Genomic DNA, 52936 nt, shown 5'->3' on the forward strand with positions numbered 1-52936 from the left:
GGGCTAGTGGTGCGGCGCGGCGTGGAGGCGGCGGATGCCTTCGGTGATGGTTTCTTCCTTCTTGCAGAAGGTGAAGCGCACCAGGTGATTCCAGGAATCGGTGTCGTCGGCGAAGACGGACAGGGGGACGGCGGCTACGCCGAGGCGTTCGGGTAGTTCGCGGCAGAAGGTCATCGCGTCGGCGGTGCTGAGTGGGGTGATGTCGGCACAGACGAAATAGGTTCCGTCACTGCGCTTCACGCCGAATCCGGCCTCGCCGAGCGCCTTCGACAGGCGGGTCCGCTTGTCCGACAGGGTATCCCGCAACGTCGACACCCAGGGCATCTCGTGTTCCAGGGCGTGCGCGACCGCGGGCTGGAACGGCCCGCCGCCGACGAAGGTGAGGAACTGTTTGGCCGCCAGGACGCCGTCCAGCAGCGGCGCGGGGGCGCAAGCCCAGCCGATCTTCCAGCCGGTGACACTGAAAGTCTTTGCCGCACTGGATATCACGATGGTCCGCTCGAACATGCCGGGCAGTGTGGAGATGCTGATGTGCTCGTGTCCGTCGAAGGTGAGGTGTTCGTACACCTCGTCGGTCACCACGATGAGATCGTGTTCGCGGGCCAGCTCGGCGATGGCCAGCAGATCCGCGCGGCCCAGCACCGTCCCGGTCGGGTTGTGCGGCGAATTCAGCAGCAGCAGCCGGGTTTTCGCGGTGATCGCGGTGCGGAGGCTGTCCAGGTCGAGGGCGAAACCGTCGTCGTCGGGCACCAGCCGGGCGGTGCGCCGGGTGGCTCCGGCCAACGCGACCGCCGCGGCGTAGGAGTCGTAGTACGGCTCGATCAGCACCACCTCCTCGCCGGGCTCGACCAGGCCGAGTACCGCGGCGCTGATCGCCTCGGTGGCGCCGACCGTCACCAGGATCTCGCTGTCCGGGTCGTATCGGGTGCCGTACCGCTCGGCGCGATCCCGCGCGATCGCCTGCCGCAGGATCGGCACCCCGCGACCGGGCGGATACTGGTTGAACCCCTCGGCGATGGCGCGTTCGGCCACCTCGAGCATGGCTGCCGGGCCGTCCGAATCCGGGAACCCCTGCCCGAGATTGACCGCGCCGTGCCGCACGGCCAGTTCGGTCATCTCGGCGAAGATCGTCGAGGCGAACGGGCGCAGGCGGGCGACGGTCGGCGGGTTCTGCATGGTCCAAACGTAGCGCGTGCCGGGTGGGGCGTCGGCGGGAGCGCGCTGCACGAGCTGCGGGGTGAGCGACGCCACAGTGGCCGATCGCCCGGGGGACGCGGGAAGATTGCCCGACGGGTCGGTGTTCAACGAGGCAGATGGGCACCCGGCCGAGGCGTGGTCGGCAATGTCGCGCGAACGCGGCGTGTCGACCGTCCGACCGGGTACATTGCGTGCTCACCCCCGGTGGCGGCGGTCGTGTCGGTCCCATCGGCAAGAATGGACTCCGGCCCGCGAACCCGCAGGAGGTGCCGTGACAGACGGACCACTCATTGTTCAGAGCGACAAGACTCTCTTGCTCGAAGTCGAGCACGGGCAGGCCGATGCCGCGCGTCAGGCGATCGCGCCCTTCGCCGAACTCGAGCGCGCGCCCGAACATGTGCACACCTATCGGGTCACCCCGCTGGCGCTGTGGAACGCGCGCGCGGCCGGGCACGATGCCGAGCAGGTCGTCGACGCGCTGGTCAAGTACTCCCGCTACGCGGTGCCGCAGCCGCTGCTGGTCGATGTCGTGGACACCATGGCGCGGTACGGGCGGCTGCAGCTGATGAAACATCCCGCGCACGGGCTGGTGCTGGTCAGCCTCGATCGCGCGGTGCTGGAAGAGGTGTTGCGGCACAAGAAGATCCAGCCCATGCTGGGCGCGCGCATCGATGACGACACGGTGCAGGTGCACCCGTCCGAGCGCGGCCGGATCAAGCAGATGCTGCTCAAGGTGGGCTGGCCCGCCGAGGATCTGGCCGGCTACGTCGACGGCGAGGCGCACGCGATCGACCTGGACTTCGGCACCAACGAATGGCACCTGCGCGATTATCAGGAGCTGGCCGCGGATTCGTTCTGGGCCGGTGGCTCGGGTGTGGTGGTGCTGCCGTGCGGCGCCGGTAAGACCATGGTCGGCGCGGCCGCGATGGCCAAGGCCCAGGCCACCACGCTGATCCTGGTGACCAATACGGTCGCGGGGCGGCAGTGGCGGCGCGAGCTGCTGGCGCGCACTTCGCTCACCGAGGACGAGATCGGCGAATACTCCGGCGAGCGCAAGGAGATCCGCCCCGTCACCATCGCGACGTACCAGGTCGTCACCCGCAAGACCAAGGGCGAGTACCGGCATCTGGAACTGTTCGACAGCCGGGACTGGGGTCTGGTCATCTACGACGAGGTGCATCTGCTGCCCGCGCCGGTCTTCCGGATGACGGCCGATCTGCAGTCGCGCCGTCGTCTGGGCCTGACCGCGACCCTGGTCCGCGAGGACGGCCGTGAGGGCGATGTCTTCTCGCTGATCGGCCCGAAGCGGTACGACGCGCCGTGGAAGGATATCGAGGCGCAGGGCTGGATCGCCCCGGCGGACTGCGTCGAGGTGCGGGTGACGCTCACCGATGCCGAACGCATGGCGTATGCGACCGCCGAACCGGAGGAGCGCTACAAACTGTGCTCCACCGCGCGCACCAAACTTCCCGTGGTGGAGTCGATTCTCGCGCGGCACAAGGAATCTCCGAGCCTGGTCATCGGCGCCTATCTGGATCAGCTGGACGAACTGGGCGAACATCTGAACGCCCCGGTGATCCAGGGCTCGACCCGCACCAAGGAACGCGAGGCGCTGTTCGACGCGTTCCGCAACGGTGAGATTCCGGTGCTGGTGGTGAGCAAGGTGGCCAACTTCTCCATCGATCTGCCCGAAGCGTCTGTGGCAGTACAGGTTTCGGGAACCTTCGGATCGCGTCAGGAGGAGGCCCAGCGGTTGGGCCGATTGCTGCGCCCGAAACACGACGGCGGACAGGCGCACTTCTATTCGGTGGTGTCCCGCGACACGCTGGACGCAGAATATGCTGCGCACAGACAGCGCTTCCTGGCCGAACAGGGCTACGCCTATCGGATCACCGACGCCGACGACCTGCTGGGCCCCACGATCGGCTAGGCACTGCTGACAACCGGACGGAGGACCTGGCTATGGCTGAACGCCCGCTCGATCCGGACCGCCCGGACACCAACCAGCGGCCACCCGGTTCACCCACTGCGGACAACGCCACCCCCGAGGACAACCCGGGCCCGTCCACTCCGGACAACGCCAACCCCGAGGGCAACCCAGGGCCGTCCACCCCGGATAACGCCGACTCCGAGGCCGCGGCCCGGGTTGATTCTGGACTGACGGAGCGGGGGAGCGAAGCGGAGGAGCGGAGGAGGGAAGAATCGAGCCTTGGGGGGCCGTGGCCCCGCCGGAGCGAAGCGGAGGCCAAAATTACCGCCTTCGAGTTCGTGGTGGATCGTGAACATGCGCGGGCGGTCAACGAGGTCGTCGCGGACACCCGGCGACTTCGGATCCTGGCGTTCACCGCCACCGTCGTGCTCGGCCTCGGCACCGCCGGGCTGATCTGGCTGAACCACCCGTATTCGTTCCTGCTGGCCGTCGCCTTCGCGCTGGGCACCGTGACCTCGTTGTTCGTGGCGCTGTGGTCGCCGCATCGCGCCCGGATCGAGAAGCTGTACGCCGAGGGGGAACTCGTTCCGGCGATCGTCTCGGATCGGCATCCGCGTGGTGCACTGCTGCTGGCCCTGGTCAACGTGGCCAAATCCGATGCGCCGCCGCGTTATGCGCTGATCACCCGCACTGTGCGGTCGCTGCCCGGACATCGTTCCTGGCCCGGTGAGCAGATCCCCTCGGTGACCGTGCGGGCCGATCGGGCGCCGCTGTCGGTGGGCGGACTGCGGCAGTCGGTCGGCGCGATGCCGATCGCCTGGGGCACCCGCGATCCGGAGGTGATCGCCCGTGCCCGCGCCGCTATTCCCGAAGCCGAGTGGAAACTGCTGGCCGACAACCGATCCCTGGCCGAGAGGGTGCGCACCGCCGATTTCGGACGTCTCGTGCTCGATCCGCACCAGCTGCCCGAGGAGCTGCGCGGATAGCCCAAAAGTCCTTGCGCGCCTTCGTATGATCGAAGGATGGTGCCCGCCGCAAATCTGCTCGCATTCATCGTGGCCGGAACGATCATCATCGTGATTCCGGGCCCGGGAGTTCTGTTCACCATCGGTCGCGCGCTGACCGACGGCAAACGGGCCGCTCTGGTTTCGGTGCTGGGGCATGCCCTCGGCGTGCAGGCCATGCTGGCATTGGTCGCGGCCGGGCTCGGCACGCTGGTCGCGGCCTCGGCGGTGGCGTTGACGATCGTCAAGATCGGCGGCGGGCTGTATCTGATCTATATCGGCGCACAGGCGATTCGGCATCGGCGATCGCTCCGTACGGCGCTGGCCGCCTCGACCTCCGCACAACCGGCGGCGCATCGGCGGGTGTTGTGGCAGGGGTTCGTCGTCGGTGTGACCAATCCGAAGGCGATCATCTTCTTCTCCGCGATGCTGCCGCAGTTCGTGGATCGCGCGCACGGTTCGGTGCCGTTGCAGATGCTGGTTCTGGGCTGGATATTCATCTTCATCGCCTTGATCTCCGACAGCGCCTGGGCGCTGCTGGCCGGTACCGCCCGCGACTGGTTCGCACGCTCGCCGCGGCGTCTGGAGGCTGTCGGCGGTGCCGGTGGCGTGATGATCATGGGCCTGGGGGCGAGTGTGGCGGTCTCGGGCACGGGCGGTTAGTCGCCGTCGATGGTCTGGTGCGCCGCCCCGGCCTGGGCTTTCGGGTGGGTTAGCATCGACCGTCGCCGGAACCGCGTGCCGAGAAGGGGTGGAGAAGTCCGCATGACATCGCACAAACGGATGTGCGCAGTCCTGGTCGGTGTGTTGCTGGCGGCCGGGTTGTCGATGCCCGCGCAGGCACGAACGCCTGCCGATCCGCTGTTCGGCACGCCGTGGCGCGGTGATGCCTACTATCCCGACGACGGCAACGGCGGCTATCACGTCGACCACTACGCCGTCGCCATCGATTACGATCCGCCGACGCATCACCTGACCGGCACCGCGCAGCTCGACGCCATGGCCACCCAGCCACTGCGCACGTTCGCTCTGGACTTCAACGGTCCTGACGTGCAACAGGTTTCGGTGAACAATCTGCCCGCCGGATTCACCCGCACCGGCGGTCATAAACTGAACATCACACCCGCTCTGCCGATTCTGCCCGGACTGCCGTTCACGGTGACCGTCCGATACTCCGGCATCGAAGCGAACAGTCCCGAGCACGGCTGGACCATCTCACCCAGCGGCGGAGCATTCGCCGCGGGGGAACCGCATTCGGCGGCGACCTGGTATCCGCTCAACGACACCCCGCTGGACAAGGCCACCTTCGATCTGACCGTGACGGTGCCGCAGGAGTGGCAGGTCATCTCGAATGGGCTGCGCGTGCGAGACGAAGTGCACGGATCGCAGCGGACCGCGGAGTGGGCGACACAACATCCGGTGCTGGGGTATCTGACCACCGTCGCGATCGATCATCTCGATTTCCTGCATCAGCGCAGCGCCGCCGGTACCCCGCTGATCAGTGCTTTCGCTCCGCGGTCGGCGCCGCGCAAGGATATCGAGCGGCGGCTGCCGGAGGTGCTGGAATTCCTCGAATCCCTGTACGGCCCATACCCGTTCGAGAGCGGCGGCGGCATCTACGTCGACACCGATCTGCATATCTCGCTGGAGACCCAGACCCGGCCGGTCTACGCCCCGTGGGCCGAGCTGAACACGGTCGTCCACGAGAACACCCACCAGTGGTGGGGCGACTCGATGTCGGTGAAGAACTGGTCCGACGTCTGCCTGAACGAGTGTTTCGCCAGCTACACCGCCGACTATCTGTGGCCGGAACGCAAGCAGGGCAAGGACGTCGACGCGCAGTACCGCAGCACCCTCACCAAATACCGCAACCGGGCCGACTTCTGGCAGATCCCGCTGCAGAATCCCGGCGCCGGAAAGGAATTCACCTCCGTCTACTACCGCGGACCGCTGTTCCTGCACGCGCTGCGCCGCCTGATCGGCGACGGAGTCTTCTTCCCGTCGGTCGCCGGATTCGTGCGCTCACATGCCTACGGCAACGCCTCGATGCCCGAATTCCGCACGTATATGCAGTCCCGAACGCCGGTCGACCTGTCCGGTTTCTTCTCGGCCTGGCTCGATGGCGCCACCCGTCCTGCCGACCAGTACCTCTACCCGGGGTCGCTGCACACCTGAGCCGACCATGACCGTCGAGTTCGGTTGCCGGGCAGTCGCGTTCGACGCCCGGTGTCTCGAGTAACGCACACGCCGCGCCGGACGACAATGATGGCAAGTGTGTATCGACCGAACAGTCTGCTGTGAGGGGTAACGGTGCGACACCGTTAACAATTGTGCATACAATCTCTGCGCAGAACGTTTCGAGGGAAGGCCGAACAAATTGAATATCATGGGACTCATGCTGCTCAGCAACACTCTGGGCCGCTCCCTCGGATACCTGATGCTCGGCATCTATGGCCTGTCCCATCAGTACCCGACCGATTACTGAGTCCGCCGGCCGTCCCGGCGTCTACTGATCCACCAGTGCCACGGATGCGATGCGGTGCAGTGTGAAATTTCGTACCGCGCCGGTCACCGGGTCCAGGGCGTTCAGTTGGCCGCCCGAAACCTGGAGCGGTTCGACGATGCGTTGAGTGGCCACACCCTGGGCATCGACATATCCGATGTGCACCGGTCGTCGCACGCGCACGGCCAACTGGAGTAGCGCCATGGTGGCCGCGGTACTGGTGCGGGAGCCGTCCGAACGCACAGCCTGACCCGATTTCGCCTGTGCCGCACGCTCTCCGGCGCGCAGTTCGGCCACCAGTTGCCCGAGCTGTTCGCTGCTGGGCAGGCTGGGGCGCCAGGCGTTGCGGGTGTTGGGGCGAGCGGGGATCCGCATACCGTGCGGACGCAGATCGACGATCGCGCCCGAGGAATCCTCACCCGCCGGGCTGAACCCCGCCGCACGCAGTTCATCGAGCACCTCGGCGAGCGTGGCCTGCGAGATCGCCACCGTCGGCGCGACCGCCCGCAGCGCCAACTGCTCGGCGACCGGTGCGGCGAGCACCTCGGCCAGTAGCGCGGGATCCTCACTGCGGACGAATGATTGCGCGATACCGGCCCGCAGCCGCCCGTGCCGGCGGGCCACGTCATCGATCAGGTAGGTCAGCGACTGCGGAACCGGGGTGCGCGAATGCGTGGTGAACAGCTGATGCAGTTCGGCCGCGGTCATCCCGGCGTCCAGGGCGCGCCGCACCGACGTCTCGCCGATCCGGTAAACGGTTGCCGCACCGGCCGATTCGATATCGGCGACCAGTGCGATCCGGCCCTGCAGATCCGGGACCAGCGGTCCGGGCGCGATCACCGTCAGATCCGCCTGCACCAGCACGTGATCGACCGGATCCGGTAGCGCGGAATCCATTTCGGACTCGGCGTTGTGCAGCGCCTCCTCGGGGACCGCCGGGTCGCCGGGTGTGAGGGGGCCGTGCAGCAGCGCGCGTCCCGCGGAGGTCAGCGCACCACGTCCGACCAGACCCAGCGTCGCGGCCTCGGTGAGTGTGCGGTCCACCGCCTCGGTGTGAAAGTGCCTGCGCAGACGCGGTTGCCGCCAGGCCAGCACCCGAGCCAGATCGGCGGCGGATACCGCGGAGCCGGTCGGGAATTCGGCCAGCAGGCTCAGAATCGCCCGGCGATCCCGGATCGCGTGCATATTGCGCAATTCCATCGACAATGCCGCCAGCGGTTTGTCATTGGCGTCGCGCAGCCCGATCATCCAGGGGAAGCGGTCCAATTCCAGCCAGGCGTGTGCGAGCGTCACCCAGCGCCGGGCCGAGGAATGTTCGCGCCAGCCGTCGGTGGTGGTCGTCGGCGCCCAAGAATCGTCGAGTGAATCGTCCGGCGGGGGTGGTTCGGGAATTCCCTTGTCCAGTAGGCGCGCTGCCGCGAGGACCTCGGCGAGCAGGCCGACGCGGGTTTCGTCCACCCCGGTCTGTTTGGCGATGCGGCGCAATTCCCGTACGCCCAGTCCGCCGGAGCGCAGCGCGGGCGCGGGTGCGGCGCCCAGCACCTCGAGGATGTCCCCACAGTGCCGCAGCAGTTCACCCACCTCGCCCGCCGCTGCGGCATTGACATCGGCCGCGGTGTGTTTGACCGGTGTGGGATGCGGCGGCACGAGCGCGTGCGGATCGGTCACCGGTTCGCGGCGCAGCACCTGCCCGACCGCGGGTGGCAGTTCGACGGTCTCCGCGTCGACCCAGTTCAGCAGGCGATGTGCGAGCAGACGCTGAATCGGGCGGTCCGGCGCCGTTCCGGGGGCCGCATCGCGGGTGCGTCCGCGCGGACCGGTGGCGGCGAGTTTGTCCAACAGGGCGCGTTCGGCGGGACCGATCTCGGTCAACGCCTCGGTGATCTCCGATTCGGTGAGCGCGTCCGGGAGTTCGGTGGTGCTGCCCAGTTGCCAGGGCAGCGCATCCTTCGCGGCAGCGACCAGATGCAGTTCCTTTGTGCCCCAGACCAGAGCGCGAGCGGTGAGCCGGGCCGTGGACATGTCGACGGTCTTGGCGGGCACCCGATCGCTGAGAAGTTTGTGCAGCTGTTTGCGCGGTAACGGGGCGGCTGTGCGGCCGGGAAAGGCCGCGCCGTGTACGGCGAGGGTCTCGATGATGGCGAAATCGAGGGTGTCGAGGTCCTCACAGGCCCGCAGAACCGACGCGCGCTGTTCGGCACGGGCCGCCAGGACCGCCATCGATGCGGGCAGCGGTACGGCCAGATCCGGGCGCAGCTCCAGCAGGGTCACCAGATCCTCGTCACCGCGGGCGGACAACCAGTCGGCCAACATCCCGGCACCGGCCGAGCCTCGGGCGGCGGGAGAGGCTCCCGTGGGACGGTCGTCCCCGGTCCGGGGCGTGCGGTCGGTCGTGGTCATCCTGTCCAGCGTACGGCGACACGCGGGTGGGCGCTGGGGGACCTGTCATCGTCGCCGAGTACCCATGCGAGCGTGTACTGATCGGGGCGGGCGTGCCAGAATGATGCCGTGGTGAACAAATCGAAGAAACCCTACGTCGACAACGGCTGGCCCCAGCTCGCCAATGGCGACCATGCGGTCACCGAACTCTCGTCGACCCGCTCCGGTGGCCTCTCGCCGTTCGGCGAAGACACCGACTTCCCGGTGCCGGCGGAAGAGATTCCCTATGTGCACCCGCACACAGTGATCAACCGCTGACCGCGCAGCAGAGAAGGCCCCACATCCTTTCGGATGTGGGGCCCTCTCTTGTGTCCCGATAAAAGCTGAAACGTGCCTCAGGCAGACCGAATCAGTTGAGCCCGAATCAGTTGGGCAGGAAGCTCTTGTTCGCCTCGAAGAAGTTGACCACGCTCGGGTCGAGCTTGACACCACTGGCTTTGGCGACGTTGTAGGCGTCCATGGCCTGCTGCGGCAGCTGAATGCCGTGCTGCTGAGCCATGGTGATGCCCTTGTCGACGGTCTGGAAGACCTGCTGGTTGCCATCCGGCGTGGCCTGCGGCTGCTGCTGCTGCTGCGCGGGGGCCTGCGAATGAGTCGCGAGTTCCGGCTGGGCCTGGACGCGCGGGGCGGACTGCGAATGCATGGCGGCCTGCTCGGTGGTGGCGCTGGAGGCCGGAGCGGAGCGCTGCGTCGGCGAGCTGTGCAGGCCGAGGTGCGAGGAGCAGGAGGGCCAGGCGCCCCAGCCCTGCGTCGCGAGAACCTTCTCGGCGACCGCGATCTGCTGGTCCTTGCTGGCGTGCTCAGGGCTCGAGGCGTACTGTGTGCCGCCGTAGGAAGCCCAGGTGCTCGGGGTGAACTGCAGACCGCCGTGGAATCCGTTGCCGGTGTTGATGCCCCAGTTGCCTCCGGACTCACACTGCGCGAGCTTGTCCCAGTCGGAGTCGGGAGCCGCAGCGGCGTGACCGGCGAGGGCAACTCCCGCACCGCCCATCATCGCGCTCGTCACGGCGACCTTGGCGACGGTACGGCCGGTGTTGGTCGGTTTGCGATGGCGTCCACTCATATCGGGTGTCTTCCTCTCGTACGCGCCTGCGAGGTGAGCTGTCGGGTTCGGACTGAGAGGCCGTCCGGCCCTGGCACACCGGGTTGGTGCGCCGGGGCTTCACCCCAAGGAATCGGTCGTTTCCGGCCGGTTCCGCTTCCCTGCCTGTAGGGAACGTGGGTTCCCCGCCCTCGCCCCTGTCTCCTTGGGGTCCGGTACCCGCGGGGCGAGGTTCGGTGCGGCGGGCCGGTGGTGTCGGGACTGCTCCCGACACGGATAGACGGTACGACGATCGCCGCGAAAAATCACTATTTGGTAACCGGCGTGTGCGGGCGGGTCGCGCTCGCGCCCAACAACTTCCGTTCGGCTTCTGTGCAGGTGAGTGCGTTGTCACGTATGCAAGTACGGTCCGTGACCGCTCCGTGACCTCTCCGTGATGTGATGAAGATCACATGTGTAGACGGATAACGAACAGGGCATACCTGAGGTCGGCCGAACGGATTCGTCGAACGGATCTCAGCGCGCCCGGCGGCCGGACCACAACGCGAACACGATCGCCAGCAGTAGTCCGCCCGGAGTCGCCGCCATCGCGACGAGATACAGCCACAATCCCGGATGGGCGTCGGAGAACACCGGGATGAGGAATATGGCGAGGATCGCCACCAATCCGATCGCGAACAGGCCCACGGCGAGGGGCAGCAGCCGATCCGCCGCGCGGCGCGGCGAACGGTCAGAAGAGGAATCCGGCATTGCTGCACCGTAAAACTGATGTGCTTCGGGAATCGTCACCGGGGTAGACTCGACGACAATCGCGTCCTGCATAGCTGTGTGGGGCGCGTTCTTTTCGCGAATGCAAGGGTGCCGGATACACCTCCGGCGCCGGTGACCGTGTCCGGGCCGTCCGGACATTCGAAGATGAACGGGTGAGCGCAGTGCCGACCGGCAAGGTGAAGTGGTACGACGTCGAAAAGGGCTTTGGCTTCCTTTCCCAGGATGAGGGGGAGGACGTCTATGTTCGGTCGTCTGCGTTGCCCAAGGGTGTCGAGGGGTTGAAACCCGGGCAACGGGTTGAGTTCGGAATGGCTGCCGGTCGACGCGGCCCGCAGGCGCTGAGCCTCAAACTGCTCGAGCCGCCGCCCTCGGTGCGCGGCGGACAAGGCCAGGGGCACAAGGAATCCGCGCCGCAGCAGCCGCGCAAGGGACCGGACGACCTGCACGGGATGATCGAGGACATGATCACTCTGCTGGAGGCGAAGGTGCAGCCGGATCTGCGCAAGGGCAAGTATCCGGATCGCAAGACCGCCCAGCGCATCGCCGAGGTGGTACGCGGCGTCGCGCGCGAACTGGATCACTGAGCAGATCGTTTCCCGCAGCCCCGGCGCACTGTGTGTGCCGGGGCTGCGGCGTATTTCGGGCACGGCCTCGCACGCCGATGGCCTGATCGGGACATCGCCTTGCCGGTGCATGGTTCCCCTCCCCGTCGTGGCACGAGATTCGCGCTGTGCCAAGGACTCTAACGACGGGTACCGACAGGTCCGTTCGACTCGATGATTGTCGGTGGGTGCGGCTATAACTCATCTGTCGATGCCGGAACTCACCTGCCGACACCGGTATTCGAGCCAGAAGGGGCGAGCAGCTATGACGACCATCCACGACCATCTGGAGGAGTTCTACGGCCTGCCCGTGCACGACTTCCCGGAAGTTCCGGATGCGAGCGAGGCGCTACCCGAGCTTCCCGCCGCCGATTCGGTCGCCTGGCGGGTGCGCGTGGATTACGACGAGGATGAGGAAACCTGGGTGGATCGCTTCACCCGGCTCCTGGACACCGTTGCCGCCGAGCGGGTGCGTGCGCTGATCGTGGGCAGTTGGGGAGCCCAATGGGAGAACAGTTCCGCAGTGGCCGTCGAGGCCCTGGTCGCCGCGCGGGATCGGCTGCCGGAGTTGCGCGCGATCTTCCTGGGCGACATCACCATGGAGGAGGCCGAGATCTCCTGGATCATCCAGAGTGAGGTGAGCCCGATCCTGGTGGCGTTTCCCGAATTGGAGGAGTTCGGGGTGCGCGGTGGCCAGCAGTTGGCGTTCGCGTCCGTACGGCACGAGCGGCTGGCGCAGTTGACCGTGCAGTCCGGTGGTCTGTCCGGCGAGGCGGTGCGCGGCATCGCGGGATGTGATCTGCCGGCGCTCACTCATCTGGATCTCTGGCTGGGCACCGAGGATTACGGCGGCGACTGCGAGGTGTCCGATCTGGCTCCGATCCTGACCGGCGCCAAGCTGCCCGGCCTGCGCGATCTGGCCCTGCGCAACAGTGAGATTCAGGATCGGATCTGCGTGGCACTGGCCACCGCGCCGGTGGTCGCGCAGCTCGAGGGCCTGGACGTCTCGATGGGCGTACTCACCGACGAGGGGGCCGGGGCCCTGCTCACCGGCCAGTCGCTGACCCATCTGACCTCGCTGGACATGCACTACAACTTCCTGTCCGAGTCGATGCGGAGTGCTGTGCGCTCGCTGCTCGAACCCGCAGGCGTCGAGGTGGATGTGGACGTCGACGATGCCGGCTACGACGAGGACTACCGATACGTCGCCGTCGGTGAGTGAACGGCCATGGCGGAGAACGATTCACCGGTGAGCCGCGACGATCCGCCCCGCTGGGTGGTCGTCGGTAACGGTGCGAATCGGCGGGTGCGGATGTTCGCCGACGCCGCGCGGGCGGCCGGGCTGCCGCGACCGCGAGTGGTCGAGTGGTGCGCGGTTCTGAGCGGCGCGGGGCAGGATTTCGCGCCGGACGAGCTGGTGCGCCTGGATTCGCCGGGCGAGGATCCGGTGGTGGACGAGATGCTGTGCGGTGTGAAAGAGCCTGCCCAGGTGGAGGGTTCGGCGCGCTGGTATTCGGCCTGGTTACGGGCGGTGCGGTCGTTGCGGGGCGGGATCCGGCTCGACGATCCGGACGATCTGGCCGCGTTGTTCGACAAGCGGTTGTGCCATGCGCGGCTGGCGGCTCGCGGTGTGCCGGTTCCGGATTCGCCCACCTCGGGTGCGGGGATCGCGGTGCGGGACTGGTCCGAGGTTCGCGCGCGGCTGCGTGCGGCCGGTCTGCCGCGCGCATTCGTCAAACTCGCACACGGTTCTTCGGCGTCCGGGGTGCTCGCGGTCGAGACGACCGCGTCGGGACGCGTGCAGGCGACCACCTCGGTCGAACTCACCTCCGACGGTCGGCTCTACAACTCCCTGCGCGTGCGCAAATACACCGACGAACGCGAGATCGCCGCGATCGTCGACCGGCTCGCACCCGACGGCCTGCACATCGAACGCTGGCTCCCGAAGGCGGCGCTGCGGGGCCGCTCGGCAGATCTGCGGGTCGTGGTGGTCGCGGGGCGCGCGACCCATGCCGTCGTGCGCACCGCACGCACACCGCTGACGAATCTGCATCTCGGTGGCGCCCGTGGTGATCTGGACGAGGTGCGCACCCGGGCCGGGAACCGCTGGGCGCGGGCCCTGTCGATCTGTGAGCAGGCCGCCGCCTGCTTTCCCGAGACGCTCTGCGTCGGAGTCGATCTGCTGCCCGCGATCGGCTGGCGACGTTTCGTGGTCGGCGAGGTCAACGCGTTCGGGGATCTGCTGCCGGGCCTGACCGGCCTGCCGGAAGGTCCGGCCGCCGGGCTGGACACCTACACCGCGCAGATCCTCGCGGCACACCGGCGGTACGGCCTGGACGTGCCGCCGGCCCGCGAACTCGTCTCGGCCGGAAGGCATCTCCGATGACAACCGTCCCCGAATCTCCCACCGGCCTCACCGCCGATCGTGCTGGTCTCGACTCGGATCCGGTCGGCCCCGCGCCGGATCGTGCTGGCGTCGACTCGGATCCGGTCGGCCTTGCCCCCGATCGCGCGGGCCCTGACTCGATCCCCGCCGACCTCGATCCGGATATGAACGAGGTCGTCGGCCGTGACGACCTGCTGCTGCTCACGCTGGACACGCTGCGGTACGACGTGGCCGCCGAGTTGGCGGACGCGGGTGAGCTGCCGACATTGTCCGCCCATCTGCCGGGTGGTCGATGGCAGCGCCGCCATGCGCCGGGCAATTTCACCTACGCCTCCCACCAGGCCATATTCGCCGGATTCCTGCCCACGCCCGCCGCGCCCGGTCCGCACCCGCGCCTGTTCGCGGCACAGTTCGCGGGCAGCGAGACCACCGCGGAACGCACCTTCGTCTTCGACGCCCCCGATCTGGTGACCGCCCTGGCCGGGCAGGGATACCACACGGTGTGCATCGGCGGGGTGGGCTTCTTCAACAAGCAGGGCGCGCTGGGCAGTGCGCTGCCCGGTCTGTTCGCGGAGAGTCACTGGGAGCCGGAATTCTCGGTGGCCTCGCCGACCTCGTTCGAGGCGCAGGTGGCGTGTGCGGAGAAGGTCGTCGCGGGACTGCCGCCGCAGCAGCGAGTCCTGTTGTTCCTCAACGCTTCGGCGCTACATCAGCCGAACTGGTTCCATCTGCCCGGAGCCACCCGCGATGCGGGCGACACCCGGATCACCCATGCCGCGGCCCTACGCTACATCGACCAGCACGTGGGCCGGCTGTTCGACGTGATGCGTTCGCGGCGACGCTGTTTCGCCATCGTCTGCTCCGATCACGGCACCGCCTACGGAGACGGCGGATACACCGGGCACCGCCTGGGCCACGAATCGGTCTGGACCGTCCCTTACGGTCATTTCTTCCTGGAGCCGTCGCCGTGACCGTCGCCGCAGTACCCCGGCCCTATCAGAACTACGTCTACGCGTATCCGCACAAGACGTCGTACCGGCCGCTGACGCCGCGTCCGGCGCTGGCCGATCTGTGGAGAAACCAAGCGCGGCATGCGTTGTCGCTGTACCTGCACATTCCGTTCTGCGAGGTGCGCTGCGGATTCTGCAATCTGTTCACCCGCGTCGGCGCACCCGACAGGCTGACCGGTCGTTATCTCGACGCCCTCGATCGGCAGGCGCATGCGGTGCGCGAGGCGCTGGGGGAGCGGCCCGCATCGCGGTTCGCCACGGCCGCGTTCGGCGGCGGCACTCCCACCTATCTCGCGGCGCACGAGTTGGAACGGCTGTGCGATATCGCCGAACGGGTGATGGGTGCGGATCTGCGGGCGATCCCGCTGTCGGTCGAGGCCTCGCCCGCCACCGCCACGGCCGATCGCCTGGCCGTACTGGCCGCGCGCGGGACGACGCGGCTGAGCCTGGGTGTGCAGAGCTTCGTCGATGCCGAGGCCCGCGCAGCCGTGCGCCCGCAGCATCGCACCGACGTCGAGGCCGCACTGGGCCGGATTCGCGATGCGGGAATTCCGGTGCTCAACATCGATCTGATCTACGGCATCGACGGGCAGACCGAGTCCAGCTGGCGGCAGTCCCTGGACGCTGCGTTGCATTGGCGGCTCGAGGAGATCTATCTGTATCCGCTCTACGTGCGCCCGCTCACCGGTCTGGGGCGGAATATAGATCCGGCTGTCTCCGAACAGGATTGGGATATCCAGCGGCTGAGCAGATATCGCGAGGGCCGCGACCGCCTGCTCGCCGAGGGCTACGAGCAGATCTCCATGCGCATGTTCCGGCGTATCGACGCGCCGCCGCAAGGTCCGGACGATTACGCCTGCCAGACCGACGGCATGATCGGCCTGGGCTGCGGTGCCCGCTCCTACACCAGCACGATGCACTACTCGTTCGACTACGCGGTCTCCATGCGCGAGGTGCGGTCGATCATCGATACCTACACCACTACAACGGATTTCACCCATGCCGTAGTGGGCCGCGCGGTCGATGCCGAGGAGGCTCGGCGCCGGCACCTGCTGCAATCCCTGCTCCAGGCACAGGGATTGGCGCTCGCCGGGTACCGGCTGCGGTTCGGCAGCGATCCCGGTCGGGATTTCGCCGATCAGCTGGGGTTGCTCGCCGATCGCGGCTGGCTGGAAGCGGACGTCGACCGCCTGCGCCTCACACCGCTCGGGCTGGCCTACTCCGACGCCATCGGTCCCGAATTCTTCTCACCCGCGGTCCGATCCGCCATGGCCGCCTACGAATTGCGTTGACCGGCGATGGATCTGACGCTGCTGTATCGCGGGCCGCTGGCATCGTGCGATTACGACTGTCCGTACTGCCCGTTCGCCAAACGCCGCGATACGCCCGCGCAGCTGCGCGGCGATCGCGCCGCCCTGCAGCGGTTCACCGCCTGGGCGCGTGAGCGGAGCGACGATCGGCTCTCGATCCTGTTCACTCCCTGGGGCGAGGGGTTGGTGCGGTCCTGGTATCGCCGTGCGCTCGTGGAACTTTCCCATCTGCCGCAGGTCGAACGCGTCGCGATCCAGACCAATCTGAGCTGCCGGACCGACTGGCTCGCCGAAGCCGACCTGGACGCGCTGGCTCTGTGGTGCACCTTCCATCCGGGCCAGACGCCGTATCCGCGTTTCCTGGACAAGGCCGAGCGCCTGGTGCGAGCCGGTGTGCGCTTCAGTGTCGGAATCGTCGGCCTCCCGGAGCATCTCGCGTCCGCGCGGCAGTTGCGTGCGGATCTACCGGACCACGTCTACCTCTGGGTCAACGCCGCCGAGGGGCACAGCTACACCGAGGCGCAGGCCGACCTCTGGACCGCACTGGATCCGCTGTTCCCCTACAGCCGCCACCCACACCGCTCGGCCGGACAACCATGCCGTACCGGTTCCCGCGTCCTGTCCGTCGACGGCGAGGGGACGGTCCGCCGCTGCCATTTCGTCCCCGAAGTCCTCGGCAACCTCTACGACGGCTCCTATCGCACCGCACTCGCACCCCGCCCGTGCCCACGTACCGAGTGCGACTGCCACATCGGCTATGTGCACCTCGAAACCCTGCCGCTCTACGACGTTTTCGCCGGTGGGGTCCTCGAACGCATCCCGGCCGCACCCATTCGTCCCGACCTCGCGGTACCGGTGGGGCTACCCGGATCGCGCCCTCCCACAACTCTTTCCGTCACGAAATAGGCCGGATCGATCGACGAGACACCGCGCCGGGTGGTCGAAGCCGATGCGCTTCGCTCAGGCGGTCTTGATCGACCAGGCCTGGTACGGGACGAAGAACTCTTGGCCCATCTCGTCGCGAGCGGGCAGGACCAATTGCATCTCCAGGCCGACCAGACGCAGGTTGGGGGTCGGGCGGGACGGGACGGTGAGGGCGAGGGTGCCGGGATCGAAGTCGAGATAGGTCTTCACATCGCGGACCACGGTGCGATTGTCGGGAAGGAGGTACTCGCGCACCATGACCCACGGTGCGTCGGCGATCTTCTTCGGCAGCGAGATCTGCACCGGATTCCCGGCGGGCTGCACCGGCACGGTGATGTCGCTCTGCTGGCACGGGTTCATGTGCACCTGCCCGGACTCGGCGATCCCGGCCACCGTGCAGTACTTGTACGGGGGCACGGTGACGGATTTCCCGTGCGCGTACACCGTGAGCGCCGGAGGCGGTGTGGTCGTATTCCGCACGGCCACGGTGACGACAGCGGCGACTGCGACGATCACAACGAGCACGCCTGCCGCGGCCAGCGCGACGATCGTGCGGGTGCTGGGCTTGGTCACGGATTTCCTGTCGCTGGTCGGGATGCGGCGCCGGGCGGGGAGTCCGCGGGGACCTCCTGCTTGGCGTGTTGCGGTCGGTTGCCGCCCAGGCCGGGCAGCAGCGAATGCCCACGGTAGCTCACGAAGGTTTGCACCAATCCCAGTGCCAGCACCGCGGCGACCACGGCGAAGCCCTCCCACCACGTCGTGGGCAGCAGGACGCCGCCCGCGCCGCCGACCACCCAGGACAGCTGCAGCACCGTCTCCGATCGGCCGAATCCCGACGCGATCGACTCCGGCGGCAGATCGTCCTGGATCGAGGCGTCCAGCGAGACCTTCGCCAAGGCGCTGGCGCATGCGGCGACCAGGGTCGCCAACGCCGCGCCCAGCAGATTGTCGGTCAGCGCCGCGACCACGGCGACGACCGTGCACGCGGCCGTGCACACCAGCACGATCAGCGCCGGACGTCCGAGTTTCATCCGCGCACCGGTCGCATTGCCCGCGAAGTTGCCGATCGCCGCGGCCGCGCCGACCGCCCCGAGCATCGCGGCCTGTTGCACCGGACGATGTTCGGTCGATTTCGCGACGAAGGCGACGTAGAAGGTCAGGAATCCGGTGAGCACCCGGATGGCGCTGTTTCCCCACAGACCGGTCACCACCGACCGGCCCAGTGGCTGACGGCGTTTGTTCGGCTTGATCGGCGACGTCGCGTCCTTGTCGAGGACCTCACTGTCGCGGTGATAGCCCAGCGTCGTGGGGACCTCCCCCTCGGTGACCTCGACCCAGGACGGGATGCGCAGGCTCAGGTACGTCCCGGCGGCGGCGATGAGCGCGGCGAAGACCAGCGCACCCGGCGATCCGGCGACCGCGGCGACCGCTGCGGCCACGCCGCCCGCGCCCAGCGTGCCGCCGACCAGCCCGAAGACCGTGAGCCTGGAATTGGTGCGCACCAGATCGATATCCGGTGGCAGGACGCGCGGGGTCACCGCACTCTTGAGCACCGCGAACGATTTGCTCAGGATCATCATCACCAGGGCCAGCGGATACAGCGCCCACCCGTCGAAGTTGAAGATCAGCACGATCGCGACCACCGCGCGCACGGCAAACGAGCCGGACAGCGCCAGTCTGCGGCCGCGTTGCAGCCGGTCCAGCAGCGGGCCGATCAGCGGTGCGATCACCGCGAAGGGCGCGATCGTGATCAGCAGATACAACGCCACCTTGCCCTTGGACTCCGCGGTCTGCGCGGCGAAGAACAGGGTGTTGGCCAGGGCTACGGCGATGGCCGCGTCCAGGGCGAAGTTGGCCATCGTCGCGTAAACCAGTGCGGTGAGCCCGGATTCGCCCGCGCCGTCGGCCTCGGCCGCGCGCTGGAAGGTGCGCAGGCCGCGTCCGGTGAGTTCGACGCTGCGCATCGCCACGACTCGGGTGACGGTCAGCTTGCGTGGAGTCTTGCCCGGTGCGCCGGGATCCCCGGCGGGCGGATCGGTGTCGGGCGGGGTGTCCCGGGACGAGGCATCGCGCAGTGGCCGGGTCGGCGGCGGGTCCCGAGGCGGTGCGCCCCCCGGTGGAGTCTCCTGCGACATGCTGTCCCCCGGCGGGGTCGACGGCGAATGGCCCGAGGGCAGGCGACGGGTCATGAATTCGGGCACATCGGGCTCGTCGCCGCGTCGCGGCAGTGGTGGCAGCCGATCGCGGGACGAAGTGTGCGGCGGGGGGTACCGGTCGTAACCGGGATGTCGCTGGGTGAGCGGGGATTCCTCGCCGTCCCGCCGCCCCGGATCGGTGCCGGAGGGGTCACGGGAGGCAGTCACAACGTCGATTCTCCCGCACTCGCCACGAATGTGCGGCCGGGGCCGGTGTGTTCGGGCCGCCGGATGTTCATGGGGTGACGAATCCCACTCCGAATCCGGTCGGCCGGGGTGTTGCTGGCGTTCGGAGCGTCGGGTGGTTCGGGTGTTCAGCGGGGTGCGAATCGCGCCGCGATCGTGGTCGGGCCGACTTGTTGACGGTGATCGGGTGGCTTGTTCAAGGGTTCAGCGGGGCACGAATCGCACTTCGAACGCGGTCGGCCAGTTCTTGCCGGTGATCAGGAAATGGTCGGTGCCGGGAATGTCGGCGATGCCGTTCAGGACGTCGGCTCCGGCCTGCTGGGTGGGGGTGAGCAGGCCGGATGCGTCGATATCGCCGAGTACCCGGCCGGATCCGGGGTCGATGTGCAGGATGTGGTTGGTCGGCCAGTCGTTGGCGTAGACGGTGCCGTCGGGGGCACAGTCGAGTTCGTTGAGGCGGGCACCGGTGTGACTGGTCAGCCGGATCGAGCCGGTCGGGGCGAAACTCATCGGGTCGCGGAAGGTCAGAGTGCTGGTGCCGTTGCTCATGACCAGGCTTTTTCCGCGTGTGCACAGCCCCCAGCCCTCGCCGTCGAAGTGCACCTGCCGGCGTTCGGCGAGGGTGCTCGGGTCGCGGGCGAAGGCGATGCCGTTCTTCCAGGTCAGCTGCCAGAGTGTGTCGCCCGCGCGAGTGACGCCCTCGCCGAAGTACTGCGGGTCCAGGTCGATGCGGGCCAGTTGCGCGCCGGTGCCGAGGGTGCTCGCGCGCAGACCGGACTTGCCCTCGAGTCCGGTGCTCTCGTAGAGCACATCGCCGTCGATCTCGAGGCCCTCGGTGAACGCGGTGTTGTCGTGCGGACGGGTTGCCAGCACCTGTACGCCCAGGTGCGGGGTGTTGTCGAGCGCGGCACATCCGGTCGTTCCGGACAGCGTCACTGCCAGCGCGAGCAGTCCTGTCGCGGCCAACGCACGGGGTTTGCGTTCCATGCGGCAAAATGTAGGGCGTGAGCGCAGTTTCTGTTTCGGAGCCCGGTGTGCGACCGATCCTGGCGGAGGCGGTCGACGTGGCTCGCCGTGCGCTCCTGGAGCTGCAGCCCGAAGGCGTGGGCGAGCATCTGGGTGTGACCGCCGAGGACGAGTACGCGGCCACCCATCATTTCGCGACGACCCTGCCCGGTTATCGCGGCTGGCAGTGGGCGGTCGTGGTGGCCGCGCCGCCGGAGGCCGACCGGGCCACGGTCAGCGAGTCGGCCCTGCTCCCCGGGCCCGACGCCTTGGTCGCACCCGATTTCATTCCGTGGGATCAGCGGGTGCGGCCCGGCGATCTCGCGCCCGGCGATCTGCTGGCACCGCTGCCGGACGATCCGCGTCTGGTCCCCGGCTACCTGGTGACCGGTGACCCGGTCGTCGACGACGTCTGTGAGGAACTCGGCCAGGGCCGCGCGCAGGTGTTGAGCCGCGAGGGTCGCGAAGAGGCCGCCGAACGCTGGTTCACCGAATACGGTCCCGACACCGATATGGCCCGCGCCGCCCCGTCGACCTGTCGCCTCTGCGGTTTCTACGTCCCGCTGGCCGGCGCCATGCGCGCCTCCTATGGCGTCTGCGCCAACGCCCTCGGCGCCGACGGCCACGTCGTCCACGCCGAATACGGCTGCGGAGCCCACTCCGATACCGAACTTCCCACCGGCGGCGGCTCTCCCCTCTACGAGGCCTACGACGATGCCGCCGTCGAACTCGTCTCCCCTGAGGAACTGCGCAAGCCGTCGGCTGTCGCGACAGGAGATGCGGTCGAGCAGGACGCGTCCGCGTCGGTGGAGGCTGCTGCCCCGGAGGGCGAGCTCGCACCGACGAGCGAGGTCGTGCAGGAGAATGCCGCTGCGTCGGCGGATGTCGTCGAGCAGGCGAGCACAGTGACAACGTCCGACCCGGTCGCTCCGGCGGGCGTGGCTGGTTCTGCGGATGTGGTTGCTCCGCCGGGCGCGGCGAGTTCTGCGGATGAGGTTGCTGCGGCGAGTGCGGTCGGTTCTGCCGATGTGGTTGCTCCGGAGAATGCGGCCGGATCGGCGGATGTCGTTGCGGGACAGGATGCTCCCGGGGCGGCGGATGCCGTCGCATCGGAAAGTTCGGGCACGTCGTCGGCTGCTGATGCGCCGGAGACGGTAGCCGCGTCGGCCGTCGTCGCGCGGGAGGATGCCTCCGCGGCGGATATCGCCGGACCGGAGGCTGTGTCCGTGCAGGAGGATGCTCCTGCGGAATCCGTTGGTGCCGTAGCGGAATCGGTGGAGCCCGGCTCTGCTGAAGCGTCCGCTCGAGTTGCCGAGTCCGAAGACGCGTCGAGCGCCGAAGCGGCTGAGGCCGATCCGGCCGAGGATGTTGCCGTGGCTGCCGAGGCCACGGTCGCTGAAACCGCAGAATCTGCCGCGACCGGCGAGTCTGCATATGCCGCAGTGAATTTCGACGCCGACGAGACTGTGGTGGCGACCGACGGTGCTGCTGACACGACCGAGGGCGCTGGCGCGGCCGCGACCTCAGCTGTCGTCGAGACCACAGGTGAGTCCCGGACCGCTCCGGCCGACCGGCCCTGGGCCACAACCGATACCCCGGCCTCGACGAACCCTGTTGTGGCAGAAGAAGAGTCGGCACCGGCAAGCGTGCCGACCGTGAGTGTCGATCGCCCGGCGGGCCCAGCTAACCCGGGGTTCCCCAGGGTTGAAGATTCAGCAACCGCTGCCCCTGAGCACTCCACAGCTTCGACGGGTGCGGCGGACGAGCTGCCCACAGGTTCAGCCGATACCGCCGTCTCCGGTCCGGGTGCGACCGCTGAAGTATTCGCCTCAGCTGCGGTGCCGTCCGAGTCTGCGGCGACTGTCGCTGCCGAATCGTCCACCACGTCGACGAGTGGAGCCGAGCCGTCCACGGGGTCCGCTTCCGGTTCGGTTGAGTCGGCATCCGCTGTCGAGGCATTCGCGCAGGCCGCAGAGCCCGTTCAGGAGTCGGCGGCCGCATCCGCCGAGGTGACGGGTGGAATCGCGGAGTCGTTCGAAGAACCCGTCGCCGAGGCATTCGGTGGTTCGACGTCGACCCCCGCCGAAACGTCTGCTGCGGCCGGGGATCGGTTCGGCCAGTCAGCGCCCAGTGCCGAGTCGTCGGGTACCACCGGCGAGTCCGCGGGTTCCGCTGATGTGGCCGTCCCGAGCTTCGGTGCTTCGGCATCGGCGGTGCAGGAGTCGGTGGATTCGACAACCGTCACGGGCCCGGTGGATGCCGACGCCTCGGTGGATGCCGATGTGGCCGAGGGTGTTTCCGGTGGCCCGGCCGATGCCGGAGGCTCGGGTGGGACGGAGTATCACGATGCCTGGGCGGTGTCGGCGGTGCGTGTGCGGCACGATGCCGAGGGTGCTTCCGGGGCGGCGGAGTCGAGCTGAGCGACGTCGTGGGGGATCGGTTCGGGTCGGCGGGCCTTCGGGCGGGGGTGCTCGATGCGTGGCGCGGTTCGCCGACGCGGCTGCGTGAGGACGCGGCCACCGAGGCGGACCTGGTGCGCGCCGGATATCGTGATCGGCTGCTGACGGAGCTGGCGCAGAACGCCGCCGACGCCGCGGCTCGGGCGGGCGTGCCGGGGAAGCTGGCGGCGTGGTTCGAGGGCCGGACCTTGCATGTGGCCAATACCGGTGTGCCGCTGGATATTTCGGGTGTTCATGCGCTGACCGCATTGCGGGCTTCGGCGAAGCCGGGTGCGGACGCCTCGGTCGGCCGGTTCGGCGTGGGCTTCACCGCTGTGCTCACCGTCGGCGACGAGATCGAATTCCGTTCCCGCACGGGCACTTTGCTGTTCTCCCGCGAGCGCACCCGGGATGAGCTGCGCCGCAACGAGATCACCATTCCGCAGGACCCGGAGTTCGTGCCGCCCGCGCTGCGTCTCACTTGGCCGCTCGATGTGGAGCCGGTCGACGGATTCGACAGCGAGATCGTCGTTCATCTGCGTGCGGACGTCGATATCGCGGCCTTGTCGGCCGCCATGCGCGCCGAGGCCGCCGATCTGCTCCTGGAACTGCCCGCCCTGCGTTCCCTGCGCATCGATGAGGACGAGATACGCAGTGAATCAACCGAACTCGGCGGCGGCCTGCGGCAGCTGACGGTGTCGGGTGCGGAATCCGGCGAACGGGTCTGGTGGCAGTTCGACACCGCCCGCGCCCGCTGGCTGCTGCCGGTGGTCGACGGTCGCCCGGTCCCCGCCGGAGACGACGTTCTGCGCGCACCGACCCGCTCGGACGAGGAACTGTCCCTCCCCGCCCTGCTCATCGCGCAGATCCCCATGCAACCCGACCGCCGCCGCCTCCTGCCCGGCGCCCGGGTGGCCGAATTGGCCTCCGGTTACGCCGATTTCGCCCGCGCACTCCCACCCCGAGACCGATTGATCCTGGTCCCGGCCCCGGGATTCGCCCGCAGTGAGACGGACTCCCTGCTCCGCGAAGCCCTCGTCACCGAACTCCGCACCGAAGCCTGGCTCCCGGTGGTGTCGATCCACCCCGCCGCTACCTCCTCGCAGCACCCGACCGGGCTCGGCCGAGCGAACACGACCGCAACCGCAGATGAATCCGCACATTCGGTTGCCGCCGTGGATGAATCGGCCGTCCTCGCATCTGCCACGGATGACCTCGCCGACCGTACGACGCAACAGGACACAGCCGGTCTGTCGATCGGCAGCTCGGCGGAAGCTGCTGCAGCTGTGGATGAATCGGTACGTTCGGTTGCCGCTGTGGATGAATCGGCCGCTTCCGTATCCACCTCGGACGACTTCACCGATCGCACGACGCAACCGGGCATCGAAGCTCTCTCGATCGGCAGTACGGCGAAATCGACTGTTGCCCTCGATGATTCGCTCGGTGATGCGCCGGATTCGGGTATCGTCGAGACGCAGTACCCGGGGATCGCCCTGGCAACCCCCGCCAGGGCGAGCATATTCACCGGCGTGACAACGGAATTGGCCGATCTGCTCGCCGGTCTGCTGGGCCCGCTGGTGATTCCCGAACTCTCCGGCCGAGCCGCTTCGGATGCGCTGAACGTGCTGGACGTGCACCGGATCGGTCTGGCCCGCATAGCCGATCTGTCCTCGAGTCTGGAACGTCCACCGCAGTGGTGGTATTCGTTCTACGACGCACTCGAGCCGTTCGTAGTCGATCCGCTGGCTGCCGAGGAACTCGGGGCGCTCGCGGTGCCGCTGGCCGACGGTCGTCGCGTGACGGGGCCGCGCACGGTGGTGCTGGGCGACGAGTTGGAGCTCGTGGACGTCTCGTGCGGCGATGATCTCGTCGCGGAGATCGCCCTGCCCGTGCACTGGGCGCGCCTGGTGCATCCGGAGGCGGCGCACGATCTGCTGGGTCGTCTCGGTGCGCGCCAGGCCACGGTCGAGGATCTGCTCGCGGATCCGGCGCTGGAGGCGGCGCTGCAGGACGATCCGGCCGACCCGGACACCGTCGACGCGGTGCTTCGCCTGGCCGGGCAGCTGACCGATCCGTCCGCACTCCCGGACTGGCTGGGCACGCTGGAGCTGCCCGACGAGGACGGCGAATTGCTGCCAGCCGACGAGTTGCTGCTGCCGGGCGCACCACTGGCCGGGGTGCTAGCGCCCGATTCCCCGTTCGGCACGGTCGATTCCGCGACCCTCGACCGGTACGGCGAGCAGGCGTTGCGCGCGATCGGCGTCGGCTGGGGATTCTCGGTGGTCACCGAGCTCGACCCGACCGGCCCGGACCACCATCTGGATGATGAGGAAACCTGGTGGGAGACTCTGGTCGAGGATCCGCCCGAACTGATCGCCGTGCGTGATCTGGATCTGGTCGACCAGGACGCCTGGCCGAATGCGTTGCGGCTGTTGCTGTCCGAGCCGCGCACTCGTCGCTGCCTGGCCGATCGTGACGGCTACACCGCCTGGTGGTTGCGTCACCACGCCCGGATCGGCGGCACTCCGCTGGGCCTGTTCCGCGCACCCGGCGACGAGGTGTTCGCCGGTCTGCTGCCCGCCCCGGCCGACCTCGATCCGGCCGATCTCGCCGCCCTGCACGCGGTCCTGGCCGATCCGGACACCATCACCCCGGAACTGGCTGCCGCCCTGCTCGACGCACTGGCCGATCCAACGAAAACCCCGTCCCCGGAGGCGATTTCGCAGACGCACCGCAGACTCGCGGCCGCACTGGACGTGCTGGATCTGGACGAGCTGGCCGTGCCCGAGCGAGTGCGCGCACTGTCGGGCGCGGTGATCGATCCCGCCGACGCCCTGATCCTCGACGAACCCTGCTACGGCCTGGCGGTGCCGCCGGATCGGCTGGTCGTGGGCGATCGCGCTACCGCGCGGGCCCTGTCCACCCTGCTGGATCTACCGCTGGTGTCCGAGGCGGTCACCGCCGAGGTGCTCGGCGCGGGCCGGGTCGGCACCTGGCAGGACGAGCCGCTGGGTGTGGTGCTGCGACTGGAGTTCGGTGCGGCTCCGGCGGATGCGCCGTTGATCGTGCACGAGAACCTGCGGGTGCGCCTGAGTGGCGCGTACGAGGCGACCGTCGAGGTGCCGTGGTGGCGCGAGGGCGAGGTGACTCACGTTCGCGCGCAACCTATTGCGCGTACGTCGTGATCATCTCCGCGAGCACGTCCAGCTGATTCCGGACCGCTTCGCTGTCGTTGTCCACCAGCCAGCGCAGCACGATGCCGTCGATGACCGCGAGGGTGAATCGGCTCAGCGTGGCAACCGGCACCGACCAGCGGGTGCCGGTGGCGTCGCGGGCATGTTCGAGAACATCACCGACGGTGGAGTCGTTGAATGTGTATTGCTCGCGTGCGATCGCCAGTTTGGCCGGAGTTTGTTCGCTTTCCCGCAGTGCATAGGTTGTGGTTTCGTAGGTCAGCAACTGTCGTTCGGGTGTGGCTTCGATGTTCAGCCACAGAAGTTCCAGGCTCGCTCGTACGAGATTTTGAAGCGATTCTTTTCCACTTCCGACGCCCTGCCAGACCGTTTCGTTGGTCTCGACGGAATCGCGCAATTCCATCGATAGTGCCTTGACCAGTTCGGTCATCAGCGCGTCCTTGTTTTCGAAACAGTAATGCACCACACCGAGCGAAACTCCGGCGGCTTGCGCCACGTCACGGGTGGTTACCCCGGCCACACCCTTTTTTTCGGCCAGGCCGATAGCGGCCTCGATAAGGTGGGCGCGGCGTTCTTCGACGCTCAATCGGGAGGACACCCACGCAGTTAAGCGGGAAGGACGCGAACAGTCAATTCGCGAGCGCGAAAAAGTCGCCCTCAAAGTCCTTTCTGTGCGCCCTTGTCGCCACGCCGCGCACCGCGACGTTGAATCATGAAGATGATGTAACCGAGCAAACCCACGGCCAAGCCCATCAGGCAGATCGGTCGCGCGGGAGCCCACCCGTCATTCACCCAGACCGCGATCGTCGCAATCGCCCACAAGATGGTGCCGATGGCCAGTACCGGACGCGGATCGGTCAGGCGCGGCGGAATTTCGGGCACGTCGGAGGTCACGATGCCAACGATACCGCCGCGATCGAACATCTCCGGTCGGGCGTGTCACGTATCGTTCAGCTCTGTGACAACGGCTTCCGACATACGAGCCCTCGCCGCCGACCTCTCCCTGGCGGTGGTTCGGCTGACCCGACATCTGCGGGGTCGCCGCGCCGAGGCTGAGATTTCGCTGACCCAGCTGTCGGCCCTGGCGACCCTCAATCGCGACGGCTCCCTGACTCCGGGCGCACTGGCATCCAAGGAACGGGTGCAACCACCCTCGATGACGCGCGTGATCGCCTCGTTGACGGACATGGAGCTGGTCAAGCGCGACCCGCACCCGACCGACGGTCGTCAGGTCATCGTCTCGCTCTCCGAGACGGGCCGGGCGCTACTCGCCGACGAGGCCAACGCCCGCGAGGAGTGGATGACCGATCAGCTCTCCGGTCTGACTGCCGCTCAGCTCGACGTGCTGCGCGAAGCGGTCGGGATCATGACGCAAATCGTGGACGAATCGGAATAGCGTCCCAGCGCAGGGTCGCGGACGCTGCGTTCAGCGCCCGAAAACGGCCTCACTCGGCACGATTTCGCGGCCCAACGGCATCAACGACACCGGGATGAGCTTCAGATTCGCCCAGCCGAACGGAATTCCGACGATCGAGATGAACAGCGGAATACTGGTGAGCAGATGCCCCAGGGCCAGCCACCATCCGGCGAAGATGAGCCAGATGACGTTTCCGACCGTCGAGGGAGCGCCCGAACCCGGCCGCACGACGACCTCTCGTCCGAACGGCCACAGCACGTAGTTCGCGATGCGGAACGAGGCGACGCCGAATGGAATGGTGACGATCAGCACGCAGCAGATCACCCCCGCGAGCAGATATCCCAGCGCCATCCAGAACCCGGCCAATACCAGCCAGATCACATTCAGAACGAACCGAATCGTCTCCACAACCCCAGCATGCCAGTGCGCACCCGGACCGGCCACTCCAAAAGCATGTCCCGCGCTCAGGGGGGCGGTAGTGCGGTCGGGGCGGGGTCGAATTCGGTCAGTGGGTGCGCACCCGGGGGGCGGCTCCGGCGAGGTACGCCGCTGCCCTCGAGCTGGGGTAGCGCGCGCTGCGGGCCGGGGCGCCTACTCGAGCGCGGCATCCGACGCCGCATAGGGGGACCGTGGTGCGGTCAGAAAGCCCAGCCGAGGACGGGATCGCGGTCGCTCCGGAAGGCCAGGTCCAGGTCTCGCAGTACGGCCGGATCCTTCGCCCGAATGCGGTGCGCCGCAGCTATTCTCCGAATGCGATGGGCGCCGAGATAGACCGAGCCCAGTACGTCGATGCCGAGTTCGACATCGGCCTCGCGGGTGGTCGGTGCGCATTCGGCGCGGCCCTCCCGCACCCGCAGCGCGAACACGCCACCGGCTGCCCGGAACGGATCATGCACCGCGACAACGATATCCAGGTCCGCGTCGTAGGACCGAGCGGTCAGCGCCGCGGGAACGTCCATGATCCGCGACCACAGTGCATCGCCCAGGCCCGTGGTGTGGACCAGCCGCGGGTCGGTGAACAGATACGGGAGCGGATCGTCCGGCGCGATCACCGCCTCGATGTGATCGAACAGTTCGAGCGCGCTCAGCGCCCGCCAGAGTGCGGCGTGCGCGTCGGGGGTGATCGCGCGTAGCTCCACCACCTCGAGCGCGGAACCCGATTCGCGCCGGTGGTAGCGGTACAGCGCGTAACCGTCGGGGTGGGTGAGCGCGAACAGTTCGGTCCCGCCGCCGCGGAAGCGCGGATGGTCGGCGAACATCGCCTCCCAGGCGGGCTCCGGGCGCAGCTGCGCGCCCGGCTGCACCCGTCGCCAGAGGTCGTAGATCGGGGGCACGATTCGCTGGGCCTCGTCGATCGAGGTCAATTCGACTCCGCCCGGATCCGGTGTGTCGGAATGGAATTGGACGAAGCGACGATCGAAACGGATGTGCTGCTGGCAGATCGACGGGCCGTAGCCGAAGCGGCCGTAGATCCCGCCCTGGCTGGCCGTGAAGACGGTCAGCGGCAGCCCGCGTGCCTCGGTGCGGCGATGCTGCTCGGTGTACATCGCGCGCAGGATGCCGCGTCGCCGATGTGTCGGTGCGACAGCGACATTCGCGATCGACTCCACCTCCACCGGATGACCGCCCGGAACCGTCAGCGTCTGCTGATATGCGGCGGTGTACCCGACGATTCGATCGCCATCCTGCGCCACGATGCCGTTCTCGAGCGCGAACAGGCGGTGAGCCCGTTCGCTTTCGACCGGATCGCTCAGCATACCGAAACTGATGTCGCCGAGCAGTCGTACCGCGTCGGCATCGGCCGCGGTACCGGAGCGCAGAGTTATCCCCGACGTCTCTGTCATAGCTGCACCATTGCACGTATCGGGACGACTCCGCACTCCGTTTTCCCCGCGGAGTGTTGCCGGGCCGGATCCGGTCCGCCCCCCGACGTGACGGGCCGAATCGTTTCCGCAGGCGACCGCGACCGGATCGAACTGCCCTGCCCGGAACAGTCCGATCCGATATCGCGCGCCGCGCCGATATCCGCGCGCCCCGCCATCCCCTCCGAGGCGGGCCGAGTCGGTGATCGGATCGCGAGGTCCGTCGAACCTCACAGAAGAGACGATCCCGCACCGGACTCGACAAGCACTTAACAAGACCTTGCAGCGTCGCCGCCCGCGGCGAACTACTTCTGCGAACGCCGCCACAGCCGTCGATAACGGGAGGTGGTGCGTTCGATCCGCGGATCCTCGGCCACCTCGTACCGCGGGACGTACTCGCTCAGGAAGGCCTGCACCGTCGCGGTGGCCGGAATCGCCAGCAGCGCACCGACCGCGCCCAGCAGGGCGCCGCCCGCCAGGACCGCCAGCAGTGCCACGGCCGCGTTCACATCGACGGTGCGGGCGGTGATGCGCGGTTGCAACAGATAGTCCTGGAACCACTGGTAGATGATCGAGAACACGATGATCCACACCGCGTCGATCGGCCTGATGGTCAGCGCCACCAGCACCGGCAGCGTGCCCGCGAGATAGGTGCCGATGGTCGGGACGAACGAGGCGACCACACCGAACCAGACGCCGAGCGCCAGGGCGTTGGGCAGTCCGAGGATCTCCAGGAACACGCCGTGCGCCAGCGCGGAGATCACCGCGAGCAGGGCGCGCGAGTACAGATATCCGCCGGTTTTGGAGATGGCCAGATCCCAGGCGCGCAACACCTCCTGCTGGCGGGGCGGTGGCAGCAGTGAGCACACCGTGCGCCGCAGCTTGGGGCCGTCGGCGGTGAGGTAGATGCTGAACAGCGCCATCGTCAGCACCTGGGCCAAGCCGCCGAGCACCGTACTGGACAGGCCCCACGCGTTGTTGGCCGCGGTCTGGGCGTAGTTGTTGAGCACATTGGAGTCGTGCAGCAGGCGATCGCGTAACTGGTCCACCGTGAAGTGCTGGTGGAACGTGTGATTGATCCATCCGACGAGTTGGTTGATCAGACCGGGCAATTCGTGCAGCAGGTTGCTGACCGTCTCCACCAGCAGCGTGACCAGTGCCGCGAGAAACCCTGCGACACTGGCGAAAAGCGCCACGAAGACCACCGCGGTGGCCACTCCGCGATGCACTCCGCGCGCGGAGAGCATGTTCACCGCCGGTTCGGTCGCCAGCGAGACGAAGAACGCGACCAGCATGATCGTGAAGATCCCCAGCAGCTTGTGCGCCGCCCAGTCGGTGATCTGATACGCGCCGAGTAGTGCGAACGCCAGCACCATCGCCCGCGGCAACCAGACCGGCATGCGGTGAGTTCCGTTCGAGGAGGGCTCGGGCGGTGTGTCGTCGCCCTGGTCGGCCTGCTCGTCCGGATGTTCGGTCATTTCATCCAGTGTGCCCGCTCGGGCCCGGTTTCTCCGGCTGCGACCCGCCCCGCGGCGTCCCGTCCGGCCGGGATTCTCGCGCCGGACGGTCGATCATTGCCCGACGACTTTGCGGTAGTCGTAACCGGTCTGGGGATCGACCGCCGGTCCGCCCAGTTCCGTGCGGGCCGAGGCCCGCAGGAATTCGGTGGCCGCGATGCTCGCGGTCGGATCGGCGTGCCGGATCGCGGTGGTGAGGCGGCCGCCGCGATAGAGCAGGCCGGGATCGCGGTCGGCGGAACACCATTCGGCCGCGTCGTCCTCGATGCGCTGGCGCCACAACAGGAATGCGCGATTCTCCATGATCCAGCCGCGCAGCCGGTCCCAGTGCAGCAGGGTGTCGTGCACGAGGTCGGCGTGGCGTACCTCCACCACGATCAGGCGCATGCGGATCAGGCGATCGACCAGATCGCGGCCGGATCCGGTCCGGGCGGCGATGCGCAGCAGATCGGTTGTGGGCGTTCGTCGCCGGGAGTAGCTGCCGTCGCGGTGCACGGTGGTCAGGGTCAGCAGCAGCTGGCGGGCGTCGGTCTGTTCGTCCGGAGTCAGCTCGGCCCACCGGCGTTCGGCGATCCTGGCGATCTCCCCGGCAGGTCCGCCGACCTTCCGGTAGGCGGCGATATCGATGCGATCGCCGGTGTGCGCGGCCCACAGCGATTGCATGGTGGTGGAGAGGACCGCCAGCTCACCGGGATTGGCTGCTGCTCTGTCCAGAATCGGCCGATCCGATTCCAGGGCGTTGAGCAGCAGATCGACCACTCCCGGATCGACCGCGGCGCCACAGCTGCGCACCGGGCCGACGATGACCGAGGTGAGTTCCGGTCGCAGCATCGGATTCAGCGTGAAACTGTTGTGCTGCACCGCATCCGCGAGCCACGGGTACTGCGCGCAGGAGACCAGGTCGTCCGAGCGGATCGAGATCAGCACGGTGCCGATCGTGGCCACCTGTTTGAGCCAGATCAGGAAGGCCGCGCGTTCGGTCGGGTCGATCTCGGGACGGTACAGCCGCTCGAACTGGTCCACGATCAGTACCGGCCGGGCCTCGCCCGCCCACTGCCGCACTACTTCGAGATCCGGCCCGCCGACCGCGAGTTCGGTTGTGCCGCCGAAGGTCCGGACCGCTGTCGCGAGTGGATCGCGGCCCGCGGTGAGCATCGTGACCGCCCACCGGCCGCCCTCCGAGCGCAGTGCCGGAACCAGCGCGGCGCGCAGCAGCGAGGTCTTGCCCACGCCCGATGCGCCGGTCAGGACGATCACATCGGCGGGGCGCTGCGGCGTCGCCGACATCCGGACCATGGTCAGCAGGGCGGTGAGCGCGCGGCGTCGTCCGAAGAAGATCGCCTCGTGCTGCTCGGTGTATTCACGGGCCGGATACGGTCGCTGCGTCGTGGCGCCGGTGGTGTCGGCCGGGCTCGACCGCGCCGCCGTCCACAGCATCCGCCAAGCCCGCGTATTGACCGCCTCGCCGGCACTCCCGGTGCGGCGCTTGGCTCGTGCGCCCAGTACCTGCAGCACCGGCAGCAGTGATTCGAACCGCGCGGGCACGTTGCGCCCACTGAGCCAATCGCTGATCCGCTGCGCCGAGGCCAGCGCCGATCGGACCTGTCCGCCGGTCTCGTTCGCCCGCAGCTGGGCCAGCATCGCGACATTGCGTAACGACGGCGCACCCGCGGCCCGATGCAGTGCCGAGAGCCGACGCGCGAATTCACTGCGCGCCGACCCGCCCTGAAACTGGCGACCGTTACCGATATCTTCGATTGTCATATGTGCCCCCCAACGGACTCGAGGACCCGCTCATCAGGCGACGAGCGGATGTTCATGCTCTCGAAGGGATTAGACGGCGCGAAACCCGATTCAGTTCCCGTCACGACCGGGCATTTTCTCGGGGGCGTCACGAAGCCCGGACAACCAGCTACTTTCCGCCGTCCACCTGCACGTGAGCGGCAGTGTTCGACCGGGCCCCGGGCACGTGCGCTGCCGCACCGATGTCCGGACCGGGGGCATCCTGTCGATTCCGCCCCTCGCTCGCGGCCGGGCCGTGTTGTCGCACTGCGGGTTTCACCCCACGTGGCGTGGCTCTCGCCTCGTGGCGCCGACGCCGGGGCGTTGAAATGCGGAAGGCCCGCTTCCGGAGTCGGAAGCGGGCCTGTGCCGAAGGGGTTCAGCGGCCGTTGATCTCGGTGAAGTCGCGGGCGCTGTAGCCGGTGTAGATCTGGCGGGGGCGGCCGATCTTCATGGGCTCGCCGTGCATCTCGCGCCAGTGGGCGATCCAGCCGGGGAGGCGGCCCATGGCGAACAGCACGGTGAACATGCGGGTGGGGAAGCCCATGGCCCGGTAGATGACGCCGGTGTAGAAGTCGACGTTCGGGTACAGGCGACGCTCGACGAAGTAGTCGTCGGTGAGCGCGGCCTCCTCGAGCGCCTTGGCGATGTCCAGCAGCGGATCCTGCACGCCGAGCTTGGTCAGGATCGAGTCCGCGGTCTTCTTGACGATGGTCGCGCGCGGGTCGTAGTTGCGGTAGACGCGGTGCCCGAAGCCCATCAGCTTCACGCCGTCTTCCTTGTTCTTGACCTTGCGCACGAACTCCTTGACGTCACCGCCGGAATCCTTGATGCCGTCCAGCATCTCCAGCACGGCCTGGTTGGCGCCGCCGTGCAGCGGGCCCCACAGGGCGTTGATGCCGCCGGAGACCGAGGTGAACAGGTTCGCGTCCGAGGAGCCGACCAGGCGCACGGTGGAGGTCGAGCAGTTCTGCTCGTGGTCCGCGTGCAGGATCAGCAGCATGTCCAGGGCCGCGGCGACATCCGGGTCGACCTCGTAGGGCTCGGCAGGGAAGCCGAAGGTCATCCGCAGGAAGTTCTCCACCAGCGACAGCGAGTTGTCCGGGTACAGGAACGGCTGACCGACCGACTTCTTGTACGCGTAGGCCGCGATGGTCGGCAGCTTGGCCAGCAGGCGGATCGTGGACAGCTCGACCTGCTCGGGATCGCGCGGATCCAGCGAGTCCTGGTAGTACGCCGACAGGGCGTTCACCGCGCTGGAGAGCACCGGCATCGGGTGCGCGTTGCGGGGGAAGCCGTCGAAGAAGCGCTTGAGGTCCTCGTGCAGCAGGGTGTGCCGGCGGATCCGGTCGGTGAAGTCCTCCAGCTGGGCCGCGGTCGGCAGCTCACCGTAGATCAGCAGGTAGCTGACCTCGATGAAGTTGGAACCGGCGGCGAGCTGCTCGATCGGATACCCGCGGTAGCGCAGGATGCCGGCCTCGCCGTCGATGTACGTGATCGCCGACTTGGTCGGAGCCGTGTTCACGAAACCGGGGTCGTAGGTGACGTACCCGGTGCTGGCGAGCAGCTTTCCGAGGTCGATCCCGTCGTTGCCCTCGGCGGCCTTGGTGACTGTCATCGGGTAATCGCCGCCGGGGTAGGACAGTACCGGCTTGGCGTCGTCGTCGACGTTGATGATGTTCTCAGCGGGCACGGAAGGATCCCTCTCAGGCTAGAACCGGTAGGCATCGGGCACGGTCGGTGTTCGATGCGCTCACCGTCAACGCTAGCCGTTAGCCGTTGGCGGTGGATCGTGAGGGTCTGGTTGACTACCTCACGGTCACCTCTGTTCGAGGTGAGCTTCGCGAGGGTCTCGTGGTAGTGGCCGCGATGATCACACGACCGGGATTTCGGCATGTGCGCGGGCCACCCGGTATCGCACGAAGCCCGGGAAGACCAGCGCCGCGAGCGCCATACCGATCACCACGAGCACGCCGCCGCCGGCCGCCGCGACCGCGGTACCCAGGGCCGCGGCGGCAAAACCGTGGGCAACATCACCCAGGCGCGGGCCGCCCGCGACCACCACCGTGAACACGCCCTGCAATCGGCCGCGCATCTCGTCGGTGGCGACCTGCTGCAGCATGGTGGTGCGCAACGTCGCGGAGAACATGTCCACCGCACCGCCGAATGCCAAGCAGCCCACCGCGATCCAGAGTCCGACGGTGGTGCTCAGCAGATGTCCGGTGACGCCGACCGCGACCCCGAAACCGACCATGGCCACACCCCACAGCGCGATGCACACCACCACCGCCAGGCCCTGTCGTCGCAGATGGGAGAGCCAGCCGGAGAAGATGCCGCCCGCCACCGCGCCCGCGGACAGCGCCGCGAACAGCAGGCCCAGGGCGGTGCCGCCGGTGATCGGATCGCCGAAGGTGTCGTGGGCCAGTTCGGGGAACAGGGCTCGCGGCATGCCGAACACCATCGCGATGATGTCCACGGCGAACGAGGCGAGCAGGATGCGCTGAGTGGTCAGATAGGCGAATCCGTCTGCGACAGTGCGTAATCCGGCTCGCCGGGCATCGCCGGTCGGCGGCACCTCGGGCAGCTTCCACACCGCCCACAGCGTGGCCAGCAGGGCCACCGAATCGATCAGATACAGCGTCGAGAGGCCGAGCACCGGGATCAGCGTTCCCGCCAGGACCGGCCCGGCGATCGCGCCGAACTGCATGACCGTCGCGTTGAGCGAGTTGGCGGCGGGCAGCAGATGGCCGGGCAGCAGCCGCGGATAGACCGCGCTGCGCGTGGGCTGATTCACGCCGAAGAAGCCCTGCTGCACGGCGAACAGTCCCAGCACCAGCCAGACGTTGTTCACGCCCGCCAGTGCCTGCACCCAGAACAGCACCGACGTCAGACCGGTTCCGGCGCTGGTGATCAACAGCAGTTTGCGCCGGTCCATCACGTCGGCCAGCGCACCGCCCCACAGTCCGAACACGATCAGCGGCACGAGTCCGAACAGCCCGGACAGACCGACATATCCGGAACTGTGCGTGATCTGAAAGATCTGCTGCGGCACGGCGACGACGGTCAGCTGCGCCCCGATGACCGTGACGATATTGGTCGTCCACAGGCGGCGAAAGTCCTGGTTGCGCAGCGGGGTGATGTCGGCGAGCAGTTTCACTGACGGAACATTAACGGTTCCGAAAGGCCCGAGAACGCCAATTTCGAGTGATTCATCCCATGATTGCAAGTGTGGCTATCTGCCCCCGCCGGAGCGAAGCGGAGGCCAAAAATCACGGCTGCAGGCGCTCGATCTTCATGGCCGATACGTCGGGGTTGCCGACTTCCAGGGTGACGCGGATGCGGTTGTGCAGGCGGCTGCGGCGGCCCTGCCAGAACTCGACCGTTTCCGGGGTGAGCTGGTAGCCGCCCCAGTTCGCGGGTACCGGGAGTTGTTCGACGTCGTCGAAGCGGCTGGTCACGCTGTCGAGTGCGCGATCCAGATCGGCGCGGGAGGCAACCGGGCGGGACTGCTGTGAGGCCCATGCGCCGAGTTGGGAATTGCGCGGCCGGGAACGCCAGTACACGGCCGTGGTTTCCGCGCTGACCTGTTTCACCGGTCCGCGCACGGTGACCTGCCTGCCCAGCGCGGGCCAGACGAACGTGATCGAGGCGTAGGGGATAGCGGCGAGCTGATTTCCCTTGTCCGAATCGTAATTCGTGTAAAAAGTCACACCCGCCTGTGAGAGCCCCTTGCACAGCACCGTGCGCGAGGCCGGGCGCGGGCCCGCGCCGGTCATCTCCACGGTGGCCAGGACCATCGCATTCGGCTCGGCGATACCGGCCCGGGTGGCCTGCTCGATCCAGTTGCGCAGCAACGGTTCCCAGCCGTCGGAAAGCCAGGATTCGTCGAGATCGGGATCGCCGCCGTATTCCGCGCGCATGGCGGCGATATCCATTTCTGCGCGCATCGCCGCACCCACATCGGGGTATACGGGGTTCGAATTTCCAGTGGGAAATCCCACTCGGGCTTCCGCGGAACCGGGTGAATTCTCCTCGTCGCGCATGGACCAGAGGTTACTCCGCGGTAGGAGAAGGACTAAGGTTCTTATCGGTCGACGCGCGTGGCGCAACGTCCGAGTGAACCTCCGGCTACCTCGTGCGTCGCAGTAAACAGCGTGGCCGCCCAGGGATCGTGCGGCCCGAATTGCAAGGAGAGTCACCGCATGACTACCAGCGCTGCGGCATCGTCCACCGGCCCCGCCGTACCCCCCGATTTCGTCAGCGGACTGGAAGGCGTGGTGGCGTTCACCACCGATATCGCCGAACCCGACAAGGACGGCGGCGCGCTGCGGTACCGCGGTGTCGACATCGAGGATCTGGTCGCCAATCGGGTGACCTTCGGCGATGTGTGGGCCCTGCTCGTGGACGGCGAATTCGGCCACGGCCTGCCCCCGGCCGAGCCGTTCCCGCTGCCGATCCACACCGGTGACGTGCGCGTCGACGTGCAGGCCGGTCTGGCCATGCTCGCCCCGATCTGGGGTTATCAGCCGCTGCTGGACATCGACGATCGGACCGCGCGGGAGAATCTGGCGCGCGCCTCGGTGATGGCGCTGTCCTACGTCGCGCAGTCCGCTCGCGGCATCTATCAGCCCGCTGTGCCGCAGAAGAAGATCGACGAGTGCACGACCGTCACCGAGCGGTTCATGACCCGCTGGAAGGGTGATCCGGATCCCCGGCACACCGAGGCCATCGACGCCTACTGGGTGTCCGCGGCCGAGCACGGCATGAACGCGTCCACCTTCACCGCCCGGGTGATCGCGTCGACCGGCGCGGACGTGGCCGCCTCGCTCTCGGGTGCGATCGGCGCGATGTCCGGTCCGCTGCACGGCGGTGCGCCCGCTCGCGTGCTGCCGATGATCGAGGAGGTCGAGCGCACCGGCGATGCTCGTGTGCTGGTCAAGGGCATTCTGGATCGCAAGGAGAAGTTGATGGGCTTCGGCCACCGGGTGTACCGGGCCGAGGATCCCCGCGCGCGGGTGCTGCGCGCGACCGCGGAGCGGCTGGGTGCGCCGCGCTACGAGGTGGCCGCCGCGCTGGAGCAGGCCGCCCTGGCCGAACTGCGCGAGCGCCGCCCCGATCGCGCCATCGAGACCAATGTCGAATTCTGGGCCGCGGTCATCCTCGACTTCGCCGAGGTGCCCGCGCACATGATGCCCGCGATGTTCACCTGCGGTCGTACCGCGGGTTGGTGCGCGCACATCCTGGAGCAGAAGCAGCTGGGCAAGCTGGTGCGTCCGGCGGCGATCTACACCGGGCCCGCGCCGCGCAGCCCGGAGTCGGTCGTCGGTTGGGCCTCGGTCGCCGGGAAGTAGCTCGGACGCAGCATCTTTCACCCCGCCCGTCCGGTCGCCGTGGGCGGCCGGGCGGGCGGGATGAATTCGGGTGGAACAGCCGGTGCCGCCGAGACTCGCCCGGTTTCGGTGAGGTCTTCCGCGTGCGGGGACTTCCCGTACGATCCGTGCCGTGTTCGATCGAGTGATCTCCCGTCGTGGTCTGCTGGTGGCGGGAGCGATGACTGCCGCAGGTCTGGCGAGCGCGGCCTGCGCCGAGGCGTGGGGCTCCTCGCCGACGTCCGCGGTGACCCGGCAGCAACTACCGGTCACCGCCGCGCAGGATCCCGCGGCCATGTTCGCGGCCACGACGAACACGCCCGCGGCCGCGCCGGCCAATGCGCCCGCGGCACAGTCGGCTTCGGGTGTGCAGCCCACTGCCGTGGCTGCCGCGCACACCGGGCAGCGGCCCGCGGCGTGGGCAATGGCGATGCCGGGCATCATCACCACATTCGTCCCGGCGGGCAGGCAGATGGCGCTCACCTTCGATGCCTGCGGTGGTCCCGGTAACGACGAGATGAATGAAGTTCTGATGAACTTCCTGATATCCCAACGTATTCCGGCGACATTGTTCCTGAACGAGCGCTGGATCGACGCCGATCCGGCGCGGGCGGAATCACTCGCGAACAACCCGCTGTTCGAGATCGGCAATCACGGCACCCGGCACTGCCCGCTGTCGGTGACCGGACGTTCGGTGTACAACATTCGCGGCACCGCCTCCCCGCAGCAGGCGGTGGACGAGGTGTGGGGCAATCACGAACGGCTGATCCGGCTGACCGGTCGCGCACCGCGCTTCTTCCGCACCGGAACCGCCCACTACGACGATATCGCCGTCAAGATCGTGCACGAACTCGGTGAAACCCCAGTGGGTTTCAGCATCAACGCCGACGCCGGAGCCACCTTCGGCAGCGCCCAGATCCAGCGCGAGATGGCTGCCGCGGTCCCCGGCGCCATCTCCATCGCCCACATGCACCGCCCGAAATCCGGCACCGCCCCCGGCATGCTGGCCGCAATTCCTCGATTACGTTCCGCCGGTTACGAATTCGTCCACCTGCCGTAATTTCTGCCTCCGCTCCGCTCCGGCGGGGTCGGGGTTGGCGTTGTCAGGGGTGAGCGGAACTCGGGTGACTCCACGTGTCGGGGAGGCTATTCGGATGCGGCCCAGTCCACGGCCACGGACTCCCCGCGGTCGACGGTGAAGAACGCGACCTCCAGATGTCTGCCCCGATCGACCAGTTCGATCGCGGACAGCGGGACCGGCTGGATGATGCGGACCCACCAGGGGTGGGGTTCGTCCCAGGCACGCAGTTCCAGGTCCAGGCGCAGGACCGGGTCGTCGCGACCGGTGTAGTCGGCGGCGACGGGACTGGCCGCGAGCACCGTGGCATCGGCGCGACGGCCGTTGGCGAGGATCTTGGCGATGGCGACGCGGGTGGTCTCCTGCGGTCCGGGGGCGTACAGCACCACGCGGTCGCGATCGCCCGGATCCACCCGGCAGCCGACGACGTCGCCGGGCTGCATCGCGGCCAGTTCGGTTTCCCCGATGCGCTGGCGGATCCGGGTCTCGTAGGGCTGGTGGTCATCGATGTGAATGCGAATCCAGAACCGGTGCCCGGCCTCGGTCCGGCTGCCCGCGATGCGATTTTCGCCGTCCCGCATCACCACCGACGGCCCGGCGAACGGTGGCATCCGGCACGGCCGCGCCCCGAGGATCGTCGCGGTGCCCGCGAGCCCGCGCATCAACACCTCGCGCTGAGCCGGTTCGGACAGGGCGCCGTGCCGCATCGCCGAGCCGTGTGATCCGAACAACGCCGACCATCGGCCGAACGGACCGGTAGGAGTGCTCGAAATCACCGGTGCTGATCGTTCGCCAGCTCGCTCCCGCATGCATCAACGGTAGCCAAAATATGAGCTGCATCATGGCATTTCGGAGAACTACGCGAAGCGATCCCGGATTAGCTCCACTGCGAGTGTCGCACCCTGCTCGAGGTGGGTACCCACCTGTCCCGGAAGGGGTGGCGGGCCATTAGGCTTACCGCTATGACCGCTGCCTTGCCGAGCATCCCCGCCGAACTCAAACCAGCCGACGGACGTTTCGGCTGTGGCCCGTCCAAGGTCCGCCCGGAACAGCTGAGCGCCCTGGTCGAGGTCGGCGCCTCGGTGTTCGGCACCAGCCATCGGCAGAAGCCGGTCAAGGACGTCGTGGCCCGGGTGCGCGCGGGTCTGCGCGAGCTGTTCTCGCTGCCCGAGGGCTACGAGGTCGTGCTCGGCAACGGCGGCACCACCGCGTTCTGGGATGCGGCCGCGTTCGGCCTGATCCGGGAGCGTTCGCTGCACCTGACCTACGGCGAGTTCAGCTCGAAGTTCGCCACGGTGGCCAAGAAGAACCCGTTCATCGGCGATCCGATCGTGATCTCGACCGATCCGGGCACCGCGCCCGCGCCGGTCGCCGATCCGCAGGCCGACGTGATCGCCTGGGCACACAACGAGACCTCCACCGGCGTCGCGGTCCCCGTGCAGCGTCCGGCGGGTTCGGAGAACGCGCTGATCGCCATCGACGCCACCTCGGGCGCGGGCGGTCTGCCGGTGAACATCGCCGACGCCGACGTGTACTACTTCGCTCCGCAGAAATGCTTCGCCGCCGATGGCGGGCTGTGGATCGCGCTGATGAGCCCCAAGGCGCTCGAGCGGGTCGCGGAGATCAAGGAGTCGGGCCGGTTCACCCCGGAATTCCTGTCCCTGCCGATCGCGGTCGACAACAGCGCCAAGGATCAGACCTACAACACCCCGGCGCTGGCCACGCTGTTGCTGCTGGCCGATCAGATCGAGTGGATGAACGCCAACGGCGGTTTGGACTGGACGGTCAAGCGCACCCTGGATTCTTCTTCGCGGCTGTACGCCTGGGCCGAGTCGAGCGAATTCGCCACTCCGTTCGTGGCCGATCCCGCGCATCGCTCGCAGGTCGTCGGCACCATCGATTTCGTCGATTCGGTCGATGCCGCGCAGGTGGCGAAGGTCTTGCGCGCCAACGGAATCGTCGACACCGAGCCGTATCGCAAACTCGGCCGCAACCAGTTGCGCGTCGGTATGTTCCCGGCGATCGACCCCGATGACATCACGCAGCTGACGCGTAGTATCGACTGGGTCGTCCAGGAAATCGCCAAGTAGGCGAATGCGACAGGGGGTTCGGATGTTTCAGCGGATTTCGGCCATTGAATGGCGATCCGGCCCGGTCGCGAACATGCTGTTCGAAGCGCGCTGAATTGAACAAGATAGCGTGCGCGGAAGTCTCCCGGGAGATTTCCGCGCGCGTGTCCTGCCACATGAATCTCAGAAGTGCACTACTGTTCCAGAACGTGGGCGGTGTCGCGAGCCTTGCTGTGATCGACGCGGCGATAAGGAGGTAACGGTGCGTGAGCTTCGAGTGATCGGTCTGACGCCCGATTCCGCGCACATCGTGTGCATCGATCCCGAGTCCGGACAGAAGTACCGGCTCGCCGCCGACGAGAAACTGCGCGCTGCCGCCCGAGGAGACCTTGCCCGATTCGGCCAGATCGAGATCGAAACGGAAGCGACTATGCGTCCTCGCGATATCCAGGCCCGTATCCGTGCCGGTGCATCGGTGGAGCAGGTAACCGAGGAATCCGGAATGCCGCTGAGCCGCGTGGAGCGGTTCGCCTATCCGGTTCTGCTGGAGCGCGCGCGGGCCGCGGAGCTGGCGCAGAAGGCGCATCCGGTCCGCAAGGACGGTCCGGCCGTGGAAACTCTCATCGATGTGGTGTCGGCCGCCTTCGCCGAGCGCGGCCACAACATCGATATCGCCGAATGGGATGCCTGGAAGGACGAGAAGGGCTACTGGGTCGCCCAATTGCAGTGGCAGGCAGGTCGTTCGGTGATCGCCGCGCACTGGCGTTTCCAGCCCGACGCGCACGGCGGTTCGGTGACGCCGCTGGACGATCCGGCCAATGATCTGGTCGATCCCGATTTCGGCCGGGCGCTGCGTGGCCTGGCGACGATACTGCCCGAGCCCGCCGCCGAACAGCCCGCACCGGTCGAGCCCGTCACGCCGGTCGCGCCGACGCCTCCGCCGCTCGAGGAGCCCGCGGCGGTGACCGAGCGGGAGGCGAAGACCGAGGAGTACTTCGAGAAGCGCGCCGTCGGCGGGAGTTCGGTGCCGGTTACCGCCAAGCCGGCTCCGGCTGCCACGCCGCCTGCCGCGCCGTCGCGTGAACCGCAGGCCCCGGCCGCCGAGTACGCCGCGCCCGCGCGTGAGCAGTCGGCTCCGGCCGCACCGCCGTCGCGTGAGCAGGTCGAGCCCGCACCCGAACGCGCACAGCCGGCGGCGGCGAAGTCGACCAAGCCTGCCGCCGCGGCGAAGTCGACCCCGGCGCCCGCGGCGAAGCCGCCCGCTGCGGCCACGGCGAAGTCGGTTCCCGCTGCTGCGGCGAAGGCGGCGCCCGCCGCGGCCGCAGCGGGGCAGCCCGCCGCCGAGGAGACCAAACAGCCCGCCAAGCAGGCGCGGCCCAAGGCCAAGCGCGGCAAGGCGCCCATGCCGTCCTGGGAAGACGTCCTGCTGGGAGTGCGCAGCTCGGGTCACTGATTTCCGGCGTCGCACAGCGGAATTCCCGCCGGGCCGCGGGATCCGGCACTGGCCTGTACCTCCGGTGAAACCGGCCTTGACACGCGCACGCTTCATCCGAAGCGCACCTTTTCGGTCTGCCGGAGGGTAGATTTTTCTCATAGCGCCCAGGTATTTCGGGCGGGCACCATGTGGATCACGGGTCGGATGTCATCCGACGCTGAGGTTGCTGTTGATTAGCTATGCTTACCCGTACGAAGATCGGGAGGTGTCGCAAGTGCCGTCTACTGCTTCGTCCCTCTGGTACGTCGACGCACCCGATCCGGTTGCGGTGCTTCGAGATCATCCGGATCCGGATCCGGCCGCCGCGCTCGCGCTGGCCCGACAGCTCAATCCGGACCTCGACGTGGTTCCGGCCGCCTCGGGAACCATGAAGGTCTGGGCCGGGCCCGATCCCGGTTCGATGTACATCGGCTGCTATCCGGGCGTCACCGTGGTGTGTACGACCCAGGCGGCGGTGTCGCGCCCGACGCGGCTGCCGGAATTGCTGGTCCGCCCGCTCGCCTCCGAACGCACCTATCTGATCTCCTACGACGTCGCGCACGGCTGGGGCGCGTTCGCCCATTGGGAGCGTGGGGAATTCCGCCGTTCGTTCAGTTCCACGCGAGTCGACATCCTCGAGGACGCGGGATTGCCGCAGGTGTGGGAGCGGTCGTACTGGGCGGGGGAGCATCCGCTGCGTTTGCTGCCCGGCGAATTCCCGGATCCGCAAACGCTGCCCTTCGACCCGACGGAATTCGCCGACGGGGCCAATGCCGAATGGCTCGGCTTCCGTTATCGCGGCGGGGAACACGACGGCGCGCTCGTCCCGGACGATGTTCCGGTCTGCGGTTTCAGCCTGTTCCCGAAGGGACAGGCGCCGCAGCCGATCCGTCCGGAGGATCCGAAGGCCGAGCCGCACAACAGCGGTCGCTGGTTCGGCTGGCTACGCGGCCGCAACGGCGACCGCGTGCACGAGACGACGGCGTGAATCGGTGAGCTAGGACGAGATCGCGACGAGCAGCAAGGCGATCCAGCCCAGCACGACTCCGACGGCGACACCCAGCAGGATCCACCGGACGACCGGCGTGTTGCGCCAGCGCCAGGCACTGGGCGTCGCGCCGCCGACCGCGACCAGATTCACCGCGACGGCCAACGTCCAATGGACCTGCGCCAGTGCGGCTCCGAACGCGTACACCCCGGCGGTGGCCAGCACCGCCACCAGGGCCGACACCGCGATCCCCGCCGCCCACGGCGTCGGTTCGGGATAGGCGCCGTAGCGGGCGCCCGGAGGCTGGTTCACGAGATGCGCACCCTTTCGTAGAAGGCCATCGCGGCGGCGGTGGCCACATTGAGCGAATCGGTGCCCGGCGTCATCGGGATGCGGGCGCGAATATCGGTGGCGGCCATGGCCGTCTCGGTCAGGCCCGGCCCCTCGGCCCCGAGCAGCAGCGCCACCCGGTCACCGGTCATCGCGCGGGCCAGTGTGGCCGCGGCCGGGTCGGGAGTCAATGCGATGATCTGGAATCCCTTGTCACGCAACGTTTCCAGACTGCCGGGCCAGTCCGGCAGCCGGGCGAACGGCACCCGCAGCACATGTCCCATCGACACCCGCACCGCGCGCCGGTACAGCGGATCGGCGCAGCGTTCGCCGAACAGCACCGCATCCGCGCCCAGGCCGGCCGCATTGCGGAAGATCGAGCCGATGTTCTCGTGATCGTTGACCCCCTCGAGCACCGCGACGGTGCGCGCCGAGGCCAGTATCTCGTCCAGTGCCGCTTCGTCGGGACGGCGAGCCGCGGCCAGCACGCCGCGATTGAGGTGGAACCCGACGATCTCGGCCATCACCTCCGCGGTGGCCCGGTAGTACGGGACGTCCACGCCGGTCAGATCCGCGGCCAGTTCCTCGTAGCGCCGCCCGACCCCCAGCAAACCGAACGGGGTGAACCGCGAACTCAGCATCCGCTGCACCACCACGACGCCCTCCGCGATCACATATCCCTGCCGTCCGGGCAGATCCGGACGGCGATCCGCGGATTTGAGGTCGCGAAACGCCGCGACCCGCGGATCTGCGGGGTCTTCGATATCGATCACGTCGGCCACGATGCCCAATCCTGCCCTGCATCCGACCCGCCGCACCGCGCTGCCCTCCACACCTTGTGTTCCTGCCGACCCCGGACAACTATCGGGTTTCGCGAGCAACGATATGGTGAACAGTTAATTGGCTAACCCATCGAAACGGAAGAGGACGCATGACCAAGCCTGAAGTCGAGTTCCAGGACGGCCCCGCGCCGAGCACTCTGGTGGTCAAGGATCTTGTCCAGGGTGAGGGTGCGCAGGCAGCGCCCGGCGGCACCGTCGAGGTGCACTACGTGGGCGTGGAATACGACACCGGCGAGGAATTCGACTCCTCGTGGGGACGCGGCGAATCCATCACGTTCCCGCTGCGTGGCCTGATCCAGGGCTGGCAGGAGGGCATTCCGGGGATGAAGGTCGGCGGTCGCAGGCAGCTCACCATTCCGCCGGAGCAGGCGTACGGTCCGGTCGGCTCGGGGCATCCGCTCTCGGGCAAGACCCTGGTCTTCGTCATCGATCTGCTGAACGTCGTCAGCTAGGCGTCCACCGGGGGCTCGTGTGCACGACCCGTTCCGCGCGGGTGATCACCTGCCCGGGAATTCCAGAACCAGTCGCACCCCACCCAGGGCGCTGTCCTCGAAATAGGCTCGCCCGCCGTGCAACTGGGCCTGCTGGGCGACCAGCGCCAGGCCCAGTCCGGAACCGCCCTTGGTGGCCTGGCTGCCGCGAATGAACCGTTCGAAGACCGCATCCCGTTCCTGGGCGGGTATGCCGCACCCGTCGTCGTCGACCGAGATCAGCACGCCCGCGGGGGTGCGATGCGCGGCGACCAGCGCCCGGGTCGCGCCGCCGTGCCGGGCGGAATTGGTCAGGGCGTTGTCCACCGCCAGGCGCAGCCCGGTGGGCAGCCCGCGAATGATCAGCTCCGGATCGGTATCGATGCCCACGGTCAGATTCGGGAAGTGCCGCATGGCGTCGTGGGCGGACTGGTCGATCAGATCGCCCACATCGGTTTCCACGTGGTCGCGTTCGTTGGTGAGCTCACCGGCCGCGAGACGTTCGAGTGCGGCCAGGGTCGACTCGACGCGGGCCTGGCTGCGCTGCAGGTCGGCGAGGATCTCCGCACGCTGATCCGCGTCCAGGTCCAATGTGCGCAACACCTCGAGATCGGTGCGCATCGCCGTGAGCGGGGTACGCAGCTCATGAGCGGACACCGCCGCGAAATCGCGGGCGGTCTCGAGTGCCGCGGCCGTTTCGGCCTGTGCCGCGCGCACGCGTTCCAGCAGCGAATTCACTGCTTCGGCAAGTTGTTCGGCCTCGCGCACACCTGATCCGTCCACCGGGGTCTCGCCGTCGCCGGTGCCGCTGTGCTCACCGACCTGCCGGGTCAGATCCACGATCGGCCGCACCGCCCGGCCGCCGAACATCCAGCCCAGCGCCGCCGCGGCGACCATCGCGAGTCCGGCCGCGGACAACACCCAGCGACGTTGTTCGCTGGTCGCGTGATAGGCGTCGTTCAGCGGAATACCCATCGAGACCACGCGGTCGGGCTGTTGATTCTCGGTGGTGGTCATGATCCGGTAGGGGGCGCCGTCGAGGGTGACGGTGTGCGAACCCGGATCCAGGCGCGGCAGTTGCATCAGGGTCGAGGCCGCGATCGTGCCGTCGTCGCGGACGGTCACCGCCAGATCCTTGCTCGGGGTGACCACCGAGAGCACCCCGGCCGCGATCACCGGCTGCATCAGCACGATGCGCGAGGCCACGTTCAGTTCCTGATCGGCCTGGGTGATCGCGTTGCGCTGGATGGCCACCATGGACAGCCAGCCCAGCAGGGCGGTGAGGATGATCGCGCCCAGTGCGGCGGCGGCCGCGACCCGGGTGCGCAGCGAGTACGAGGGACGTCGCCGACGCCGGGCCCGCGCCGCCGCGACGGTCACTTCGGCGCTCGCAACACGAACCCGACGCCGCGAATGGTGTGCAGCAACCGCGGTGTGCCGCCGGCCTCGAGTTTGCGGCGCAGATAGCCGACGAAGACGTCGACCACATTGGTGTCGGCGGCGAAGTCGTATCCCCACACCAGTTCGAGCAGGCGTTCGCGGCTCAGCACCACCCCGGCGTTGCGGGCCAGGGTCGACAGCAGTTCGAATTCCCGCTTGGTGAGGTCGATCTCCTCGCCGTTGAGCAGGGCGCGATATCCGGCCTCGTCCACCTCGAGCGGGCCGACGGTGATCGCACCCGGGGTGAGCGGCACGGCGGTGTCGGTGCGGCGCAGCAGTGCCCGGATCCGGGCGACCAGTTCGGCCAGGACGAACGGTTTGACCAGATAGTCGTCGGCGCCGGACTCCAGCCCGGCGATCCGGTCGTCCACCGAATTGCGCGCGGACAGAACACAGATGGGCACCTCGTTACCCATCGCCCGCAGCGCCGTGACCACCCCCGCGCCGTCCAGGACCGGCATGTTCATGTCCAGGACGAGCGCATCGGGGGCCTGCTCGGTCACACTGCGCAGCGCCTGAGCGCCGTCGCGGGCGATGATCACCCGGAACCCGGACAGCCGCAGGCCGCGCTCGACCGAGGCCAGCAGGTCCTCGTCGTCGTCGACCAGCAGAACCGTCGGATTGTCATGGCTCGTCACCAGTACATTCTGCACAGATGGACGCGCCGGGCCCGGAAAAACAGACCGTCAGTAATTGTGGCAACTGTCCGCGACGGCCTGGATGGTCCGCTGCAGGCTCGAGGACCGCGGATCGTTCTGGATCTGCTGCTGCGCCTCGGGATGCTGGGCCAGATACTGCTGCGCCTCGGCGCGGCGCTGCTGGATCGGCTCGTCGAACTTCGCCTTCAGCTGTGCCTTCTGACTGGGATTCGAGTCCAGGATCGAGGCCAGCTGCGGGTTCTTGGCGTGCAGCGCGCGGTCGACCTGATCGAAGCTGCAGGTCGAATTCAGAAGGGGCGTAACCATATCCATCGGTGCGGCCGCGGCGAGACCGGGGGAGAGCAGGGCGGCGGCGGTGGCCAGGCCACCGATCGCGAGGACGGTGCCGGTACGGCGGCGATTACGCAACGTGATCATGTGAAGTCCTTCGACTCGGGGAACGCCCGAAACCCTAGGACCCCGCTCTGGGACGGATGTGAACCGATCCTGAGAAGACTATGAGGACCGCACCGGGGCGTCGTCGCTCGACGTGGCCGGACCTTCGGGATGACCGCTCGCGATGATCTGATCCTCCAGCGCGACCAGTACGGCGGGATCCTCGATGGTGGCGGGCATCTCCCATTCCTCGCCGGCCACGATCTGCCGCATGGTCTTGCGCAGGATCTTGCCGGAGCGGGTCTTGGGCAGCGCCTGCACCACGATGACGTCGTACAGCGTCGCGATCGCGCCGATCTGGTCGCGCACGCGGGCGATCAGTTCCTCGCGCAGCTGATCGGGATCGATCTGGACGGTCTGCCCCGTCCCGTCGGATTTGAGCACCACGTACGCGATCGGTCGCTGGCCCTTGAGCTCGTCGGGGATGCCGATCACGGCGCATTCGGCGACGGCGGGATGTCCGGCGACCGCGGCCTCGATACCTCCGGCCGAGAGACGATGCCCGGCCATGTTGATCACGTCGTCGCTGCGGCCCAGGACGTAGAGGTAGCCGTCCTCGTCGAAGTAGCCGGAGTCGCCGGTCAGATAGTGGCCGGGGAAGGCCGCCAGGTACGACCGCACGAATCTGTCGTCGTCACCCCACAGGCCGGTGAGGGTGCCCGGGGGCAGCGGCAGGCCGATCACGATATTGCCCTCGGTGCCCGCGGCGACCGCATCGCCCTCGTAGTCCAGTACTCGCAGGCGGTAGCCGGGCACCGGCAGCGAGGCCGAGCCGGTCTTGATCGGAAGTTCTTGCAGCCCCAGCGGATCCGCGCAGATCGGCCAGCCGGTTTCGGTCTGCCACCAGTGGTCCACCACGGGGCAGTCCGGGTGATCGGCCAGCACCACGTCGCGGGTCCACTCCAGGGTGGTCGGATCCAGCCGCTCACCGGCGCAGAACAGCGCGCGCAGGCCGGACATGTCGTGCCGATGGGCCGCGGCGGCGTCCGGATCGGCGCGGCGGATCGCGCGCAGTGCGGTCGGCGCGGTGAACATCACGTGCACCCCGTGCTGTTCGACCATCCGCCAGTACGCCCCCGGATCCGGGGTGCCGACGGGTTTGCCCTCGTAGAGCACGGTCGTCGCGCCGATCAGCAGTGGCGCGTAGACGATGTAGGAGTGCCCGACCACCCAGCCGATATCGGAGGTGGTGAGCATGACCTGGCCGGGGGCCATGTCGTAGATGTAGCGCATCGACCAGATCAACGCAACCGCGTGGCCGCCGTTGTCGCGCACGACGCCTTTGGGTTTCCCGGTGGTGCCGGAGGTGTAGAGGATGTAGAGCGGATCGGTGGCCGCGACCGGAACCGGGTCCGCCGGTTCGGCGTCGGCGACCATGTCCTCCCAGTCCAGCCATTGTGCGGCAACGCTTTCCGAGGAGCCCGGTAGGTGTTCGGTGGCCGGCTGCGGCGCCGCGAACCGGAGGGCGGGGAAGTTCGGGCGCTGTTTGACCACCACGTGCCTGGGCGCGACGGTGTGGACCAGATCCAGCGCCTGCAGCACGATCGGCGGGTACTCGAGGCGCTTGCCCGGTTCCAGGCCGCCCGAGGCGGTGACGATCAGCACCGGTTCGGCGTCGTCGATGCGGGCGGCCAGTTCGTGCGCGGCGAATCCGCCGAACACCACCGAATGCACCGCTCCGATCCGCGCGCAGGCCAGCATCGCGATGACGGCCTCCGGAATCATCGGCATATAGATGACAACCCGATCGCCGGTGCGCACACCCAGTCGCAGCATCGCCCCGGCGAACTGCGCCACTTCCGCCAGCAGCTCGGCATAGGTGTACACAACTGTGGCGCCGGTCATGGCGGAGTCGTATATAAGGGCGGGCTGATCGGCGCGGCCGCCGGTCTGATCGGCGTTCCGGAGTCGATCCGAGTTCGATCCGGTCTCGAAGAGATCACGACCCGGCTCGCCTGCTGTCGAGGGCTCTATCGGTGTGATATCGCGCACATGACGATCCAGTGCGTTGTAGGAGGTGTTCAGGCGGGCGTCGGAGAACCAGCGGGCCGTCGGGCGGGCGGTGCTGTCGAGGATCTGCGTGGGGGGAACATCCCAGCTGACAGCCGCCGCGGCCGCGCCCCAGAAGTCCGACGGGTCGACCAGGCTCGTCTGGTAGGTAGGCCGGTACTCCTGCTGTGCGTTCAACCGTGTGACTCCCTGCCTCGCCTCGATGCCCGCCTCGATAGATCAGCCTGATTGTGGCAGACTTCACGCGGCGTCCGGGCGGGCGCCGCGACCTTTGATTTTGTTCAGAACAGGCTGGTCATTGTGCAGAGGTTGCCAACAGGTCACACAAGAAGTTATTGATCCGTTAGAATCGCATGTCACATATTTCGGCCGTCAAGGACGCAATTTCACGGCCTGCCGCAGATCTCGGCCCGCTGTGCCAAACGAGTCCAGCCATGCGATCGTGGAGGCTCGCTGATGGCGCATGGCTGGGGCCAGTTTGGAAAGTGAGTGAAGATGCGCGACGCCGCTAGGTCCGGCAACAAGCGTTGGGCGCTTAGCAACTGGGACCTGCGTTGGAAGGTTACGGCGGTTCTGGCCGTCCCCCTTCTCGTTGCGGTGGTGCTCGGCGCGTCCAGGATCGCGGCGCAGTTCAGCGACTCGAGTCGGCTGGATGCCGCGGTGACACATGTCGGGGCGATTCCCGCGGTGACCGGGCTCAGTGGCGCGGAGGCCACGGTGGCCAGTGAACAGATGGCGCAGATCGCTCCGGGCCAATCGCTGGTGCAGGACGCCGATCTGACCGCGCTCGACAACGCCATCACCTCCGCCCAGAAGAATTCGGCGCGCCTGGACGGCGTGCCGGGCGGGCAGGCCGCGCTCGATCAGATGATCGCGGGCGCCAAGGAGGTGCGGGCCAACGGCCACACCCCGTCGCCCACGGTGACCGACGCGGTCAATCACGAAGAGAGCATTCGGCAGAACAGCGTCCGGACGACCGAGCAGATCACCGCGACGGTCTCCGACCCGCAGGTGGAGCAGGCCAAGCTGCGCCTGGTCGACACCCTGAACACGCGTGCGGTGGAGGTTTCGGAGGTCGCCGCGATCTCCGAGGCGCTGCGCGGCGATTCCAAGGGCGCGCTGCGTGACTTCCAGATCGCCGCCAACACCGAGCGGCAGATGCTCTCCACCCTGGCTCACCGCTTCCCGGACAACGATCCGACGATCACCGCGCTGAACCAGTTGGTCAACAAGCGAATCGAACTGGCCGGCAGCCCGCAGGCCGCGGTCGGTCAGATTCCCGTGGCGGACCTCAAGCAGTCGCTGCAGGACAGCCTGTCGTACTACCAGAAGATCGTCGACAGCTCGACCAGTCAGATCACCGCGCGAGTGAACCAGCTGGCCGACGACGCCCGCACCGGTGCGATCCGGTACGCGATCATCGTCATCGCGACGATCATGGCGGCGCTGCTGCTCGCGGTCGTCATCGCGCGGTCGATGATCGTGCCGCTGCGTAAGTTGCGTCTGGCCGCGCTGCGCGTCGCCGAGCACGACCTCGGTCACGAGGTCTCCCGATTGCGTGACGGCGCATCTCCCGAGGACGTGCCACTGGAACCGATGCCGGTGCACACCGACGAGGAAGTCGGTCAGCTCGCCCGCGCCGTCGACGACATCCATGGCCAGGCGCTGCGTCTGGCGGCGGATCAGGCCTCGATGCGTACCCAGGTCAACGATATGTTCGAGACCCTGGCTCGACGCTCGAAATCCCTTGTCGACCATCAGCTCTCGCTCATCGAGGCGATGGAGTACGACGAGAAGGACCCGCGTCTGCTGGAGAACCTCTTCCGGCTGGACCACCTCGCCGCCCGTATGCGACGCAACGGTGACAACCTGCTGATTCTGGCCGGTACCCGGCAGCGGCGCGGTAAGTCCGCGCCGGTCGAGATCGCCGACGTGCTGCGTGCGGCCATCTCCGAGGTCGAGGACTACGAGCGGGTGAAGCTGGGCGCCACCCCGCGCGGCGCCATCACCGAACCCGCCGCCTCCGACCTGGCGCACCTGTTCGCCGAGCTGCTGGACAACGCGCTGCGTGCCTCGCCGCCGGAGACCGACGTCAAGTTCACCTTCGCGCAGGCACACGATCAGGGTCTGCTGGTCGAGGTCGCCGACCGCGGTATCGGTATGCCCCCGGCCGAGATGGCCGACATCAACCGTCGTCTGGAGACCGCCGCCGAGGTCGGTCCGGACACCGCGCGGCACATGGGTCTGTTCGTGGTCGGCCGGCTCGCCGAGCGGCACGGTCTGACGGTGCGGCTGCGGCCCACCTTCGACACCGCGCGGGATCCGGGCGTCACGGTCACGGTGCATCTGCCCAAGCCGATCATCGTCGCGCCGGTCGGCGGCACGATCGCGGTGCCGACGCAGGCCACCCCGCAGGTGCCCACGCCGTCGCAACCGATTCCGGTGCAGCCGCAGTCGACCACTCCGGCGGCCACCATGCAGACGCGTGCGGTCACCCGCACGCCGAGCGGCAACATGATGGTGACCGTGGATCCCGGTGTGAGCGGGGCGATTGCGACCGACGAGGATGCCGAGGACGGCGTGTCGGCCCAGGGTGTCATCGGCTCCACCCCGCCCGCGACGGCCAGCCCGAGGGGTGGTCTGCCGCAGCGTCAGCCGGCTGGTGCGGCTCCGAGTGGACTGCCGCAGCGTCAGCCGGGCAGTGCGACTCCGGGCGGTCTGCCGCAGCGTCAGCCGGGGGCGGATGGTCCCACGCTGCGGCGGGCCACCACCGACAGCGGACCCGGTCTGCCACAGCGTGAGCCCGGCGCCAACGGCCCGCAGATGCCGGGCGCGCAGCCCGGCGCGAATCTGCCGCAGCGGCCGAATACCGGTGGCGGACTTGCTCAGCCGCAGGCCAACCTGGCCGCGAATATGCTCAAGCGTCAGCCCGGCGCCGCGGGTCAGCCCCGCACCGGCGGTCTGCCGCAGCGTCAGCGCGGCGGTAACGGCGCGCCACCGCGTGAGCCCGGTGCGGGCGGTGTGCCGCCGCGCGAGGGCGGTCCCGGCGGGTTGCCGC

Annotated in this window: 44 protein-coding genes and 1 riboswitch; of the genes, 21 read left to right on the forward strand and 23 right to left on the reverse strand. The window is 68.0% G+C overall.

Features of this window, described 5'->3' with window-relative positions:
- Nucleotides 1-3: 3 nt before the first annotated feature.
- The gene (locus ON40_RS03175) at nt 4-1176 is read right to left on the reverse strand and encodes a pyridoxal phosphate-dependent aminotransferase (protein ID WP_051192628.1); all 1173 of its coding nucleotides are present in this window, start codon (nt 1174-1176) and stop codon (nt 4-6) included.
- A gap of 292 nt (nt 1177-1468) precedes the next feature.
- Between ON40_RS03175 and ON40_RS03180 the strand changes: the two genes are divergently transcribed.
- The 4 genes from ON40_RS03180 (at nt 1469) to ON40_RS03195 (ending at nt 6306) form a co-directional block, all read left to right on the forward strand.
- Nucleotides 1469-3127 carry a DNA repair helicase XPB gene (locus tag ON40_RS03180; protein WP_040818298.1) on the forward strand — a complete coding sequence of 553 codons (1659 nt, stop codon included), beginning with the start codon at nt 1469-1471 and terminating at the stop codon, nt 3125-3127.
- Nucleotides 3128-3159: 32 nt separating this feature from the next.
- The gene (locus ON40_RS03185) at nt 3160-4113 is read left to right on the forward strand and encodes a DUF3239 domain-containing protein (protein WP_083895373.1); all 954 of its coding nucleotides are present in this window, start codon (nt 3160-3162) and stop codon (nt 4111-4113) included.
- A gap of 36 nt (nt 4114-4149) precedes the next feature.
- Nucleotides 4150-4794 (forward strand): LysE family translocator, encoded by a 645-nt coding sequence (locus ON40_RS03190; RefSeq protein ID WP_040818301.1) that lies wholly within the window; start codon nt 4150-4152, stop codon nt 4792-4794.
- A 102-nt stretch (nt 4795-4896) separates the two neighbouring features.
- Nucleotides 4897-6306, forward strand: coding sequence for a M1 family metallopeptidase (locus ON40_RS03195; protein ID WP_040818302.1), 1410 nt, complete (start codon nt 4897-4899; stop codon nt 6304-6306).
- A gap of 331 nt (nt 6307-6637) precedes the next feature.
- On the opposite strand, the gene ON40_RS03200 is transcribed toward ON40_RS03195, so the two are convergent.
- Complete coding sequence (locus ON40_RS03200; protein WP_040818304.1) at nt 6638-9034, reverse strand: helicase-associated domain-containing protein; 2397 nt, start codon at nt 9032-9034, stop codon at nt 6638-6640.
- Nucleotides 9035-9142: 108 nt separating this feature from the next.
- Between ON40_RS03200 and ON40_RS03205 the strand changes: the two genes are divergently transcribed.
- Nucleotides 9143-9331 (forward strand): hypothetical protein, encoded by a 189-nt coding sequence (locus ON40_RS03205; protein ID WP_040818309.1) that lies wholly within the window; start codon nt 9143-9145, stop codon nt 9329-9331.
- Between the two features lie 106 nt (nt 9332-9437).
- Here ON40_RS03205 and ON40_RS03210 read toward each other — a convergent pair whose 3' ends face one another.
- Together ON40_RS03210 and ON40_RS03215 are read right to left on the reverse strand one after the other, a co-directional pair.
- Nucleotides 9438-10136, reverse strand: a complete 699-nt coding sequence (locus ON40_RS03210; protein WP_040818311.1) for a transglycosylase family protein — start codon at nt 10134-10136, stop codon at nt 9438-9440.
- Nucleotides 10137-10144: 8 nt separating this feature from the next.
- Nucleotides 10145-10343: riboswitch (cyclic di-AMP (ydaO/yuaA leader) on the reverse strand.
- Nucleotides 10344-10631: 288 nt separating this feature from the next.
- A complete protein-coding gene (locus ON40_RS03215) occupies nt 10632-10865 on the reverse strand; it encodes a hypothetical protein (RefSeq protein ID WP_040818313.1) in 234 nt (77 codons plus the stop codon).
- Between the two features lie 182 nt (nt 10866-11047).
- Between ON40_RS03215 and ON40_RS03220 the strand changes: the two genes are divergently transcribed.
- The 6 genes from ON40_RS03220 (at nt 11048) to ON40_RS03245 (ending at nt 17100) form a co-directional block, all read left to right on the forward strand.
- The gene (locus tag ON40_RS03220) at nt 11048-11470 is read left to right on the forward strand and encodes a cold-shock protein (RefSeq protein WP_174434998.1); all 423 of its coding nucleotides are present in this window, start codon (nt 11048-11050) and stop codon (nt 11468-11470) included.
- A gap of 283 nt (nt 11471-11753) precedes the next feature.
- Complete coding sequence (locus tag ON40_RS03225) at nt 11754-12710, forward strand: STM4015 family protein (protein WP_040818316.1); 957 nt, start codon at nt 11754-11756, stop codon at nt 12708-12710.
- 27 nt (nt 12711-12737) lie between these two features.
- Nucleotides 12738-13874, forward strand: coding sequence for an STM4014 family protein (locus tag ON40_RS03230; RefSeq protein WP_245567634.1), 1137 nt, complete (start codon nt 12738-12740; stop codon nt 13872-13874).
- Nucleotides 13871-14845 (forward strand): STM4013/SEN3800 family hydrolase, encoded by a 975-nt coding sequence (locus ON40_RS53070; protein ID WP_245567635.1) that lies wholly within the window; start codon nt 13871-13873, stop codon nt 14843-14845. Before ON40_RS03230 ends, ON40_RS53070 begins: the two co-directional genes overlap by 4 nt.
- Nucleotides 14842-16176: an STM4012 family radical SAM protein gene (locus tag ON40_RS03240; protein WP_040818318.1), complete on the forward strand. Its 1335-nt coding sequence runs from the start codon at nt 14842-14844 to the stop codon at nt 16174-16176. Before ON40_RS53070 ends, ON40_RS03240 begins: the two co-directional genes overlap by 4 nt.
- A 6-nt stretch (nt 16177-16182) precedes the next feature.
- Complete coding sequence (locus ON40_RS03245) at nt 16183-17100, forward strand: STM4011 family radical SAM protein (protein WP_040818320.1); 918 nt, start codon at nt 16183-16185, stop codon at nt 17098-17100.
- A 54-nt stretch (nt 17101-17154) separates the two neighbouring features.
- On the opposite strand, the gene ON40_RS03250 is transcribed toward ON40_RS03245, so the two are convergent.
- The 3 genes from ON40_RS03250 to ON40_RS03260 form a co-directional block, all read right to left on the reverse strand.
- The gene (locus ON40_RS03250) at nt 17155-17691 is read right to left on the reverse strand and encodes a DUF2771 domain-containing protein (RefSeq protein ID WP_040818322.1); all 537 of its coding nucleotides are present in this window, start codon (nt 17689-17691) and stop codon (nt 17155-17157) included.
- Nucleotides 17688-19481 (reverse strand): MFS transporter, encoded by a 1794-nt coding sequence (locus ON40_RS03255; RefSeq protein WP_040818324.1) that lies wholly within the window; start codon nt 19479-19481, stop codon nt 17688-17690. The genes ON40_RS03250 and ON40_RS03255 overlap by 4 nt, the downstream gene beginning before the upstream one ends.
- A gap of 222 nt (nt 19482-19703) precedes the next feature.
- Nucleotides 19704-20486: a glutaminyl-peptide cyclotransferase gene (locus ON40_RS03260; protein WP_040818326.1), complete on the reverse strand. Its 783-nt coding sequence runs from the start codon at nt 20484-20486 to the stop codon at nt 19704-19706.
- Nucleotides 20487-20503: 17 nt separating this feature from the next.
- Between ON40_RS03260 and ON40_RS51110 the strand changes: the two genes are divergently transcribed.
- Together ON40_RS51110 and ON40_RS54300 are read left to right on the forward strand one after the other, a co-directional pair.
- Nucleotides 20504-22924: a DUF3027 domain-containing protein gene (locus tag ON40_RS51110; protein ID WP_245567636.1), complete on the forward strand. Its 2421-nt coding sequence runs from the start codon at nt 20504-20506 to the stop codon at nt 22922-22924.
- A gap of 8 nt (nt 22925-22932) precedes the next feature.
- On the forward strand, nt 22933-26127 hold the full coding sequence (locus ON40_RS54300) for a sacsin N-terminal ATP-binding-like domain-containing protein (RefSeq protein ID WP_245567637.1): 3195 nt from the start codon (nt 22933-22935) through the stop codon (nt 26125-26127).
- On the opposite strand, the gene ON40_RS03275 is transcribed toward ON40_RS54300, so the two are convergent.
- The gene (locus tag ON40_RS03275) at nt 26108-26797 is read right to left on the reverse strand and encodes a TetR/AcrR family transcriptional regulator (protein WP_245567638.1); all 690 of its coding nucleotides are present in this window, start codon (nt 26795-26797) and stop codon (nt 26108-26110) included. The two genes, ON40_RS54300 and ON40_RS03275, sit on opposite strands and share 20 nt — an antisense overlap.
- The gene (locus ON40_RS03280) at nt 26794-27030 is read right to left on the reverse strand and encodes a DUF2530 domain-containing protein (protein ID WP_245567639.1); all 237 of its coding nucleotides are present in this window, start codon (nt 27028-27030) and stop codon (nt 26794-26796) included. The genes ON40_RS03275 and ON40_RS03280 overlap by 4 nt, the downstream gene beginning before the upstream one ends.
- Before the next feature lie 64 nt (nt 27031-27094).
- On the opposite strand from ON40_RS03280, the gene ON40_RS03285 reads away from it, so the two are divergent.
- Nucleotides 27095-27532, forward strand: coding sequence for a MarR family winged helix-turn-helix transcriptional regulator (locus tag ON40_RS03285; RefSeq protein WP_040818332.1), 438 nt, complete (start codon nt 27095-27097; stop codon nt 27530-27532).
- Nucleotides 27533-27562: 30 nt separating this feature from the next.
- On the opposite strand, the gene ON40_RS03290 is transcribed toward ON40_RS03285, so the two are convergent.
- From ON40_RS03290 to pdxH, 7 genes are all read right to left on the reverse strand, one after another.
- A complete protein-coding gene (locus tag ON40_RS03290) occupies nt 27563-27952 on the reverse strand; it encodes a YccF domain-containing protein (protein WP_218008727.1) in 390 nt (129 codons plus the stop codon).
- 239 nt (nt 27953-28191) lie between these two features.
- A complete protein-coding gene (locus ON40_RS03295) occupies nt 28192-29397 on the reverse strand; it encodes a GNAT family N-acetyltransferase (protein ID WP_040818365.1) in 1206 nt (401 codons plus the stop codon).
- Nucleotides 29398-29720: 323 nt separating this feature from the next.
- Nucleotides 29721-30893 carry an AI-2E family transporter gene (locus ON40_RS03300; protein WP_083895376.1) on the reverse strand — a complete coding sequence of 391 codons (1173 nt, stop codon included), beginning with the start codon at nt 30891-30893 and terminating at the stop codon, nt 29721-29723.
- Nucleotides 30894-30986: 93 nt separating this feature from the next.
- Nucleotides 30987-32696, reverse strand: coding sequence for an ATP-binding protein (locus ON40_RS03305; RefSeq protein WP_040818337.1), 1710 nt, complete (start codon nt 32694-32696; stop codon nt 30987-30989).
- Between the two features lie 397 nt (nt 32697-33093).
- On the reverse strand, nt 33094-34407 hold the full coding sequence (locus ON40_RS03310; protein ID WP_083895377.1) for a citrate synthase: 1314 nt from the start codon (nt 34405-34407) through the stop codon (nt 33094-33096).
- A gap of 180 nt (nt 34408-34587) precedes the next feature.
- Complete coding sequence (locus ON40_RS03315; protein ID WP_040818340.1) at nt 34588-35871, reverse strand: MFS transporter; 1284 nt, start codon at nt 35869-35871, stop codon at nt 34588-34590.
- Nucleotides 35872-35983: 112 nt separating this feature from the next.
- Complete coding sequence (pdxH, locus tag ON40_RS03320) at nt 35984-36661, reverse strand: pyridoxamine 5'-phosphate oxidase (protein WP_083895378.1); 678 nt, start codon at nt 36659-36661, stop codon at nt 35984-35986.
- A 255-nt stretch (nt 36662-36916) separates the two neighbouring features.
- Here pdxH and ON40_RS03325 point away from each other — a divergent pair, with 255 nt between their 5' ends.
- Nucleotides 36917-38065 carry a citrate synthase 2 gene (locus ON40_RS03325; RefSeq protein ID WP_040818342.1) on the forward strand — a complete coding sequence of 383 codons (1149 nt, stop codon included), beginning with the start codon at nt 36917-36919 and terminating at the stop codon, nt 38063-38065.
- A 151-nt stretch (nt 38066-38216) separates the two neighbouring features.
- On the forward strand, nt 38217-39143 hold the full coding sequence (locus ON40_RS03330) for a polysaccharide deacetylase family protein (RefSeq protein ID WP_245567640.1): 927 nt from the start codon (nt 38217-38219) through the stop codon (nt 39141-39143).
- An 86-nt stretch (nt 39144-39229) separates the two neighbouring features.
- On the opposite strand, the gene ON40_RS03335 is transcribed toward ON40_RS03330, so the two are convergent.
- The gene (locus tag ON40_RS03335) at nt 39230-39970 is read right to left on the reverse strand and encodes a hypothetical protein (RefSeq protein WP_245567641.1); all 741 of its coding nucleotides are present in this window, start codon (nt 39968-39970) and stop codon (nt 39230-39232) included.
- Between the two features lie 153 nt (nt 39971-40123).
- Between ON40_RS03335 and serC the strand changes: the two genes are divergently transcribed.
- The 3 genes from serC to ON40_RS03350 all read left to right on the forward strand — a co-directional run bounded on the left by serC (nt 40124) and on the right by ON40_RS03350 (nt 43692).
- Nucleotides 40124-41251, forward strand: coding sequence for a phosphoserine transaminase (gene serC / locus ON40_RS03340; RefSeq protein ID WP_040818344.1), 1128 nt, complete (start codon nt 40124-40126; stop codon nt 41249-41251).
- A 241-nt stretch (nt 41252-41492) separates the two neighbouring features.
- Nucleotides 41493-42683 carry a septation protein SepH gene (gene sepH / locus ON40_RS03345; RefSeq protein WP_040818346.1) on the forward strand — a complete coding sequence of 397 codons (1191 nt, stop codon included), beginning with the start codon at nt 41493-41495 and terminating at the stop codon, nt 42681-42683.
- Between the two features lie 256 nt (nt 42684-42939).
- Nucleotides 42940-43692, forward strand: coding sequence for a DUF6928 family protein (locus ON40_RS03350; protein ID WP_040818348.1), 753 nt, complete (start codon nt 42940-42942; stop codon nt 43690-43692).
- 9 nt (nt 43693-43701) lie between these two features.
- Here the strand turns inward: ON40_RS03350 and ON40_RS03355 are convergent, their stop codons facing one another.
- Together ON40_RS03355 and ON40_RS03360 are read right to left on the reverse strand one after the other, a co-directional pair.
- On the reverse strand, nt 43702-44004 hold the full coding sequence (locus ON40_RS03355) for a DUF2537 domain-containing protein (protein ID WP_051192627.1): 303 nt from the start codon (nt 44002-44004) through the stop codon (nt 43702-43704).
- Complete coding sequence (locus ON40_RS03360; RefSeq protein WP_040818374.1) at nt 44001-44804, reverse strand: TrmH family RNA methyltransferase; 804 nt, start codon at nt 44802-44804, stop codon at nt 44001-44003. The genes ON40_RS03355 and ON40_RS03360 overlap by 4 nt, the downstream gene beginning before the upstream one ends.
- A gap of 149 nt (nt 44805-44953) precedes the next feature.
- On the opposite strand from ON40_RS03360, the gene ON40_RS03365 reads away from it, so the two are divergent.
- Nucleotides 44954-45316 carry an FKBP-type peptidyl-prolyl cis-trans isomerase gene (locus tag ON40_RS03365; RefSeq protein ID WP_040818350.1) on the forward strand — a complete coding sequence of 121 codons (363 nt, stop codon included), beginning with the start codon at nt 44954-44956 and terminating at the stop codon, nt 45314-45316.
- A 45-nt stretch (nt 45317-45361) separates the two neighbouring features.
- On the opposite strand, the gene ON40_RS03370 is transcribed toward ON40_RS03365, so the two are convergent.
- From ON40_RS03370 to ON40_RS03385, 4 genes are all read right to left on the reverse strand, one after another.
- Entirely contained in the window at nt 45362-46714 is a 1353-nt protein-coding gene (locus tag ON40_RS03370; protein ID WP_174434997.1) for a sensor histidine kinase, read from the reverse strand.
- Nucleotides 46711-47415 (reverse strand): response regulator transcription factor, encoded by a 705-nt coding sequence (locus ON40_RS03375; protein WP_040818377.1) that lies wholly within the window; start codon nt 47413-47415, stop codon nt 46711-46713. Before ON40_RS03375 ends, ON40_RS03370 begins: the two co-directional genes overlap by 4 nt.
- A gap of 45 nt (nt 47416-47460) precedes the next feature.
- The gene (locus tag ON40_RS03380; RefSeq protein WP_040818352.1) at nt 47461-47850 is read right to left on the reverse strand and encodes a hemophore-related protein; all 390 of its coding nucleotides are present in this window, start codon (nt 47848-47850) and stop codon (nt 47461-47463) included.
- Between the two features lie 78 nt (nt 47851-47928).
- Complete coding sequence (locus ON40_RS03385; protein WP_040818354.1) at nt 47929-50055, reverse strand: AMP-binding protein; 2127 nt, start codon at nt 50053-50055, stop codon at nt 47929-47931.
- 318 nt (nt 50056-50373) lie between these two features.
- Between ON40_RS03385 and ON40_RS03390 the strand changes: the two genes are divergently transcribed.
- Nucleotides 50374-52936, forward strand: a 2563-nt coding sequence (locus ON40_RS03390; protein WP_157186180.1) for an ATP-binding protein, incomplete at its 3' end; no start/stop codon positions are given.

The organism is Nocardia jiangxiensis NBRC 101359, from assembly GCF_000308615.1.
Classification (GTDB): domain Bacteria; phylum Actinomycetota; class Actinomycetes; order Mycobacteriales; family Mycobacteriaceae; genus Nocardia; species Nocardia jiangxiensis.

Coding starts and splice junctions, on each gene's coding strand:
- ON40_RS53070 (WP_245567635.1), top strand. CDS start 13,871: ATGACAACCGTCCCCGAATCTCCCACCGGCCTCACCGCCGATCGTGCT.
- ON40_RS03195 (WP_040818302.1), top strand. CDS start 4,897: ATGACATCGCACAAACGGATGTGCGCAGTCCTGGTCGGTGTGTTGCTG.
- ON40_RS03365 (WP_040818350.1), top strand. CDS start 44,954: ATGACCAAGCCTGAAGTCGAGTTCCAGGACGGCCCCGCGCCGAGCACT.
- ON40_RS03200 (WP_040818304.1), bottom strand. CDS start 9,034: ATGACCACGACCGACCGCACGCCCCGGACCGGGGACGACCGTCCCACG.
- ON40_RS03325 (WP_040818342.1), top strand. CDS start 36,917: ATGACTACCAGCGCTGCGGCATCGTCCACCGGCCCCGCCGTACCCCCC.
- ON40_RS03215 (WP_040818313.1), bottom strand. CDS start 10,865: ATGCCGGATTCCTCTTCTGACCGTTCGCCGCGCCGCGCGGCGGATCGG.
- ON40_RS03295 (WP_040818365.1), bottom strand. CDS start 29,397: ATGACAGAGACGTCGGGGATAACTCTGCGCTCCGGTACCGCGGCCGAT.
- ON40_RS03175 (WP_051192628.1), bottom strand. CDS start 1,176: ATGCAGAACCCGCCGACCGTCGCCCGCCTGCGCCCGTTCGCCTCGACG.
- ON40_RS03185 (WP_083895373.1), top strand. CDS start 3,160: ATGGCTGAACGCCCGCTCGATCCGGACCGCCCGGACACCAACCAGCGG.
- serC (WP_040818344.1), top strand. CDS start 40,124: ATGACCGCTGCCTTGCCGAGCATCCCCGCCGAACTCAAACCAGCCGAC.
- ON40_RS03225 (WP_040818316.1), top strand. CDS start 11,754: ATGACGACCATCCACGACCATCTGGAGGAGTTCTACGGCCTGCCCGTG.
- pdxH (WP_083895378.1), bottom strand. CDS start 36,661: ATGCGCGCAGAAATGGATATCGCCGCCATGCGCGCGGAATACGGCGGC.
- ON40_RS03380 (WP_040818352.1), bottom strand. CDS start 47,850: ATGATCACGTTGCGTAATCGCCGCCGTACCGGCACCGTCCTCGCGATC.
- ON40_RS03190 (WP_040818301.1), top strand. CDS start 4,150: ATGGTGCCCGCCGCAAATCTGCTCGCATTCATCGTGGCCGGAACGATC.
- ON40_RS03245 (WP_040818320.1), top strand. CDS start 16,183: ATGGATCTGACGCTGCTGTATCGCGGGCCGCTGGCATCGTGCGATTAC.
- ON40_RS03335 (WP_245567641.1), bottom strand. CDS start 39,970: ATGCGGGAGCGAGCTGGCGAACGATCAGCACCGGTGATTTCGAGCACT.
- ON40_RS03300 (WP_083895376.1), bottom strand. CDS start 30,893: ATGACCGAACATCCGGACGAGCAGGCCGACCAGGGCGACGACACACCG.
- ON40_RS03260 (WP_040818326.1), bottom strand. CDS start 20,486: ATGGAACGCAAACCCCGTGCGTTGGCCGCGACAGGACTGCTCGCGCTG.
- ON40_RS03305 (WP_040818337.1), bottom strand. CDS start 32,696: ATGACAATCGAAGATATCGGTAACGGTCGCCAGTTTCAGGGCGGGTCG.
- ON40_RS03210 (WP_040818311.1), bottom strand. CDS start 10,136: ATGAGTGGACGCCATCGCAAACCGACCAACACCGGCCGTACCGTCGCC.